Origin of the sequence: Leifsonia poae (assembly GCF_020009625.1) — a bacterium.
Classification (GTDB): Bacteria; Actinomycetota; Actinomycetes; order Actinomycetales; family Microbacteriaceae; genus Leifsonia; species Leifsonia poae_A.
On sequence record NZ_JAIHLP010000002.1, the window covers coordinates 3,827,319 to 3,884,989 of the forward strand.

Annotated in this window: 50 protein-coding genes (2 of these 50 cut by a window edge); 34 read left to right on the forward strand and 16 right to left on the reverse strand. The window is 68.6% G+C overall.

The window, feature by feature from the left end; genetic code table 11:
- On the forward strand, positions 1-734 hold the 3' portion of the coding sequence (locus K5L49_RS18880) for a gamma-aminobutyraldehyde dehydrogenase (RefSeq protein WP_223695074.1). 700 nt of this gene lie to the left of the window's left edge; only the last 734 of its 1,434 coding nucleotides appear in the window; its start codon lies off the left edge, out of view; its stop codon occupies positions 732-734.
- 71 nt (positions 735-805) lie between these two features.
- On the opposite strand, the gene K5L49_RS18885 is transcribed toward K5L49_RS18880, so the two are convergent.
- The 3 genes from K5L49_RS18885 to K5L49_RS18895 are packed head-to-tail and all read right to left on the reverse strand — an operon-like array spanning position 806 to position 4,595.
- The gene (locus K5L49_RS18885; protein ID WP_223695075.1) at positions 806-2,242 is read right to left on the reverse strand and encodes an aldehyde dehydrogenase family protein; all 1,437 of its coding nucleotides are present in this window, start codon (positions 2,240-2,242) and stop codon (positions 806-808) included.
- Entirely contained in the window at positions 2,239-3,402 is a 1,164-nt protein-coding gene (locus K5L49_RS18890; RefSeq protein WP_223695076.1) for an acyl-CoA dehydrogenase family protein, read from the reverse strand. Before K5L49_RS18890 ends, K5L49_RS18885 begins: the two co-directional genes overlap by 4 nt.
- Complete coding sequence (locus K5L49_RS18895; protein ID WP_223695077.1) at positions 3,399-4,595, reverse strand: CaiB/BaiF CoA transferase family protein; 1,197 nt, start codon at positions 4,593-4,595, stop codon at positions 3,399-3,401. Before K5L49_RS18895 ends, K5L49_RS18890 begins: the two co-directional genes overlap by 4 nt.
- A 137-nt stretch (positions 4,596-4,732) precedes the next feature.
- Here K5L49_RS18895 and K5L49_RS18900 point away from each other — a divergent pair, with 137 nt between their 5' ends.
- From K5L49_RS18900 to K5L49_RS18945, 10 genes are all read left to right on the forward strand, one after another.
- A complete protein-coding gene (locus K5L49_RS18900; RefSeq protein ID WP_223695340.1) occupies positions 4,733-5,533 on the forward strand; it encodes a FadR/GntR family transcriptional regulator in 801 nt (266 codons plus the stop codon).
- Entirely contained in the window at positions 5,526-6,278 is a 753-nt protein-coding gene (locus tag K5L49_RS18905) for a cache domain-containing protein (RefSeq protein ID WP_223695078.1), read from the forward strand. Before K5L49_RS18900 ends, K5L49_RS18905 begins: the two co-directional genes overlap by 8 nt.
- 48 nt (positions 6,279-6,326) lie before the next feature.
- Positions 6,327-7,448: an FHA domain-containing protein gene (locus tag K5L49_RS18910; protein WP_223695079.1), complete on the forward strand. Its 1,122-nt coding sequence runs from the start codon at positions 6,327-6,329 to the stop codon at positions 7,446-7,448.
- Positions 7,449-7,485: 37 nt separating this feature from the next.
- Positions 7,486-8,322 carry a PP2C family protein-serine/threonine phosphatase gene (locus tag K5L49_RS18915; protein WP_223695080.1) on the forward strand — a complete coding sequence of 279 codons (837 nt, stop codon included), beginning with the start codon at positions 7,486-7,488 and terminating at the stop codon, positions 8,320-8,322.
- 201 nt (positions 8,323-8,523) lie between these two features.
- Entirely contained in the window at positions 8,524-9,954 is a 1,431-nt protein-coding gene (locus tag K5L49_RS18920) for a serine/threonine-protein kinase (RefSeq protein ID WP_223695081.1), read from the forward strand.
- The gene (locus K5L49_RS18925; protein WP_223695082.1) at positions 9,951-15,875 is read left to right on the forward strand and encodes an Ig-like domain-containing protein; all 5,925 of its coding nucleotides are present in this window, start codon (positions 9,951-9,953) and stop codon (positions 15,873-15,875) included. The genes K5L49_RS18920 and K5L49_RS18925 overlap by 4 nt, the downstream gene beginning before the upstream one ends.
- Positions 15,876-15,963: 88 nt before the next feature.
- The gene (locus tag K5L49_RS18930; protein WP_223695083.1) at positions 15,964-16,935 is read left to right on the forward strand and encodes an AAA family ATPase; all 972 of its coding nucleotides are present in this window, start codon (positions 15,964-15,966) and stop codon (positions 16,933-16,935) included.
- Positions 16,932-18,275 (forward strand): DUF58 domain-containing protein, encoded by a 1,344-nt coding sequence (locus tag K5L49_RS18935; RefSeq protein ID WP_223695084.1) that lies wholly within the window; start codon positions 16,932-16,934, stop codon positions 18,273-18,275. The genes K5L49_RS18930 and K5L49_RS18935 overlap by 4 nt, the downstream gene beginning before the upstream one ends.
- A 1-nt stretch (position 18,276) precedes the next feature.
- Positions 18,277-20,595 carry a transglutaminase domain-containing protein gene (locus K5L49_RS18940; RefSeq protein WP_223695085.1) on the forward strand — a complete coding sequence of 773 codons (2,319 nt, stop codon included), beginning with the start codon at positions 18,277-18,279 and terminating at the stop codon, positions 20,593-20,595.
- A gap of 137 nt (positions 20,596-20,732) precedes the next feature.
- Positions 20,733-21,161 carry a hypothetical protein gene (locus K5L49_RS18945; RefSeq protein WP_223695086.1) on the forward strand — a complete coding sequence of 143 codons (429 nt, stop codon included), beginning with the start codon at positions 20,733-20,735 and terminating at the stop codon, positions 21,159-21,161.
- A 29-nt stretch (positions 21,162-21,190) separates the two neighbouring features.
- Here K5L49_RS18945 and ald read toward each other — a convergent pair whose 3' ends face one another.
- Complete coding sequence (ald, locus tag K5L49_RS18950) at positions 21,191-22,306, reverse strand: alanine dehydrogenase (protein WP_223695087.1); 1,116 nt, start codon at positions 22,304-22,306, stop codon at positions 21,191-21,193.
- Positions 22,303-22,539 carry a hypothetical protein gene (locus tag K5L49_RS18955; RefSeq protein WP_223695088.1) on the reverse strand — a complete coding sequence of 79 codons (237 nt, stop codon included), beginning with the start codon at positions 22,537-22,539 and terminating at the stop codon, positions 22,303-22,305. The genes ald and K5L49_RS18955 overlap by 4 nt, the downstream gene beginning before the upstream one ends.
- Before the next feature lie 165 nt (positions 22,540-22,704).
- On the opposite strand from K5L49_RS18955, the gene K5L49_RS18960 reads away from it, so the two are divergent.
- The 4 genes from K5L49_RS18960 to K5L49_RS18975 are packed head-to-tail and all read left to right on the forward strand — an operon-like array spanning position 22,705 to position 26,811.
- Complete coding sequence (locus K5L49_RS18960; protein ID WP_223695341.1) at positions 22,705-23,889, forward strand: ABC transporter substrate-binding protein; 1,185 nt, start codon at positions 22,705-22,707, stop codon at positions 23,887-23,889.
- Entirely contained in the window at positions 23,889-25,088 is a 1,200-nt protein-coding gene (locus K5L49_RS18965; protein ID WP_223695089.1) for an ABC transporter ATP-binding protein, read from the forward strand. Before K5L49_RS18960 ends, K5L49_RS18965 begins: the two co-directional genes overlap by 1 nt.
- The gene (locus tag K5L49_RS18970; RefSeq protein WP_223695090.1) at positions 25,088-26,011 is read left to right on the forward strand and encodes an ABC transporter permease; all 924 of its coding nucleotides are present in this window, start codon (positions 25,088-25,090) and stop codon (positions 26,009-26,011) included. The genes K5L49_RS18965 and K5L49_RS18970 overlap by 1 nt, the downstream gene beginning before the upstream one ends.
- Positions 26,008-26,811, forward strand: coding sequence for an ABC transporter permease (locus K5L49_RS18975; RefSeq protein ID WP_223695091.1), 804 nt, complete (start codon positions 26,008-26,010; stop codon positions 26,809-26,811). The genes K5L49_RS18970 and K5L49_RS18975 overlap by 4 nt, the downstream gene beginning before the upstream one ends.
- Positions 26,812-26,906: 95 nt before the next feature.
- On the opposite strand, the gene K5L49_RS18980 is transcribed toward K5L49_RS18975, so the two are convergent.
- Together K5L49_RS18980 and gabT are read right to left on the reverse strand one after the other, a co-directional pair.
- Positions 26,907-27,905: an asparaginase gene (locus K5L49_RS18980; RefSeq protein WP_223695092.1), complete on the reverse strand. Its 999-nt coding sequence runs from the start codon at positions 27,903-27,905 to the stop codon at positions 26,907-26,909.
- Complete coding sequence (gabT, locus tag K5L49_RS18985; RefSeq protein WP_223695093.1) at positions 27,902-29,263, reverse strand: 4-aminobutyrate--2-oxoglutarate transaminase; 1,362 nt, start codon at positions 29,261-29,263, stop codon at positions 27,902-27,904. The genes K5L49_RS18980 and gabT overlap by 4 nt, the downstream gene beginning before the upstream one ends.
- Before the next feature lie 36 nt (positions 29,264-29,299).
- On the opposite strand from gabT, the gene K5L49_RS18990 reads away from it, so the two are divergent.
- Together K5L49_RS18990 and K5L49_RS18995 are read left to right on the forward strand one after the other, a co-directional pair.
- A complete protein-coding gene (locus tag K5L49_RS18990; protein WP_223695094.1) occupies positions 29,300-29,773 on the forward strand; it encodes an OsmC family protein in 474 nt (157 codons plus the stop codon).
- A gap of 44 nt (positions 29,774-29,817) precedes the next feature.
- Positions 29,818-30,306, forward strand: a complete 489-nt coding sequence (locus K5L49_RS18995; protein ID WP_223695095.1) for a CGNR zinc finger domain-containing protein — start codon at positions 29,818-29,820, stop codon at positions 30,304-30,306.
- Here K5L49_RS18995 and K5L49_RS19000 read toward each other — a convergent pair.
- From K5L49_RS19000 to K5L49_RS19010, 3 genes are read right to left on the reverse strand one after another with little or no spacing between them, the layout of a single operon-like run.
- On the reverse strand, positions 30,303-31,061 hold the full coding sequence (locus K5L49_RS19000; protein ID WP_374107697.1) for a lysophospholipid acyltransferase family protein: 759 nt from the start codon (positions 31,059-31,061) through the stop codon (positions 30,303-30,305). The genes K5L49_RS18995 and K5L49_RS19000 overlap by 4 nt on opposite strands.
- Positions 31,062-31,109: 48 nt before the next feature.
- Positions 31,110-31,964, reverse strand: coding sequence for a hypothetical protein (locus tag K5L49_RS19005; protein WP_223695096.1), 855 nt, complete (start codon positions 31,962-31,964; stop codon positions 31,110-31,112).
- 11 nt (positions 31,965-31,975) lie between these two features.
- On the reverse strand, positions 31,976-33,313 hold the full coding sequence (locus K5L49_RS19010; RefSeq protein ID WP_223695097.1) for an aminotransferase class III-fold pyridoxal phosphate-dependent enzyme: 1,338 nt from the start codon (positions 33,311-33,313) through the stop codon (positions 31,976-31,978).
- A gap of 91 nt (positions 33,314-33,404) precedes the next feature.
- Here K5L49_RS19010 and K5L49_RS20600 point away from each other — a divergent pair, with 91 nt between their 5' ends.
- From K5L49_RS20600 to ispG, 4 genes are all read left to right on the forward strand, one after another.
- Positions 33,405-34,382, forward strand: a complete 978-nt coding sequence (locus K5L49_RS20600) for an FKBP-type peptidyl-prolyl cis-trans isomerase (protein ID WP_223695098.1) — start codon at positions 33,405-33,407, stop codon at positions 34,380-34,382.
- A gap of 19 nt (positions 34,383-34,401) precedes the next feature.
- Entirely contained in the window at positions 34,402-35,493 is a 1,092-nt protein-coding gene (locus tag K5L49_RS19020; protein WP_223695099.1) for a 1-deoxy-D-xylulose-5-phosphate reductoisomerase, read from the forward strand.
- A gap of 45 nt (positions 35,494-35,538) precedes the next feature.
- A complete protein-coding gene (locus tag K5L49_RS19025) occupies positions 35,539-36,867 on the forward strand; it encodes a M50 family metallopeptidase (protein ID WP_223695100.1) in 1,329 nt (442 codons plus the stop codon).
- 101 nt (positions 36,868-36,968) lie between these two features.
- Entirely contained in the window at positions 36,969-38,123 is a 1,155-nt protein-coding gene (gene ispG / locus K5L49_RS19030) for a flavodoxin-dependent (E)-4-hydroxy-3-methylbut-2-enyl-diphosphate synthase (RefSeq protein ID WP_223695101.1), read from the forward strand.
- A gap of 54 nt (positions 38,124-38,177) precedes the next feature.
- On the opposite strand, the gene K5L49_RS19035 is transcribed toward ispG, so the two are convergent.
- Complete coding sequence (locus K5L49_RS19035; protein WP_223695102.1) at positions 38,178-39,626, reverse strand: RNB domain-containing ribonuclease; 1,449 nt, start codon at positions 39,624-39,626, stop codon at positions 38,178-38,180.
- A gap of 124 nt (positions 39,627-39,750) precedes the next feature.
- On the opposite strand from K5L49_RS19035, the gene K5L49_RS19040 reads away from it, so the two are divergent.
- The 5 genes from K5L49_RS19040 (at position 39,751) to rbfA (ending at position 46,592) form a co-directional block, all read left to right on the forward strand.
- Positions 39,751-41,517, forward strand: a complete 1,767-nt coding sequence (locus tag K5L49_RS19040) for a proline--tRNA ligase (protein ID WP_223695103.1) — start codon at positions 39,751-39,753, stop codon at positions 41,515-41,517.
- Between the two features lie 249 nt (positions 41,518-41,766).
- The gene (nusA, locus tag K5L49_RS19045) at positions 41,767-42,795 is read left to right on the forward strand and encodes a transcription termination factor NusA (RefSeq protein WP_223695104.1); all 1,029 of its coding nucleotides are present in this window, start codon (positions 41,767-41,769) and stop codon (positions 42,793-42,795) included.
- Between the two features lie 33 nt (positions 42,796-42,828).
- Positions 42,829-43,107 (forward strand): YlxR family protein, encoded by a 279-nt coding sequence (locus K5L49_RS19050; RefSeq protein WP_223695105.1) that lies wholly within the window; start codon positions 42,829-42,831, stop codon positions 43,105-43,107.
- An 83-nt stretch (positions 43,108-43,190) separates the two neighbouring features.
- Positions 43,191-45,992, forward strand: a complete 2,802-nt coding sequence (infB, locus tag K5L49_RS19055) for a translation initiation factor IF-2 (protein WP_223695106.1) — start codon at positions 43,191-43,193, stop codon at positions 45,990-45,992.
- Between the two features lie 84 nt (positions 45,993-46,076).
- Positions 46,077-46,592, forward strand: a complete 516-nt coding sequence (rbfA, locus tag K5L49_RS19060) for a 30S ribosome-binding factor RbfA (RefSeq protein WP_223695107.1) — start codon at positions 46,077-46,079, stop codon at positions 46,590-46,592.
- 154 nt (positions 46,593-46,746) lie between these two features.
- Here the strand turns inward: rbfA and K5L49_RS19065 are convergent, their stop codons facing one another.
- Complete coding sequence (locus K5L49_RS19065; RefSeq protein ID WP_223695108.1) at positions 46,747-47,610, reverse strand: A/G-specific adenine glycosylase; 864 nt, start codon at positions 47,608-47,610, stop codon at positions 46,747-46,749.
- A complete protein-coding gene (locus K5L49_RS19070) occupies positions 47,607-48,182 on the reverse strand; it encodes an ABATE domain-containing protein (RefSeq protein WP_223695109.1) in 576 nt (191 codons plus the stop codon). The genes K5L49_RS19065 and K5L49_RS19070 overlap by 4 nt, the downstream gene beginning before the upstream one ends.
- A gap of 52 nt (positions 48,183-48,234) precedes the next feature.
- On the opposite strand from K5L49_RS19070, the gene K5L49_RS19075 reads away from it, so the two are divergent.
- Complete coding sequence (locus K5L49_RS19075) at positions 48,235-49,236, forward strand: DMT family transporter (RefSeq protein WP_223695110.1); 1,002 nt, start codon at positions 48,235-48,237, stop codon at positions 49,234-49,236.
- A gap of 9 nt (positions 49,237-49,245) precedes the next feature.
- Entirely contained in the window at positions 49,246-49,920 is a 675-nt protein-coding gene (locus K5L49_RS19080) for a uridine kinase (protein ID WP_223695111.1), read from the forward strand.
- Between the two features lie 39 nt (positions 49,921-49,959).
- Here K5L49_RS19080 and K5L49_RS19085 read toward each other — a convergent pair whose 3' ends face one another.
- Together K5L49_RS19085 and K5L49_RS19090 are read right to left on the reverse strand one after the other, a co-directional pair.
- On the reverse strand, positions 49,960-50,961 hold the full coding sequence (locus K5L49_RS19085) for a ketopantoate reductase family protein (RefSeq protein WP_223695112.1): 1,002 nt from the start codon (positions 50,959-50,961) through the stop codon (positions 49,960-49,962).
- A 40-nt stretch (positions 50,962-51,001) separates the two neighbouring features.
- Positions 51,002-52,474 (reverse strand): DHA2 family efflux MFS transporter permease subunit, encoded by a 1,473-nt coding sequence (locus K5L49_RS19090; RefSeq protein WP_223695113.1) that lies wholly within the window; start codon positions 52,472-52,474, stop codon positions 51,002-51,004.
- Between the two features lie 86 nt (positions 52,475-52,560).
- Between K5L49_RS19090 and K5L49_RS19095 the strand changes: the two genes are divergently transcribed.
- From K5L49_RS19095 to K5L49_RS19120, 6 genes are read left to right on the forward strand one after another with little or no spacing between them, the layout of a single operon-like run.
- A complete protein-coding gene (locus K5L49_RS19095) occupies positions 52,561-53,175 on the forward strand; it encodes a TetR/AcrR family transcriptional regulator (RefSeq protein WP_223695114.1) in 615 nt (204 codons plus the stop codon).
- Positions 53,172-54,080: a tRNA pseudouridine(55) synthase TruB gene (truB, locus tag K5L49_RS19100; RefSeq protein WP_223695115.1), complete on the forward strand. Its 909-nt coding sequence runs from the start codon at positions 53,172-53,174 to the stop codon at positions 54,078-54,080. The genes K5L49_RS19095 and truB overlap by 4 nt, the downstream gene beginning before the upstream one ends.
- Positions 54,077-54,445 carry a hypothetical protein gene (locus tag K5L49_RS19105; RefSeq protein ID WP_223695116.1) on the forward strand — a complete coding sequence of 123 codons (369 nt, stop codon included), beginning with the start codon at positions 54,077-54,079 and terminating at the stop codon, positions 54,443-54,445. The genes truB and K5L49_RS19105 overlap by 4 nt, the downstream gene beginning before the upstream one ends.
- A gap of 40 nt (positions 54,446-54,485) precedes the next feature.
- On the forward strand, positions 54,486-54,971 hold the full coding sequence (locus K5L49_RS19110; RefSeq protein WP_223695117.1) for a hypothetical protein: 486 nt from the start codon (positions 54,486-54,488) through the stop codon (positions 54,969-54,971).
- A complete protein-coding gene (locus K5L49_RS19115) occupies positions 54,968-55,909 on the forward strand; it encodes a bifunctional riboflavin kinase/FAD synthetase (protein WP_223695118.1) in 942 nt (313 codons plus the stop codon). Before K5L49_RS19110 ends, K5L49_RS19115 begins: the two co-directional genes overlap by 4 nt.
- Complete coding sequence (locus K5L49_RS19120; RefSeq protein WP_223695119.1) at positions 55,909-57,129, forward strand: MFS transporter; 1,221 nt, start codon at positions 55,909-55,911, stop codon at positions 57,127-57,129. Before K5L49_RS19115 ends, K5L49_RS19120 begins: the two co-directional genes overlap by 1 nt.
- Positions 57,130-57,210: 81 nt before the next feature.
- On the opposite strand, the gene K5L49_RS19125 is transcribed toward K5L49_RS19120, so the two are convergent.
- On the reverse strand, positions 57,211-57,671 hold the final stretch of the coding sequence (locus K5L49_RS19125) for an ROK family protein (RefSeq protein WP_223695120.1). It continues 487 nt past the right edge of the window; 461 of the gene's 948 nt are visible here — the last part of the coding sequence; its start codon lies beyond the right edge, outside the window; the stop codon is at positions 57,211-57,213.

Consider the following 57,671-nt stretch of genomic DNA (forward strand, 5'->3'; position numbering starts at 1 on the left):
AGGTGGCGCGCGCCGCCTCGTTCGACCTCAAACGCGTGCACCTCGAACTCGGCGGCAAGGCGCCGGTGATCGTGTTCGACGACGCCGACATCCCTTCGGCGGTCGAAGGCATCGTGGCGGCCGGCTATTTCAACGCCGGCCAGGACTGCACCGCCGCGACCCGTCTACTCGTGCAGTCGGGCATCCATGACGAGTTCGTCGCCGCACTCGCCGCATACGCCCGGGAGAACGCCAAGACCGGCGGCCCCCGCGAGGACGGCATCCTGTTCGGGCCGGTCAACAACGCGAACCAGCTCGCCCAGGTGAGCGGCTTCATCGACCGCCTTCCCGACCACGCCACCGTCGAATTGGGCGGCCACCGTCAGGGCGACAAAGGCTACTTCTACGAGGCGACGATCGTCTCCGGCCTCACGCAGAACGACGAGGCCGTGCAGAACGAGATCTTCGGTCCGGTGCAGACTGTGCAGAAGTTCACCGATGAGGCCGAAGCCCTGCGCTGGGCGAACGGCGTGCAGTACGGGCTCGCCTCCTCGGTGTGGACGAAGGATCACGCTCGCGCGATGCGGTTCGCCAAGAACCTCGACTTCGGCTGCGTGTGGATCAACACGCACATCCCGATCGTCGCCGAGATGCCGCACGGCGGGTTCAAGCACTCCGGCTACGGCAAGGACCTCTCGATGTACGGCTTCGAGGACTATACCCGCATCAAACACGTCATGAGCTACATCGGCTGACCGACCCGGCCAGCAATGAAGGGGCTCCGCGAGGACAAGGCTCAGCGAGAACAGGGCTCCGCGCGCCGACTTCAGTCGCGCGGAACCCTGCTCGCGTCGGTCGAGGACGCCTCGCGGCGTGGGATGTTCGCGGGGTTGTGGTCGCGGAGTTCGGGCGGGAGCACAGCCTGCGGGGCGTCCTGATAGGCGATCGGGGTGAGGAAGCGGCGGATGGCGCTCGCGCCGACCGAGCTGTGCACCGAGGCGGTCGTCGCGGGCCAGGCGCCGCCGTGGTGTTGAGCCCAGGCGATGGCCACGCCGGTCGGCCAGCCGTCGAAGACGAGCCGGCCGGCCAACGGCGCGAGGGCGGCCGCCAGGGCGGTGACGTCTTCGCCTTGGCCGCGGAGGATCGTCGCGGTGAGGGACGGGTCGAGGGAGCCGATCGCGCGCTGCAGCTCCTCGTCGCCCAGGTAGCGCACGAGAACGGTGAGCGGTCCGAAGCATTCGGTGAGGAACGGTTCGGGGTCGGTGGTGAAGGCCTCGCCGTCGGTGATGACGACGGTCGGTGCCGAGTCGGGGGCTTCCGCCGCCGCGTTGAGTATCTGCACATCGGAGCGTCCGGCGAATGAAGCCGCTCCGGCCGCGAAAGCGGAGGTCATGCCCTCGGTGAGCTGCTGCTGTGACGGCGCGGCCATGAGCGCCGTGGCCACCGCATCTTCGATTCGAGCGCCCGCCGGAATGAAGACGAGCCCGGGTTTCGTGCAGAACTGGCCGGCATCGCGGGTGAACGATCCGACGAGGCCGGTTGCGATCTCGTCCGGACGCTCGCGGGCGGCCGACTCGGTGACGACCACCGGGTTGATGCTGCCGAGCTCGCCGTAGAACGGGATGGGCCGCTCGCGCGCGGCGGCGAGCTCGAACAGGGCGCGTCCGCCCCGCTCCGAGCCGGTGAAACCGACCGCCGCGACGCCGGGGTGCTGCACCAGGGCGACACCGGCGTCCATCCCTTCGACGAGACCGAAACAGCCGTCGGGTGCTCCAGCGGCGGCCAGCGTCCGTTCCGCGAGGGCGGCCGTGCGCCGGGATGTCTCGGGATGACCGGGATGGCCTTTGACGATCACAGGGCAACCCGCCGCGAGCGCCGAGGCGGTGTCGTTGCCGAGGACGGAGAACGCGAACGGGAAGTTAGAGGCCGCGTACACGGCAACGGCTCCGAGCGGACGGAGCATCCGCCTCAGATCGGGCCGCGGTGGTGTGGTCGTGGGGTCGGGCGCGTCGAGCGTCGCCTCCAGATAGCCCCCGTCGCGCGCGACTCCGGCGAAGAAGCGCAGCTGAGAGTCGGTTCGGGTGATCTCGCCGTCGAGGCGGGCCTCGCTCAGATGCGTCTCGGCGGCGGCGAGTCGCACGAGCTCGGCCCGGTCTCCGGCAATGGCCTCGGCGAGGGCTTCCAGCCAACGCGCCCTGTCCTCGCGGCCGGTTCCCTCGAATCCGCTCGCGGTCGCCCGGGCGACCGCGTCGTCGACGCTCATGCGAACGCCGCCAGACCGGTCAGGGCGCGACCGAGCACGAGAGTGTGGATCTCGTCGGTGCCCTCGTAGGTGCGCACCGATTCCAGGTTGTTCATGTGCCGCATCACCGGGAACTCGCTCGTGATGCCGTCGCCACCGAGAATGGTGCGGGCTTCGCGCGCGATGGCGATGGCTTCGCGCACGCTGTTGAGCTTGCCGACGCTGATCTGGGTGGGGGTGAGGGCTCCGCGCTCTTTCAGCCGGCCGAGGTGGAGTGCGAGGAGCATTCCTTTCTCATACTCGACGAGCATGTTCGCCAACTTCTCCTGGATGAGCTGGTTCGCGCCGATGGGGCGGCCGAACACCTCGCGATGTGTCGCTCGCTCGATCGACACCTCCAGACAGGAACGGGCGGCGCCCATCGCGCCCCAGACGATGCCGTACCTGGCTTCATTGAGGCAGCTGAACGGCCCGGAGAGCCCGTGGGCGCCGGGGAGCATGGCCGAGGCGGGCAGGCGCACCGCGTCGAGCTCGACATCGCACTGGATCGATGCCCGCATCGAGAGCTTGCCGTCGATCTTCGTAGCGGTGAAGCCGCGGGTCCCGGTGGGCACGAGGAAGCCGCGGATGCCGTCTTCCGTCGCCGCCCAGACCACCGCGATGTCGGCGATCGCGGCGAGACCGATCCAGCGTTTGCGTCCGGTGATGATCCAATCGTCGCCGTCGCGGCGGGCGGTGGTGTCCATCGCCGCCGGGTCGCTCCCTCCGGTCGGCTCGGTCAGGGCGAAGCAGCCGATCTTCTCGCCGCGCGCCATCGGGGGGAGCCATTGATGCTTCTGATCGTCGGAGCCGAATTTCGAGATGGCGCTCATCGCGAGCGACCCCTGCACCGAGACGAAGGTGCGCCAACCGCTGTCGGCCGCCTCCAGCTCGTGGCAGACGACGCCGTAGCCGACCGCGCCGGCGCCCGCGCATCCCTCGTCATCCAGGTGCATGCCGAGGAACCCGAGCGCGCCGAGCTCGGCGACGAATTCGGTGCGGAAGTGTTTGTCTTCGAAGTCCTGCTCGATGGTCGGCAGGATGCGCTCGGTCGCGAAAGCGCGCGCCTTGGCCGCCCAGGCGCGCTCCTCGTCGCTGAGGAGCGGGTCGATGCTGAAGGCCTCATCGAGGGCTGCGGTCACGGTCGTCCTTCTTTCTGTGGGTGCGGCTGCGGGTGCCAGTCGGCGCCGTCGTGCTCGCCGAGCCGGGGCGCGACGGAGCGGTAGTCGGCCGGCGCGGACGAGAGATGGATGGGGTTGGCTGGTTGGGCGCCGGACCGGGTGGTACCCGTTCCGGTCGCGTCGGCCTGGTCGATGCGGGCGACGGGGTCGAGACCGAGCGAGGCAGCGAACGCGAATGCCTCCGTGAGGTCGTTCACGAGCCCGGCGGGCACGCGTGCGGTCGCGCACCGGTCGACCCAGTGCGCGGCGGTGTTTCCCGCGAGCGTCGACATGAGTTCATCGCGTAGTGCCTGTCGATGGCGCACGCGGTCGGCGTTGCGGGCGAACCGCGGGTCGTCGGCCAACTCCGGACGCCCGAGCAGGCCGACGAAGTCACGGAACTGTCGGTCGTTTCCGACCGCGACGACGAACGGGCGGTCGCTGGCGTCGACGAGTTCGTACGGTGCGATGCTGGGATGGGCGTTTCCCATCCGGGCCGGCGCGATGCCGGTCGCGAGCGTGCTCGACGCCTGGTTGGTGAGAGCGGCGAGCAGCGAGGTCAGCAGGTCGACGTCGATGCGCTGGCCGAGGCCGGTGCGGTCTCGTTCACGCAGCGCGAGCAGCATGCCCGAGAACGCGTTGAGTCCGGTGAGCACGTCGACGAGGGCGACGCCGACTTTGGTGGGGCCGCTGTCGGGCGCGCCGGTGATGCTCATGAGGCCTCCCACCGCCTGGACCAGCAGGTCGTAGCCGGCGAGGGCGGCGCCGTCGCCGCGGCCGAACCCGGTGATGGAGCAGTAGACGAGTCCGGGTGCGTCGGCTCGCAGGGTCGCTTCGTCGAGGCCGAATCGCTCCATCACGCCGGGGCGGAAGTTCTCGACGACGATGTCGGCGCCCGCCGCCAGCCGGTGGGCGGTGGCGAGCCCCGCTTCCATGCGCAGATCGCAGACGATCGAGCGCTTGTTCCGGTTGACGGCGGCGAAGTAGGTGGAGTCGCCGGCAGCGTCGACCGGAGGGCGCCACGATCGGGTGTCGTCACCGTCGGGGCTCTCGATCTTGATCACGTCGGCGCCGAAGTCGGCGAGCATCATCGTGGCGTACGGTCCGGCGAGCACCCGGGAGAAGTCGGCGACCCGGATGCCCGCGAGGGGGAGGTCGGTCGTCGTCGCGCTCATCCGGTCTCCATTCACTGCGCGCGGGGTGGGCCGGCGCTGGTCCTGGTATTCATCCTATCCCGCATGATTGGCTCGCGTTAGGGTGAAGTCATGGCAGCGGGTGTGGAGTCGACGGGCGGTGCGCGCCGGTGACCGGCATGGCCGGTGCGACCGGCATGGCCGGTGCGACCGGCGTGGCCGGCCCGGCCCGCCGGGCGCCAGGTGCCCGCGATGCTGTGTTCGCCCAGCTCTCCGAAGCCGGGCGCGCCGAACAGGTCGCCCGGCGGCTCACCGACGGCATCGTGCTCGGCGTGCTCACCGCCGGTGAACGCCTGCCGAGTGAGGCTGAACTGGCCAGACGGTTCGGCGTCGCCCTGGTCACGGCCAGGGACGGGCTCGGCATGCTCCGCGAAGCCGGTCTCGTGCAGACCAGACGCGGGCGCGACGGGGGCAGCTTCGTCATCGCCGCCGGCTCGCAACTCGGCCCTCTGCTCGCCTCTCGGCTCGGGGGCCTCTCGCAGGTGGAGCTCTCCGACCTGGCGGTCTACGTCGCGACGATCGCCGCGGGATGCGCCGAACGGGCCGCCGAACGTTCCACGCCGGACGACGACGAGCGACTGGGCGCCTGGCTGGCGGCGGCCGACTTCGGCTCACCGGCGGAGGCGCGACGCAACGCGGGCGGCTTCTTCCTCGAACTCGCCGTGTTGAGCCAGTCGACACGGCTGGTGCGCGAGCAGATCCGGTTGCAGGCGGAGTTCGGCCCCCTGCTCTGGGCCGGGATGGTGGACGCCGGGCTCCGCGACCGCACGCGGGTGGCCGCGCGCGCGGTCGCCGCTGCGGTGGCCGCGCGGGACGGCGGCGCGGCGCGGCGGATCGTCAGCGAGCTCATCCGGGCGATCTCAGAATGGCTGCTCGCCGCCAAGGTGCTGATCGAGCGGGGAGGCACCATCGATGCCTGATCTCGCGTCGGGAGCGACCCCGTCGATGGTCGCCGCCGCTGTCGGCACCCTGTTCGAGCGCCTCTTCGCCCAGCTGGACGAATGGCGCATCCAGCTGGTCGACGGTGACGTCGAGACGACGCCGGGTCGGCTCGACGAACGGGTGCGCGCTCTCGTCGTTCCGCTCCTGTCGGAGCCGGACCCGCTGCTGATCGGTGCCGGGTTCATCGCCGCGCCCGAGTTCGTGCGCGGCAGGGACGTGCACTTCTCATGGTGGCTCGGTCCGCTCGAGGCCAACCCGGTCTTCGGTGCGACGACGGAACCGACGAAACTCGATCTGGCCACCCGCAACCACGCGGACTACCTGCGCGACTTCCGCTCGCTCGAGTGGTACCGCGTTCCGGAGTCGACCCATCGGACGCACGTGACCGGACCGTATGTCGACCATCTCTGCGCCTGCGACTACATCATCACCGTGACGTCGCCGGTCGAGGCGGGCGGCACGACGCTCGGCGTCGTGGGCGCCGACATCTTCGTCAAACGGCTTGAACACGAGCTGCTGCCGGCCCTGCTGGCGATCGACGGTCCGGTCTCGCTGATCAACGGAGTCGGCCGCGTGATGATGTCGACCGATCCGGCGCTGGCTGTGGGAGACGTCCTGTACACGAATGCGGTCGACATCGTGGCCTGCCCGGGCGCGCCGTTCGCCCTCGCGCTGACGGGAAAGACAGCTTCGAACATTACACTCGGATCGAACACGTCCTGAGCCCCTGCGGCTCGGAGCCATCATTCGTTGAAACGGGAGGAACGCGAGGTGACTCCCGGTTTCACCAGATATGCCCCGTCCGGCGCGCGGTCGCGCTGGCTGTTCGTGGCCGGTCGACGGTTCGTCGCGGTCGTGGAGAGCTCCGTCTCCGAAGGGATCGTCGAGACACTCTGGTGGCTGGCCGACTCCGAGCTCGCCACCATCGAATCCGTCGTCGGAGCATTCCCGCTGACCGGCGCGGATGCGGTGCGCTCGTTCGCAGTCGCCGAACTCGCCGAACCCAACGCCACGAACGAGGTGCTGGTGACCGCCGTTGTGCGCGGCTCCGCGGCCGTCGATGTGTTCTCGGTCGGCGGTTCGCGCCGATTCGCCGCCGGGGGAGTGCAGCCGTGGGTGCTGGCCGAGTTCCGCTCGGTCACCGGACTCGTGCTCGGCGGAGACGATCTGCCGACCGGCCCGGTCGCACGGGCGAGCGTCGGATCGCTCCCGCTCGGCAGCGGTGTGGTCGACGGCGAACTGCTCGCCTGGTCGCTCACACCGCTCCAGCGCATCGCAGCAGCGCCGGCCGTCGAGGCGGCGCCGACCGACGACGAGGCCGATCTCGGCGAGGAGACGATCATCCGGGCGCGTCGCGGGGGGAGCCTCTTCGCGCATCCCGAGCCCCTGGCACCGCCCGAGATCCCTCGCACCCCGCCGGGGCGCATGCCGGGAGCGGTGGACATCGAGCCCTCGGCTGACACATCCGCGTCGACGATCCGCTCCGCCCCGGACGACGGCTTCCCTTCGACCCAACCCGTGCTGCTCCCGCCCGCGCCCGTGCCCGCGCGCTACGCGATCCTGATGGGGTCCGGCGACAGGTTCGCCCTCGACGAGCCCATCCTGATCGGCCGCCGGCCGTCACCCCAGAGGATCGGTTCCGGCCCGGAACCGCGACTCGTCGCGGTGTCATCGCCCGACCAGGAGGTGTCGTCGACCCACGTGCGCATCGAGCAGGCGGGTGACGCCGTCGTGGTCACCGACCTGCGCTCGACGAACGGCACCGTCGTCGCCGCCGACGGGCAGCGGCAGCGGCTGAGGCCGGGACAATCGCTCGTCGTCCTACCCGGCGCGCTCATCGAGATCGGCGACGGTAATATCATCGAGATCACCGCCGTCTCCGGCGAGATGTGATCTCCGGTTCTCCGAACCCGACAAGAAGAGGATGCGAGTGACCCAGATCGGTCGCAGCAACAGACGCCACACCGTGGTCGTGCCTGGCGAGCCAGACGCGCGCATCAGCCTGGCCTGGGCGGCGCTCAGCGACAAGGGCTACCGCCGGTCGGTCAACGAGGACAGCCTGCTTGCCCGCTCGCCGATCTTCGCGGTCGCCGACGGGATGGGCGGGCACACGGCCGGCGACTTCGCCAGCACCGCCGTCGTCACCCGGCTCGCAGAACAGGTCTCCGTGGACTTCGTGGGCGAGGACGCACTCACCTCCGCCCTGCGATCGGCCGTCGATGATATGGGCCGGGGGGTCGGACACACCGACCTCGGAACCGGAACGACCGTCACCGGCATCGCCTTGACTCTGGTCAACGGCTCGCCGTACTGGCTCGTCTTCAACATCGGCGACTCGCGGGTCTACAGCTACCGCGACGGCACCCTGGAGCAGCTCACGCTCGATCATTCGATCGTGCAAGAGCTCCTCGACGCCGGGGCGATCACGCCGGCCGAGGCCGAGGTGCATCCGCACAGCAACGTCATCACCCGGGCGGTCGGCTTCAACGAAGACCCGGTGCCCGACTACTTCCTGCTTCCGATCGTCGCCGGCTCGCGCCTGCTCGTGTGCTCGGACGGTCTGACGAAAGAGCTCACCGAGCACGGCATCCGGCATTTCCTCGCCGAGGGGTCGAGCCCGCTCGACGCCGCGCAGCAATTGATGGATGCGGCACTCGGCAATGGCGGCCGCGACAATGTGACGGTCGTCGTCGTCGACGTCCTCGCCACGCCCGAGAGCGGAAACCACCGTGAGGGCGTCGACCGCCGCACGGTGCGCAAGCACTGAGCCGCCACCCGCCACCCGCCTCTTTGTCCCCCGAGTTGGGGGTAGGTGAGTTGTCCCCAGTCCGGGAGCGGGGCCTGGGCGGGCATTCCGGCCCTGCCTACAATGGGGAAACGATTGCCGATGACCCGGTGCGGCCGCGCACGGCGGACCTGAGACCAAGCAACAGCATCCACGGGTGCACGAGTCGAACCGGGAGGCGATATGGCACGGCGTCTGCCCTCACAACCGCCGAATCTCCCCGGCTTCTCGTATGTTCGCGTGCTCGGCTCCGGCGGGTTCGCCGATGTCTTCCTCTATGAGCAGAACCTGCCCCGGCGGCAGGTGGCGGTGAAGGTCATGCTGGCCGAGGTCGTCACCAGCCAGGTGAAGCAGATGTTCCAGGCCGAAGCCAATCTGATGGCCCAGCTGAGCACGCATCCCTCGATTCTCACGGTGTACCAGGCGAGCGTCTCGGCCGACGGCCGGCCCTACCTGGTCATGGAGCTCTGCTCGGCGGCGATCGGACAGCGCTACCGCACGCATCCCCTCGCCGTTCCGGAAGCCCTCAGCGTCGGGGTGCGGATCGCGAGCGCGGTCGAGACCGCGCACCGGGCCGGCGTGCTGCACCGGGACATCAAGCCCTCCAACATCCTCACCACGGCCTACGGGCATCCGGTGCTGAGCGACTTCGGCATCGCGGCGACGCTGGGCGAGGCCGAGGTGACCGAGGCGATCGGGCTGTCGATCCCGTGGTCCGCCCCGGAGGTGCTGCTCGACGAGACGAGCGGCACGATCGCCAGCGAGGTGTGGGCGCTCGGTGCCACGCTGTACTCGCTGCTCGCCGGCCGCTCGCCGTTCGAGCTGCCCGGCAAGGAGAACACCTCGTCGGAGCTCATCCAGCGCATCACCAAAGGTCGGCCGCAACCGCTCGACCGACCGGATGTTCCCGCCCGTCTCGAGCAGGTGCTGCTGCGGGCGATGTCCAAGAAGCCCGCAGCGCGGCAGCGCAGTGTTCTGGAGTTCATCCGGGAGCTGCAGTCCGTGGAGACGGAGCTCGGACTGCCGCAGACCCCGATCGAAGTGGCGATGGACGATTGGGCGCTCGCCACGGCCGACGACCCCGAAGACAGGACGCGGATCAAAGGCGTCATGTCGGTGGACCCGTCGGGGTCGCGCCGTCGTCGACGACGTCCGTCCACCTCGCAGACCGTCACGCGCGCTCCGACCAGCACGGTGGCGCGAGAGAGCGCCGGCAGCACCCCGGGATCGTCCGCGCCGGTCCGGCCGCGCTGGTCCCGGGCCCTGACGCTGTCGATCGCGGCCTGCGCGGTGCTCGTCGTCGCCCTCGCCATCACCGCCGCGTTCGTGCTCGTCAAGGTCTCGTCGAACACCGAGATCCCCGCCGTGCGCGACCTGTCGGGACGGGTGAGTGACGGCACGATCGTCTTCACCTGGAGCGATCCCGGTCTGCAACCCACCGACACCTACCAGGTGGCGGTCGGGGATCAGCCTCCGAGCGTGCAGCATGCAACGGAGTTCCGGGTGGATGCCAAGCCCGGCGCGACCGTCTGCGTCACGGTCACCGTCAACCGCGATGGCAAGACAGGTGATCCCAGCGCCCCGAAGTGTGTGGAACGGGCGGACGCCCCGTGATCGGAAAGTGGCTGGCCGCGCACAAGTCGCTGGTGGCGACCGCGACGAGCGGAACAGCGATCGTCGCCCTTGTGACGACGCTCGCCGTCGTCTCCGGCGGCTACAGCGCACAGCGGGTGGCCCTCGGCGACGCCGCCGTCTGGGTGGCGAACGACGCGAAGAAGTCGCTCGGCCGCGCGAACACCGAGATCGACAAGCTCAACTCGGTCGTCTCCGGCCCGGGCGAGGCGCTCGACATCGCGCAGGACGGCAGCAATGTGCTGCTCATCGACAATGAGACGAACACTGTCGCCGTCGTCGACCCGGCCACCAGTGAGGCGGGGAAGAGTGTGGCCCTGCCGCCCCGTGATCCGTACGTGCACCTGGCGGGCGACAAGGTGACCCTCGTGTCCCGCACGACGGGACAGCTGTGGTTGACGACGGTGCCGCAGCTGGGCGACTTCAACGCCGGAGCGGCCCCGACGATCGACCTGGGCGGCCGGGTCGTGACCGCGATGAACGATGCCGGCGTGCTCTACGCCTTCCTGCCGGACACCCGCACGGTCACCCGGATCGACACGGGCGGAGACCAGCCGGCCACCGCATCCGAGAAAGTCTCGTCGTCCGGTGACGGCAAGAACGACACGATGACCGTGGTCGGCGACACCTGGGCCCTCCTCGACCCGGATGCGCGCACCCTCACGGTCTCCGGTCATACGACAGACCTATCGGGAGTGCTGGGCGCCGGCGACACCCCGGTTCTGCAACAGCCGAGCGCGGCCGGCGACGCGGTTTGGATCGGCACGACCTCCGGGCTCATCCGTGTGCCGCTCGACGGCTCGCGGGCGACGAAACCGGTGACCGGTCAATCCGGCGCTCCGGCGGCCCCGATCACGGTGGCCGGGTGCACGTTCGCCGCGTGGAGCGGGGGGACCAGCTGGCGTGAGTGCGGGTCGTCCTCCACCGGTCAGCGGGGAACGCTGGCCGGCGTGCCGGCGGGCGCGGCGCTGGCATTCCGGGCCAACACCGATCGGGTCGTGCTGAACGACGCGAAGTCGGGCGCCTCCTGGGCGGTGCAGAGCGGCAACACGCGCATCGACAATTGGGACGAGCTGGTGGCGAAGAAGAACACCACCGAGCAGGTTGACCAGAGCAAGCAGGACACGCCACCGCAGTACGAGAAGCAGCAGCAGCCCCCGGTCGCCGTCGACGATCATTTCGGTGCCCGGCCGGGGCGCGTCAGCCCCCTTCCGGTGCTGCTGAACGACTACGACCCGAACGGCGATGTCCTGGTGATCGACTCGTTCACCGCCATCCCGCCGGAACAGGGCACGCTGGAGCTCACCAACAGCGATCAGCAGCTTCAGATCACGCTCCCGAGCTCGGCGAGCGGCACCATCGGCTTCGACTACACGATCTCCGACGGGCGGGGAGGAACAGCGACGGCGCATGTCACCGTGACGGTGAGGCTGCCGAGTGAGAACTCACCACCGGTGTGCACCCGCACCGCCAAGGCCGTCGTGCAATCGGGCGGGCGGGTCACCAGCCAGGTCCTCGGCGATTGCTACGACCCGGACGGCGACGCGTTCTTCCTCGCTGCGGCCTCTGTGCCGGCCCCCGACACGGTCACCTTCACCCCGCAGGGGCAGGTCGCCTTCAACGACCACGGGCAGGGCGGCGACCTCAAAGATGTCACCCTCACCGTCTCTGACGCCCGGTCCGTGGGCACGGGGTCGCTCGCCGTCACCGTCCGCCCTCCGGGTCAGGTGCCGATCATCGCCGACGCGTTCGCGGTGCTCGCCTACCAGGGACAGGAGGTCACCGTGCAGCCGCTCGCGCATGTGCGCGGTGGAACGGGCACCGTGCGGCTCAGCAGCGTGCCGACGAAGGCCGATGCGACACTCACGCCCGACTACCAGGGCGGAACCTTCCGGTTCGAGAGCGACCAGGTGGGCACCCACAACATCGAGTACACGGTCACCGATGGCGTCGTCACCTCCACCGGCACCGTCCGCATCGATGTGGCCGCTCCGCCCGGATCCAAGACGACACCGATCGCTGTGCCGCACACCGCGTTCATCCGAGAGCAGACCACGCAAGATGTCGACGTGCTCTCGACCGACATCGACCCCTCGGGGGGCGTGCTGCTGGTCACCGGCGTCACCGATCCGCCGGTCGCCTCCGGTGTGCGTGTCGAGATCCTCGGCCAGCGCACCCTGCGGGTCACCCTCAACCGGCCGCTCGATGCGCCCATCGACTTCCACTACCGGCTCAGCAACGGTCTGGCCGATACAGAGGGCACGGTCACGGTCGTGCAGCTGCCGCCGCTGACCGTCCACCAGCCGCCGATCGCGGCACCGGACTCAGTGTCGGTGCGCGTCGGCGACGTGGTAGACATCCCGGTGCTGGCCAACGACATCCAGCCCGACGGAGACAAGCTCACCCTCGATCCCACCCTCGCCACGCCGCTCCCGGCCGGCGCCGGCCTGCTCTTCGCCAGCGGCGACGTTCTGCGCTACCTCGCGCCGTCGAAACCCGGCAACTTCACCGCCGCCTACCGGGTCGTCGGCGAAGACGGCCAATGGGCCACCGCCGACGTCACGATCGCCGTGCGGGAACGCGACGAGGCGACGAACAACCCACCGGTTCCGAAGACCGTCACGGCGCGCGTGCTCGCGGGCGACACGGTCCGCATCACGATCCCGCTCTCGGGCATCGATCCCGACGGCGACTCTGTTCAGTTCATCGGCCAGGAGACCAATCCGCAGAAGGGTGCCGTGATCGCCTCCGGACCCGATTGGATGGACTTCCAGGCCGGCGAATACGCGGCCGGCACCGACACCTTCACCTATGCCGTGGTCGACGCTCTCGGCGCCCGGGCCACCGGAACGGTGCGCGTCGGCATCGCCGCGCGGGTGGACGGTGCACGCAACCCGGTCGCCGTCGAAGACGATGTCTCGGTGCGCCCGGGGAAGACGCTCTCCATCCAAGTGCTCGCGAACGACAGCGACCCCGATGGGAGCCCGCTGAGCGTGACAGCGCTGACCTCGCTCGACGGCAAGGTGAAGGGCAAGATCGAGGGCGACCTCGTCGTGATGACCGCGCCGAAGGTGGAGGGCACGTACAGCTTCCTCTACACGATCCAGAACGAGCGCGGCGGCACGAGCGAGAGCTTCGTGCGGGTCACGGTCAGCAAGGACGCCCCGCTGGCACGCCCGATCGTGGAGGACACCACGCTCGGGCTCTCGGACATCCTCGGCAAGCAGCATGTGAGCGTGAATGTGCTGGCCAATGTGTTCTTCGCCGACGGGCCGGTCTCCAGCCTCAAACTGGAGGTTGTTCCCGGGTACGGCGACACCGCACAGGTGACCTCGGGGAAGCGCATCCGTGTGACGGTCGGAGCGCAGAGCCAGATCATCCCGTTCAAGGTCTCCAACCCCGACGACGAGTCGATCGCGGGCTACGCCTTCGTGCGCGTGCCCGGCTACGACGACGCGCTGCCGCAGGTGAAGCGCGGCGCGCCGAAGCTCACTGTTCCGAGCGAGAAGACGCTCACGATCCATCTGAACGACTACATCGTCGCGGTGGGGGACCGCAAGGTGCGCCTCACCGACGCCGCCACCGTGCGGGCGACGCACACCAACGGCGACGATCTGGTGGTCAGCAACGACACGCTGCAGTACACGAGCAGCTCGCGCTACTTCGGTCCGGCCTCGATCTCGTTCCAGGTGACCGACGGCACCTCGGCCACCGATCCCAAAGGCAATGTGGCGACGATCGTGCTCCCCATCACGGTGACGCCCCGGCAGAACCAGCCGCCGGTGTTCACGGGAGCCCTGATCGACTTCGAGCCCGGTCAGTCGAAGACCGTCGACCTCACCAAGCTCACCAGCTACCCGTACGCCAAAGACCAGGCCGAGCTCGTCTACAGCGTGCAAGATCCCAAACCGCAGGGGGTGAGCACGAGCCTGAAGGGGCAGAAGCTCACCATCTCCGTCGATGCGAACACGGCGAAGGGCGCGCATCCCTCCATCGCGATCGGGGTGAAGGATGCGATCAACGCCGGCCAGGCGGGTCGCATCGACCTCAACGTCGTCCCCTCCACCCGGCCGCTCGCGTCGCCGCAGGCAGACCGGGTGATCGCGCCGCGCGGCAAGACCACGACCGTCGACGTGCTCGCGAACGACGCGGCCACCAATCCTTTCCCGGGCAAGCCGCTCACCGTGGTCGCGGTGCGCGGGCTGGACAACGGCAACCTCCCTGCCGGCGTCGCCGTCACGCCGAGCGCCGACAAGTCGACGTTGAGCGTGCAGGTGGCGGCGGATGCGGCGCCGGCAGACACCACGCTGCAGTACGAGGTGGCCGATGCGACCGGCGATCCCGACCGCTACACCTGGGGCACGGTGACGATCTCGGTGCAAGACAGGCCGGAGCCGGTGTCCAATGTGCAGGTCACGGGCTTCGCCGACCGGGCGCTGACGCTGTCGTGGATCCCGGGTGCCTTCAACAACTCGCCGATCACCGGGTTCCAGGTGACCGTGTCGCGGTCGGGACAGGTGATGTCGACGACGATCTGTTCCACCACCTCCTGCACCGTTCCGACACCGGGCAACGGGCCAGACAACGCGGTCACCGTGGCGATCTCGGCCAAAAACGCGCTCGGGCTCTCCGACCCGACGCCGTATGCCGAGCCGGTGTGGTCGGATGTGGTTCCGACGGCGCCCGCGAACGTCTCGACCCTGCCGCTCGACCACGGCCTCCGGTTCACCTGGAGCAAGCCGGCGGACACGCCCGGCGCCAGCCCGATCACGTCGTACCTGGTCACCCTCGGCGGCGTCACCTCCTCGATCGCCGTCGGTCGCGGCGACGCCGTCGGCACCACGTACACGCTCAACGTCACCGATCCGACCAACATCGCGAACGGCGCCTCCATCGGGTTCAGCGTCGCATCGCGCAATGACTTCTACGCCGGCCGCACCACCTGGAACCAGACGCAGGGGAGCGGTGTGCCCGCGGGTGCGCCGCTGGTCGTCGGCACCCCCGTGGCCACCCCGAGCGTCACGGATGGGACCTCCGCGACACTCAGCTGGCCGGGCGTCTTCAGCGGCAACGGCCGGCAGATCTCGACCTACTACGCGGCCGTCTACGCGGCGGGATCCGCCCCGAACTGCTCCGTCTCAGGGGTGAACTCGGGCGCGCCGGTGCTCAGCGTCGACCCGCAGAGCTCCACCTTCAAGAAGGTGGATGCCCCGGGAACCCAGGTGCGCTTCACCGGTCTGAGCGCCAACCAGAAGTACTCGTTCGTCGTCTACGCCTACAACGGGCAGGGATGCACGGCGAGCGGCGTCGTCACGGCCACGCCGCGCACGGCGCCGAGCACGCCGACGGACGCCTCGGTCAGCGGGCCCGTCTCCAGTGGAAGCGGTCGCTGGGACTACCAGCTCAACTCGCTTACGTACACACCGGGAAGCGGCGGCGGCAACACCGTTGTCTCCTACACGCTGACCGGTGCGAACGGCGCGACGGCGAGCGGCACGCTCTCCGGGACGAACGGCCGGCTCACCGGCGCGAACGGCGGGGTCTACGGCACCGCGCTCACAGTGACGATCACCAGTGTCTGCGAGGTCTACGACGGCGGCGCGGCGGTCTGCAACAGCTCGTCCGACAAGCCGTTCAGCAAGAATCTGGGCGTGGCGGTCGATACGAATCTGGGCAACGAGGTCTACGATCCCGCGACGAACACCTACAGCTGGACGAGCTGGCCGACCGGAGACTACCAATCGGTCACATACACCTGCGACGGCGGGGCGACCCGCACCCCGATGCCCGCGGTCGGCCAGACAGCCTCCTGCACACCGTCACCGACCGGGGCCGAACTCACGGTGCGCGTGCGCGCGAACGACACGGACTACGACCAGACCTACGGGAGTACCGGTGGATAGCCGGGCGACCGCCATACTGAAAGGCAGCGTCCCGCAGGCGGACGCCGTGCCGCCGCGAGCGGACGAGACGACCCCGAGAGGCCGAAGCATGACGATGACCCCCGAGCAGGCCACCTGGTTCTCCGGCGTGTTCGAGCGTCTGGTGGCGAACATCGACGGCGTGCTGCTCGGCAAGGCCCATATCATCAGGCTCGCCCTCACCGCCCTGTTCAGCGAAGGCCACCTCCTGCTGGAGGATTACCCCGGCACAGGCAAGACCTCCCTGGCCCGCGCGATCGCCGAGAGTGTGCGCGGCACGAGCAATCGGGTGCAGTTCACGCCCGACCTGCTGCCGGGCGACATCACCGGTGTCAACATCTTCGACCAGCGCACCGGTGCCTTCGAATTCCATCGCGGGCCGGTGTTCGCGAACATCGTGCTGGCCGACGAGATCAACCGGGCGAGCCCGAAGACCCAATCCGCCCTGCTCGAGGTGATGGAGGAGGGACAGGTCACCGTCGATGGGGTGCGCCATCCCGTCGGCTCGCCGTTCATGGTGATCGCCACCCAGAACCCCATCGAGCAGGCGGGGACGTACCGCCTGCCGGAGGCCCAGCTCGACCGGTTCCTGCTGAAAGCCTCGATCGGGTATCCGGACCACGAGGCAACACTGCGCATCCTCGAAGGGTCGGAGCGCAAGGCGCACGAGATCGTCGTCCCCGAGGTGATCGCCGCCTCCACCGTGGTGGAGATGGGATCTATGGCCCGCAGCGTGCACGTCGACGCCGCCATCAACGACTATGTCTCCCGGCTCGTGGATGCCACCCGCAATGCCGACGAGGTGCGGTTGGGCGTCAGCGTGCGCGGAGCGCTCGCCCTGTTGCGCGCCTCGAAGACCCTCGCCGCCTCCGTCGGGAGATACTACGTGACCCCCGACGATGTGAAAGCGCTCGCCGAACCCGTGCTCGCCCACCGGCTCGTCCTCGATCCGGAGGCCGAGTTCGAGGGCGTCACCGCCTCCAGCGTCATCGCGCAGCTCCTCATCGAGACGCCGCCGCCCTCCGATCGGCCCGCCGTGTGACGAACACCGTCAGTCGAACCCAAGTAGAGCTCACCAACGCGCGCGCCCGGATCGTCGGCAGCAGAGACGGCAGGCTGGCGGATGCGATCGTCTGGCTGGTGCGCTCGACCCGCGTCGCCTGGACCGCGGTGGCGACGGGCTGGCGCTGGCTGAGCGCAGTCGTCACCCCGTTGGGCTGGTCTATGGTCGCCGTGGCCGTTCTCGCCCTGCTGTTCGGGTACAGCTACGGCTGGACCGAGGCGGTCGTGATCGGGTGGACCGCCGTGGCGATGCTCCTCGTCGCGACGGTCTATCTGGCGGGACGCAACGTCTACGATGTGACCCTTTCTCTGCCGGCGAACCGGGTGGTCGTCGGTGACCGGGCTCCCGGCGAGGTGCAGGTTCGTAATCCAGGGCGCCGCCGGCTGGCCGGCGTGCGCGTCGAAGTGCCGGTGGGGGAGGGACTCGCCGAGTTCGCTTCGCCGTCGCTGGCGCGCGACGAGACGCACAGCGATGTGTTCATCGTCCCGACCTCGCGGCGCGGGATCGTGCCGATCGGTCCTGTGCGCACGGTCCGGGCCGACCCCGTGGGGCTGCTCCGTCGGGAGGTGGTGTGGGCCGAATCGCTCGACCTGTTCGTTCACCCGCGCACCATCGCCATCCCGAGCATGAGCACCGGGTTCGTGCGCGATCTCGAGGGGGCGCCCACCCGCGACCTCACGGCGAGCGATGTCGCCTTCCACGCTCTCCGCGAATACCTGCCGGGCGACGAACGCCGCAACATCCACTGGAAGAGCACCGCCAAGACCGGCAGCTACATGGTGCGGCAGTATGAGGAGACGCGACGCAGCCACCTGCTCGTGGCGCTGAGCCTCTCCACCGACGACTATGCGACCGACGAAGAGTTCGAACTCGCCGTGAGCGCCACCGGCTCACTCGGTGCGCGCGCCATCCAGGATTCCCGCACGGTCTCGGTGGTCGCGAGTGCGATCACGCCCGATTTCGCCAAACATGCGGTGCACAGCGTGCGCCGGTTGAGCACGATCAACCGGGGCCGGTTGCTCGACGACCTGGCCGGGGTGACCAGTGCGACGACGGCGTTGCGGGTGCCGGAGCTCGCCCAGATCGCCGCCGAGGATGCCGCCGGCACCTCCATCGCCTTCCTGATCTGCGGGTCGGCCGTCTCCGCCGCGCAGCTGCGTGCATCGTCCACGCAGTTTCCGCTGGGTGTCGATGTGGTGGCCGTCGTGTGCGACGCGGGCGCCGTGCCGTCGCTGCGTCGGGTGACCGATCTGAGCGTGCTCACCATCGGGTATCTCGAAGACCTGCAGAAGAGTCTCGCCAAGAGGATGGCGGCCTGAGATGAACCGCGACCGCGCGGGCTTCGTGCTCGTCAACACGCTCTTCGCCCTGGCCGGCACCGGGCTCGCCGCCCTGTCATTCTGGGCGGTGTACCAATCGACGACCTTCCTGCTGATGCTGGCCATCACCCTCGCCGTCGGCACCGTCGTCGCCGTGCTCGGCGCCGTCTTCCGGTGGCCGAGCATCGTGGTGACCGGCCTCGTCGTCGCGGTGTTCCTCGGCCTCGGAGTGCAGCTCGCCGTTCCGGGGGAGGCGACGGCCGGCGGTCTGCTCCCCACCGGACAGGGCTTCGTCGATCTCGTGCAGGCCACCTGGCTCAGCTGGAAGCAGTTGGTGACGATCTCGCTCCCGGTGGGGTCGTACCAGGCCCTGCTCGTTCCGGCGTACCTGCTCACGCTGCTGACCATCGTGGTCTCCCTCTCCGTGTCCCTGCGCGCGAAGCGCGGAGAACTCGCCACAGTGCCGCCCGTGTTGCTGTTCCTCGCCGGCATCCTCCTCGGCTCCGGTGTGACGGCGGTGCCGCTGTGGCTTGCCCTGAGCACACTCGCCGTTCTGCTCTCCTGGACCATCTGGTTCCGCTGGCAGCGTCGTTCGGCCGCGCTCCGCGGTCTCGCTGAACAGAGTGGACTGACCGTGGAGACGCCGCGGGAGCGACGGTTCGTCGGTGTGCGGACCATCGCAGGTGCGGCGGTGATCCTCGTGGTGGCCGGCGTCGCAGGGACGGCGGCGAGCCTGCTGCTTCCGGCGAACTCGGAGCGTCAAGTGGTGCGCACGGCGGTGGAGCAGCCGTTCGACCCGCGTGCGTACGCCAGTCCCCTGAGCGGGTTCCGCAAGTATCTCGAGCCGGCGAAAGCCGATGAGCCGATGCTCACTGTCAGAGGGATGCCGGGCGACGACCGCATCCGCATCGCCACCCTCGACACCTACGACGGCGTCACATACTCCGTGGGGACGTCCCAGGTCGCCAGCGCCTCGGGAACCTTTGTGCGGATGCCGTACCGCCTCGACCAGGCCGGGGTCGATGGGCAGCGTGAACGCATCTCGGTGACCGTGCGGGGCTTCACCGGACCCTGGGTTCCCGGGAGCGGGCAGCTGCAACAGGTCGTCTTCGGGGGCGGCGACGCCGCGGTACTCGACGGTTCGTTCTACTACAACGACGTCACGGGAACGGGCGCGGTCACCCGCGGTCTGAGAAGGGGGGACAGCTACACCCTCGACACCGTCGTGAAGCCGAAACTGACCGCCACCCAGCTCGAGAAGGTGAAGCCCGGGAGCGCGGTGGTGCCCAAGCCTGCCGTGATCCCCGACGAACTCCAGCAGACGCTGCAGAAGTACATTGCCGGCATCGCCGGTGACGGCGCCAAGTTGGCGGCGGCGCTGCGCGGACTGGCGGAATACGGCTACATCAGCCACGGCATCGGTGCCGACGAACCCGCCAGCCGGTCCGGGCACGGGGCCGACCGCATCACCGAGCTGCTCACCGACATCCCGATGCTCGGCGACCAGGAGCAGTACGCGGTGACGGCGGCCCTGATGGCCCGGCAGCTGGGGTTCCCGGCACGCGTCGTCGTCGGGTTCGTCGCGCCGGACGGTGCGCGCCCCGATCAGTCGATCACCCTCACCGGATCGGACATCTCGGCCTGGATCGAGGTACAGACCAGCGAAGAGGGCTGGGTCACCGTGGATCCGACTCCGCCGGTGCGACCGGTGCCGCCCAAACAGCCCGACCAGCCGACGCAGATCTCCCGGCCCCAGACCAATGTGCAGCCTCCGGTCGACGAGAACCCGCAGCAGCGGGAGGATCCTCCTCAGGCTCAGGTCGACAAATCCGATCAGCCGCAGCAGAACCCGTTGCTCGATGCGATTCTCGGCATTCTGGTCGTCGCAGGCTGGGTGCTGCTGGTGCTTGCCGTGCTCGCGGCCCCGTTCCTCGCCGTGATCGGTGCCAAATGGCGGAGGCGGACGCTGCGACGGTCGGCGTCGACCTCGGTCGAACGTATCGCCGGTGGTTGGCGCGAGTTCGCCGACGCCGCCGTCGATCACGGCTACGAGCCCCCGCCGTCGGCCACGCGCAAAGAGCTCGCGGCGACGATCGGCGGTGTGCGCGCCTCGGCACTGGCCGCGGTGGCGGATCGCGCCGTCTTCAGCCCGAGCGCGCCGACCGTCGAGGAGGCGGACTCGGTGTGGCGTGCGGTCGATGAGCTGCGCGAAGCGCTCGGGCAGCGCGAGACGCGCTGGAAGCGACTGCTTGCGGCGGTCTCCCTGCGTTCGCTCGGCTACCGTGGATGGACAAGCAACAGAAAGCGGGGCAGGCGATGAACTGTCGGGTGTGTGGAAACGAGCTCACCGAGGGGACTCTCTTCTGCGGGTCGTGCGGCAGTTCGGTGACGGCGACCAGGGTCCGTCCTCCCGCGGTCGCCGACCCGCGCCCTTCCGACACGACGATCGTGGAGCGCTTGCCCAAACCCGCCGTCGCCGGTCGTTTCCCCGGCGACGAGCTGCCCGCGACCGGGGCCCTTCACGTCGAGCCGATCGAGTCGGCGCCGCCGGCCGCTCCGGTCGCGACGTACACTCTGAGCTTCTCGACGGGTGAGAGCATCCTCGTTGCGGGCACCGGGCTCGTCGGCCGCCGCCCGATCACGCAGCCGGGCGAGGAGGTCGATCAGCTCGTCGCCATCGTCGACCCGTCACGTTCGGTGTCGAAGACCCACCTCGAGTTCGGGCTGGAGGCAGGCGAACTGTGGATCTGCGACCGGTACTCCGGAAACGGGACGGTCGCGCATCCCCTCGGCGGTGTCGCGCGGCAGTGCGAGGCCGGTCGCCGGTACCGGGTCACAACGGGCACGCGCGTCGAGATCGGTGACCAGTGGTTCGACGTGAGCTGACTCCGGCCGCTTCCGCCCGGTGCTGAGCTCTACGACAGGGCGTCCGCCACAGTGCCGGCGCTGAGGCCGTGGGCCTCGGCGACGGCGGCGTTCGTGACCGATCCAGCGTGCGTGTTGAGGCCGAGCGCGAGGGATGCGTCGGCCTCCAGGGCGTCGCGCCAGCCGCGGTTGGCGATCGCCCGGGCATAGGGAAGCGTCGCGTTCGTCAGCGCATAGGTGGAGGTGTGCGGCACGGCGCCGGGCATATTGGCCACGCAGTAGAACAGGGACTGGTGCACCGTGAAGGTGGGGGCGGTGTGCGTGGTCGGGTGCGAGTCGGCGAAGCAGCCGCCCTGGTCGACCGCGATGTCCACGAGCACGCTCCCCGGTTTCATCCGGGACACCAGCTCGTTGCTGACCAGCTTGGGCGCCTTGGCGCCGGGGACCAGCACCGAGCCGATCACCAGGTCGGAGGCGACCACGGCCTTGTCGATCTCGAAGCTGTTCGAGGCGATCGTCTTGATGCGGCCGGCGTAGAGGGCGTCGAGTTCGCGCAGCCGGGCGATGTTCGTGTCGAGAACGGTTACCTCGGCGCCCAGACCGACGGCGACACCGATCGCGTTCGTTCCTGCGACGCCTCCGCCGAGCACGGTGACGACGGCCGGATGCGTGCCCGGGACGCCGGGGACGAGGAGTCCGGGGCCGCCGTTCGGCTTCAGCATGGTGTTCGCACCGACGATCGGCGCGAGCCGACCGGCCACCTCGCTCATCGGAGCCAGAAGCGGCAGCGCCCGGTTGGGCAGCTGCACGGTCTCATAGGCGATCGCGGTGACCCGGGAGTCGATGAGCGCATGTGTGAGCTCGGGCTCGGCGGCGAGATGCAGATATGTGAAGAGCACGAGCCCCGGGCGGAAGTGGCCGTACTCGCTCGCGATCGGTTCTTTGACCTTGAGCACGAGATCCGCGATCTGCCAGGTGCTCGCGGCGTCGGGGAGGATCGTCGCCCCTGCCGATGCGTAGAGCTCGTCTGGGATGGAGGAGCCGGTTCCGGCCTCCGTCTCGACGAAGACCTCGTGGCCGTTCGCGATGAGGTCGTGAACCCCGGCCGGAGTGATGGCCACCCGGAACTCGTTGTCCTTGATCTCGCGGGGGATCGCGACCTTCATGGGGCTCCTAACACGTCGACGATGATCGGTTCAGCATTGACCTTAGTCGGAACGACGGATGATTTCGACTGGAAATCTTGCTTTTTGGTGCTGATTTCGTAAATTTTGTGGATCTTTATGGGTGATTTCGCCATCCCGCGATCGTCGTCGATGTGCCGACCGCGTTCGGAGGCGTGACGGCTGCGTTTTCCCCCGCGGATCGCACCCTGAGGTGCTGATTTCGTGACGATCATGTTTCAAGATCGTCGTTTTGCCCCTCTTTTGCTGCGCGATGCCACGTCCTGTGCCAGTATCGACCCACCGCAACGGCGCGGAGACGTCAGAGCGAGTGTGAGAGTGACCGTGTTCGACCCTGAAGGAGCACCACAGTGAATTCGAGGCAGCTTCCGCAAGACCCGATGATCCAGAAGCTGATCCAATCGGCTCGGCAGTCGCAGATGACGAGGCGGGGTGTTCTCGCCGGTGTCGGCGCCAGCGCAGCCGCCCTTGCTCTTGCGGCCTGTTCGACCGGGGGCGCATCCAGCAAGCCGACCGCGGCGAAAGATCAATCGTCGACGGACAAGACGATGACCTGGGCGAATTGGCAGGCCTATCTCGATCAAGATCAGGCGGGCAACTACCCGACGCTCCAGGCGTTCGAGAAGAAGTCGGGCATCACGGTCAAATACGATGTCGCGGTCGACGACAACAACACCTACTACGCCAAGGTCAAAGACCAGCTCGCGCTCGGCAAAGACATCGGCGCCGACACCGTCTGCCTCACCGACTGGATGGTCGCCCGGCTGATCCGGTTCGGCTACGTTCAGAGCTTCGATGCGGCGAGCATCCCGAACAAGAAGAACCTCACCCCGGCCCTGCAGGACGCCGACTTCGACCCCGGACGCAAGAAGTCCCTGCCCTGGCAGAGCGGGTTCGCCGGCATCTGCTGGAACAAGTCGAAAGTGCCCGGCGGACTCAAGTCGATCGACGATCTGTGGAAGTCGGAGCTCAAGGGCAAGGTCGGCGTGCTCAGCGAGATGCGCGACACGATGGGTCTGCTGCTCCTGCAGCAAGGGGTCGACATCTCGAAGAAATTCAGTGACGACGACTACAACAAGGCGATCGACAAGCTCACCAAAGAGGTCAACGACGGCCAGATCCGCAACATCAAGGGCAACTCGTACCTCAACGACCTGAAGAGCGGCGACACGCTCGCTGCCATCTGCTGGTCGGGCGACATCACCCAGTTGAACGCCGAAGCGGGGGACAACTGGGAGTTCGCCCTCCCCGACTCCGGTGGAACGCTCTGGAGCGACAACTTCGTCATCCCGATCGGCTCGCCGCGCAAGGCGAACGCCGAAGAGCTCATCAACTACTACTACGAGCCTGAGGTGGCGGCCGAGGTCGCCGCATGGGTGAACTACATCACCCCGGTCGTCGGCGCCAAAGAGGCGGCGGTGAAGATCGACCCCGATCTCGCAGACAACCAGCTCATCTTCCCCGACGACACGACGCTCGCCAATGCGCACATCTTCCGCTCGCTCACGCCGGCGGAGGAGCAGAAGTACCAGGCGGCCTTCCAGAAGGTGATATTGGGGGCCTGATGCCGAAGGGAGTATTCGCCGAGTCCGGCGCCGACCTGCAGCTGGTCGGGATCAAGAAGCGCTTCCCGGGGTTCACTGCCATCGAGCATCTGGACCTCACCATCCCCGCCGGCTCGTTCTTCGCGCTGCTCGGCCCGAGCGGCTGTGGCAAGACGACGACGCTGCGCCTCGTAGCCGGGCTGGAGGAGCCGACCGAGGGTCAGATCCTCATCGGCGGCACCGATGTCACCAAGACGAAGCCGTTTCAGCGGCCGGTCAACACGGTGTTCCAGAGCTATGCGCTCTTCCCCCACATGACGATCCTGGAGAATGTCGCGTTCGGCCTGCGCCGTCGCAAGATCGGGGATGCGGTCGCCCGTGCGCACGAGGCGCTGCGACTGGTGGAGCTCGACCATCTCGCCGCCCGTCGCCCGGCATCCCTCTCGGGCGGCCAGCAGCAGCGGGTCGCCTTGGCGCGCGCGGTCGTCAACCGTCCAGCCCTGCTGCTGCTCGACGAGCCGCTCGGCGCCCTCGACCTGAAACTGCGGAGGCAGATGCAGCTTGAGCTGAAGGCCATCCAGAACGAGGTCGGCCTCACCTTCGTGCACGTCACGCACGATCAGGAGGAGGCCATGACGATGGCCGACACGGTCGCCGTGATGAACAAAGGCGCCATCGAGCAGATGGGGGCGCCCGAGGTGCTCTACGAACTGCCGGCCACCGTCTTCGTCGCCAACTTCCTGGGACAGTCGAACCTGTTCGTCGGCCCGGTTCAGGACTCCGGCGGTGATGTCGTCGGCGTCGAGGTGGGTGGTCACCGGCTCAACGTCCCGCGCTCCCGCGCTCAGCGCGCCAGCGGACGTGTCACCGTGGGTGTCCGACCCGAGAAGCTCAGCCTGCACGAGACACCGGAGACGATCGCGGCCGGGCGCAACCAGCTCGGGCCGGGCCGCGTCACAGATGTGTCGTTCAGCGGGGTGAGCACGCAGTACATCGTCGAGATCCCCGGCCTCGGATCGGTGATCGTGTTCGCGCAGAACATGAGCTCCGGGCCGGCGGCGTCGCGGGGCTCCGACGTCTGGGTCTCCTGGGATGCGGACCACACTTTCGTCCTCGCCGACGAGCCGCCGATCGACGGCAAGTTCGTCGATGACACCGACACGCAGATGATCGCCGCACAGGCGAAGGACCGCCTGCTGTCGGAGCTCGAGGAGGCGTAATGGCCCTCGCCGCGTTCTCGACGGCCACGCCCCCGCAGCAGGATCAGGAGCCGGCACAGCGGCGCCGGAGCGGCATCGCGCTCGTGCTGCTGCTGCCCGGTGTCGTCTACCTCGTGCTGTTCTTCCTGACTCCTCTTGTCTCGTTGATCATCACCTCGTTCCAGACCCCCGTGGTCGGCGGCGACATCGGCCAGTACCAGGCTGCGTTCCGCTGGGAGAACTACACAGATGCGATCGGCACGTACTGGCCGCAGATCATCCGGTCGTTCGTCTACGCGATCATCGCCACGGCGGCCGCCCTGCTGATCAGCTACCCCCTCGCCTACTTCATCGGTGTGAAGGTCCGGCGGTTCCCCCTGCTGCAGAACCTGTTGATGACGCTCGTCATCGCCCCGTTCTTCATCAGCTTCCTGCTGCGCACGCTGGCGTGGAAGCAGCTGCTCTCCGACGACTCCTGGTTCACGACGTCGCTGAAGGCGCTCTCCGTTCTGCCGCCCGATGCCCACGTCACGGGCACGGCGTTCTCCGTGGTGTTCGGGTTGACCTACAACTTCATCCCGTTCATGACGCTGCCGCTCTACTCCACTCTCGAACGACTGGATGTGCGCTACCTCGAAGCCGGAAGCGATCTGTACGCCAACGCGTTCACCACCTTCCGCAAGGTGACGCTGCCGCTGTCGATGCCGGGCATCGTCTCGGGAACCCTGCTCACGTTCATTCCGGCGGCGGGCGACTACATCAACGCCTCGCAGGATTTCCTCGGCGGGTCGGACACCTCGATGATCGGCAACGTGATCGAGAGCAACTTCCTCGTGCTGCAGAATTATCCCACGGCGGCCGCGATGTCGGTGGTGCTGATGGCGGTCATCCTCGTGATCGTGGGCGTCTACGTGAAACGCAGCGGAACGGAGGACCTGCTGTGAAGGGCTTCCGGTTCAAAGGTCTGGGACTCGGCGTCTACGCCTTCCTCGCGCTCGCCTTCCTGCTCATCCCGATCGTCTACACCTTCATCTACTCGTTCAATGACGCGCTCAAGAACAACATCGCCTGGCGGGGGTTCACCTGGCGCAACTGGACGAATGTATGCAGCGCCGCCGGCATCTGCGACGCGTTCATGGCCAGTATCATCATCGGTCTGATCGCCACGGTCGTCGCGACGATCCTCGGCACGATGATCGCGATCGCGCTCATGCGCTACCGGTTCCGGTTCCGCTCGCAGACCAGCCTGCTGCTGTTCCTGCCGATGGCGAGCCCGGAGGTCGTGCTCGGAGCGGGCCTGGCCGCCCAGTTCCTGAGTCTCGGCATCAACAAGGGGTTCGGCACCATCATCGTCGCCCACGTCATGTTCTGCATCAGCTTCGTCGTCGTGACGGTGAAGGCGCGCGTGGCGAGCCTGGATCCCTCGCTCGAGGAGGCGGGTCGCGACCTCTACGGATCGCCGATCGCCGTGTTCTGGCGCGTGACGTTCCCGTTGCTGCTGCCCGGCATCCTGTCGGCGGCGCTGCTGTCGTTCTCGCTGAGCTTCGACGACTTCATCATCACGAACTTCAACGCGGGTGCAGTGACCACTTTCCCGATGTACATCTATATCGCCGCCTCGCGTGGCATCCCCGCGCAGGCCAATGTGATCGCCTCGGCCGTATTCATCATCACGATCCTCGTGGTGCTGCTCTCGCAGATCACGGCCGCGGCGCGCGCGAAACGCTTGGCGCGCACGTCCTGACGCGCCACTAGACCCCCAAAACCGTAACGGTCCGACACCATCCAGGTGCCGGGCCGTTACGGTCTCCCGCGTGCGGGCGGCTTCGGATCACCGCATCAGGCGGTGTAGGAGGCGCGGATCTCGCCCACCGGCGCCCCCCGGCCGAGCACGGCGAGGTCGAGTTTCGGGGTGACGGCTTCCACCGCCGAGCGTTCGAGCGCTCCGGCGTCGACGAGCAGGGAGAGCGCGACGATGGATGCGGCCCGCAGGCTGCCGTCGAGCATCTTCAGGGTGACCGTCGTTCCGTCGGGGGCGGCCATCACCATCACGCCTTCGGCACCGAGCTTCGCGAAGACGCCGAGCCGGTCGATCACCACGGTGTTCGCCCGTCCGGGGCCGTCGATCGCCCAGCCGTCGGCGAGAACGGCGTTCTTCAGCAGGGCGGCATTGCGGTAGAGCGCGAACGGCGACCCGTCCGAGGCGGTGGCGATGCGCTGGATGCCGCGCGCCAGAGTGGTCAGAGCCATCGCATACACAGGGGCGCCGCATCCGTCGACGCCTGTGGCGACGACCTTCTCGCCGGTGAGCCGCTCGACGACGTCGCGCACCTGGTGCTGCATGGGATGCTGCGGGTCGAGGTAGCTCTCGATCGGCCAGCCGTTGACCATGCAGGCCAGGAGCATGGCGGCGTGCTTGCCGGAGCAGTTCATGAACAGCGGTGTGCGGCTTTCGCCGGCCCGGATGGCGTCGTCGCGCGCGGCGGAGTCCAGCGGCCAGTCAGGCGGGCAGAGCAGGGCGTTCTCGCTGAGCTGCGCTTGCGCGAGGAGCCCGCGGACCACTGACAGATGCGCCGGGGTTCCCCCGTGACTGGCGGTCGCCAGCACGGCGGCCGCACCGGTGAGCGGGACGCCCGCGCCCATCACGGCGATCGCCTGGAACGGCTTCAGGCTCGAGCGGGGGAAGACCGGGGCTTCCGGGGCGCCGAGCGAGTTCACGACGCCGCCGTCGGGGCCGAGCACGACGGCCGAGCCGAGGTGCCGGGACTCGACGAACCCGCTGCGTTCGACCACGGCGAGCTCGACCGCTTGGTCGCCGGTGAAGACCGCTGCGCTCACAGGGCGGAGAAGGCGTCGTCGAGCACCGAGACGGCGTCGGCGATCAGATCGTTCGACACCGCGAGGCTCGGGAGGAACCGCAGCACGTTTCCGTAGGTGCCGGCGGTGAGGACGAGCAGCCCGCGCTCCGCCGCGTAATTCGCGATGGCCGTGACGGCCGCGGAGTTCGGCTCCTTGGTCGTAGTGCCGGTGCCCGGCTGCACGAGCTCGATCGCGAGCATGGCGCCGATGCCGCGCACGTCGCCGATGATGTCGTACTTCTTCTGCAGCTCGAGCAGGGCGGGCCTCAGGGCGTTCTCGATGCGCTTGCCCTCGGCGAGCAGATCGTTCGCCTCGATCTCTTCGAACACGGCAACGGCGGCCGCCGCGGCGACAGGGTTGCCACCGAAGGTTCCGCCGAGACCGCCGGGCTGAGCCGCATCCATGATCTCGGCGCGGCCGGTGACGGCGGCCAGCGGGAGGCCGCCCGCGATGCCCTTGGCGCTCAGCACCAGGTCGGGGACGAGACCGAAATGTTCGCTCGCGTAATAGGCGCCGGTGCGGGCCATTCCGCTCTGGATCTCGTCGGCGATGAACACGACGCCGTTGGCGGTGCACCACTCCTGCAGAGCCGGGAGATACCCATCGGCCGGCACCATGAACCCGCCCTCGCCCTGGATGGGCTCGGCGACGAGGCAGGCGAGGTCGGTGGCCCCGATGACCTTCTCGAGATAGCCGATCGTGCGCGCCGCGGCTTCGCCGCCGCTGAGACCGTCGTGGTAGGGGTACGAGCTGGGAGCGTGGTAGACGTCGCCGGCGAACGGTCCGAAACCGGTGGCGTACGGCATCGCCTTGTAGTTCATCGCCATCGTGAGGTTCGTGCGCCCGTGGTAGGCGTGGTCGAGCACTGCTACCGCGCGCCGTCCGGTGTGCTTGCGGGCGATCTTCACACCGTTCTCCACGGCCTCGGCGCCGGAATTCACGAGCACGGTCTTCTTCGCGTGGCCGCCGGGCGTGTGCTCGGCAAGCAACTCGGCCACGCGCACGTACTCCTCGTACGGGGTGATCGTGAACAGGGTGTGGATCACGTCTCGCAGCTGGCTTGCGGCTGCCTCGACGACGGCGGTCTCGGTGTGGCCGATCGTCGTCACGCCGATCCCGGCGCCGAAGTCTACGAACTGGTTGCCGTCGACGTCGACGAGGATCGCCCCGTTCGCCTTGGCGATGTAGACCGGCAGCGTCGAGGAGACGCCCGCCGGGACGACTGCGAGTCGTCGCGCGTGCAGCTCCTGGGATTTGGGCCCGGGCACGGCGGTGACGATGCGGCGTTCCTGCGCGACGGTGTAGACGGGCGCAGCGGTGGTGGCGGATTCAGTCATGATGCATCGAGTTTAGCCCGGTGCGAGAATCGGAACATGAAGCTCGAACACAGCTATGCGATCGATCTGGAGTGGACCGGCAACCGGGGGAGCGGCACCAGCGGCTACAAGGACTACGGCCGCGATCATGTCGTGCGCGCATCGGGAAAGCCGGCCATCGACGGATCGGCCGACCGCGTCTTCTTCGGCGACCGCGATCGCTGGAATCCGGAGGAGTTGCTGCTCGCCGCACTGAGCCAGTGCCACATGCTGAGCTATCTGGCCGAGGCGGCGCGGGCCGGGGTGGTCGTGGTCGGATACACGGATGCGGCCACCGGCGTGATGGAGCAGACCGCCGACGGCGGCGGCCACTTCACCAGTGCGCTGTTGCGCCCGGTGGTGACGATCGCCGATCCGGCGCAGGCCGAACTCGCGGCTTCGCTGCACGGACCGTCCGCCGCGAAGTGTTTCATCGCCGCCTCGGTGAACTTCCCCGTCGAGCACGCCCCCGAGGTCGCCATCCTCGCGTGACACGCGGGGCGCCACGTAACCTGTCACAGATTTACAATGGTTATATGCCTACGATTGCTCCGGCGCTCGGAGCCGAACTGCTCGTCGACTTCCTCAACACACTCGACATCGAAGAGGGCGCCGATACGCTGGACGACGGTGCGGCGTTCGAGGTCTGGGCGAACCGGCACGGCGTCGGCATGGGCGACCGGGCCGAGGCCCGGGCGGTGCGCGACAGCCTGCGCGCGCTGGTCGATGGCGGGAGCGCCTCCTTGCCGGCGGTCGAACTCGAGACCGCCTGCAGTGAACGCTCGGTCGAATTGACGGCGAGCACGGCCGCGCAGGCCGCCGTCGCCGCCTCGGTGATCCTGAGCATTCAGGGCCGCCTCGACCGAGTGAAACTGTGCCACGCCGACGACTGCCGGTGGGCGTTCTACGACCGGTCCCGCAATGGTTCCCGCAATTGGTGCAGCATGGGCGTCTGCGGGAACCGGCAGAAGGCGCGCGCCTACCGGGCGAGGCAGGGCGACGCAGCCGACGGGCCGACGGGCTAGAGCCGTTCCGGCCGGAAGGCGCGTTTCACGCGCTCCACGGCGCCGGCGGGCGGCGCCTCGTTGTACTTCTCGGCGAGCTCCTGTCCGGTGAGCGCCTGGATCGCGGCCATGATCTCGTCGGTGGCCTGGCGGCGCGCACGCCCGGAGTCCGCCGTGCCGTAGTGGCTGACGTCGATCGGCTCGCCGAATGCCACAGTGATGCGCTTGACGCGCGGGATCTTCGTTCCGATCGGCTGCAGCTCGTTGGTGCCGATCAGGCCGACGGGGACCACCGTGGCGCCGGTGGTGAGGGCGAGCCACCCCACGCCGGTGCGTCCCTTGTAGAGGCGGCCGTCCAGTGAGCGGGTGCCCTCGGGATAGATGGCGAAAGCGGCGCCGGTGTCGAGGATGCGCTTGGACTGGTCGAGCGCATCCTGCGCGGCCTGGCCGGCACCGCGTTTGACGCCGACCGCGCCGATGGCGGTGAAGAACGAGCGGGAGAGCCAGCCGGTGAAGCCTTTCCCCTCGAAATAGTGCGACTTCGCCAGAAACTGCACGCGCCGGGGCGCCGTGAGAGGGATGACGATGCTGTCGATGAACGACAGATGGTTGCTGGCGAGGATGATCGCCCCGGTGCGCGGCACATTCTTGCGTCCGATGACCTTCGGCCGGTAGACCACCCGGGCGATGGGCGCGATGACAGTGCGGCCGAACAGATAGAGGAAGCCGGGGCGCTTCACTGCGCTCGGCCCATCATCGGGTTCGGTAGTCGTCACGAATACGAGAGTAGTCGCGCGCGTATTCCACGGACGGAATGTGCGCGCTCACACGCCGCGGAGCGGCCGGATCGGCGCGCAGCCGAACCCTCTGTCGTAGTTCAGGCAGTCCGGCAGCCAGCCGCTGAACCGCACCGCGAGCGGCGAGCCGAACCATTCCGTGTAGAGCCGTGAGAAGTTGAGGTTGCCGAAGGTGGAGCAACTCCCGGCGGGCCCGGTCGGCCGGGTGAGCGTCTCCTCGTTGGGCTGATACGGGGTGTAGTTGTAGAGGTTCGCGGTCGCCTGGTTGACGATGCGAACAGTGCTCGAGCCGCAGCTCGCGTCGGGATGGTACTGGATGCGGTTGGCGCCGATGCGGTAACGCCAATCGGCCGGGTGCACCGTGTACTCCCGGAACTGCCACGCGGCCCGGTACACCTGATTGAAGAACCCGAAGTACTTCCGGTCGCAGGCGGCGGTGTCGGGGCAGGCGTAGCCGGTGGCCTTCTGGTAACCGGATGCGCTCGGTGCCGTCAATAGAGACTGCTCCTTCTGCAACAGCACCAGCAGTACCCTCGGGCTGATCGTGCACGCCTGGGCGACGCGCGCGATGATGCTGCTGGCCGGTTCGTCACGCGCACCGCGCAGCGCCGTGCACCGGTCTTTCGACGCGGCAACGTCCGGGGTGTCGATGCGGTAGCGGGCGAGACACGGAACCCCGTCCTTCGGGGTGCAACTGCGATCGTCGAGGAAGACCTGGATATCGGCGGCCGTCATTGCGTTCGGGTTGAAGAAGCTGTCGTCGCTGATGATCTCGCCGGCGTCGAACGCAGGGGTGCCGCTGGCGCCCACCGCCGGAACGAACGCGAGAACGGCGGCGACGACAGCGGACCCGGCGAGCACACGCCAACGGGAGGAACGCATCCGGGTCGGTGTCAGTTGAAGCGGGCCAGAGCTTCTTCGAGCACGCTCGCAGCGTCGTCGATGAGCTCTTCGCTGATCACGACCGACGGAAGCAGTCGCAGCACGCTGTCCCAGCTTCCGGCGTCGAGGGGGATGACGCCGTTGGCCGTGGCGTGGGCGAGAACGGACTTCAGGGCCTCCGGGTTCGGCTTCTTGGTTCCGGGGTGCACGAGCTCGACGCCGAACATCGCGCCCTTGCCGCGCACCTCGCCGACGACGGCGAACTTCTCGGCCCAATCGCCGATGCGGGCCCAGAGGGCGCGCTCCACACGCTGCGCCTCGGCGATGAGGTTCTCCTTCTCGATCACCTCGAACGTCGCGAGCGCCGCGGCCGTGGAGATCGGGTTGCCGCCGAAGGTGCCGCCGATGCCGCCCGGCTGCACCGCATCCATGATCTCGGCGCGGCCGGTGACCGCGGCGAGCGGGAAGCCGCCCGCGATGCCCTTGGCCGTGGTGACGAGGTCTGGCACGACGCCGTGGTGCTCGATCGAGTACCAGGCGCCTGTGCGAGCGATGCCGGCCTGGATCTCGTCGGCGACGAACACGATGCCGTTCTCGGTGCAGAACTCGGAGAGACGCTGGAAGTAGCCGGGGGCGGGGATGACGATGCCGCCATCGCCTTGGATGGGCTCGACGAACAGGGCGGCCAGTTCGGTGGCGCCGATGTGGGTGATGATGTAGTCGATCGTCCGCTCGGCGGCTTCGACGCCGGTCATCCCTGCGGGGTCGCGGAAGGGGTAGCTGACCGGAACGCTGTAGATCTCACCCGGGAACGGGCCCATGCCCGCCCGCTCGGGCCAGGGGCGGTAGGTCATCGCCATCGTGAGGTTGGTGCGGCCGTGGAAGGCATGGTCGAGCGTGGCGATCGCGCGGCGACCGGTGAACTTGCGGGCGATCTTCACCGCGTTCTCGACGGCCTCGGCCCCCGAGTTGACGAGGATGCTGCGTTTCTCGAAGTTGCCGGGGGTCACCTCGGCGAGCTTCTCGGCCACGCGGACGTAGTTCTCGTAGGGCGTGACGGTGAAAAGCGTGTGGGTCAGTTTCGCGGCCTGCGCGGCGGCTGCCGCCGCGACCTCCGGATGCGCGTGCCCGATGGTCGTGACGCCGATGCCGCAGCCGAGATCGATCAGACGGTTGCCGTCGACGTCGACGAGGATGGCGCCCGAACCGCTTTCCATGTAGATGTTCGCGAGCGTTCCGGCGCCGCGGCTGACCGAGGCGACACGGCGTGCCTGCAGCGCGACGGAGCGGGGGCCCGGAAGGGCGGTGACGAGCTGACGGGTTTGCGGAACGGAGAAATCGCGAGTCATGCCTCCATCGTAGGTTGCCCGGCTGTCAGCTTCGGCATAGCCGGATGGGGCAGACTGTGCACAACCCTGCCCGCATCTCGAAGGTGTCTCTGTGCGTAAAACCCTCTCCGTCCTCGCCGCCGGCTTCGTCGTCGTCGCCCTCGCCGCCTGCAGTTCGGGTTCGCCGTCGGCCACCCCGACGCCGACCGCGACCAGTGCGTCGCTCACATGTGAGAACGTGAAGCCGGGGTCGGCCTCCGACTCGGTGAAGATCGCGAGCGCGTACGGCGCCGATCCGAAGGCCACCTTCACGACGCCGCTGAAGGCCACCAAGCTCGAGCGCACCGTCATCTCGAAGGGCGACGGCGCCGAGGTCAAAGGCGGCGACTCGATCGACATCGCACTCGCTGCGTACAACGGCACGACAGGCAAAGAGCTCGCGGCCTCGGCCGGCTTCGACGGTCAGTCCGCCCAAACCGTCTCCGTGGATGTGAACACCTTCGTTCCCGGGATCGTGCGCGCGGTCGAGTGCCTCCCGCTCAAGTCGCGAATCGTGATCACCGGAACAGCAAAGCAGATGTTCGGCAAGGCCGACCTCACCCAGTTCAGCCTGAAAGACACCGACACGGTCGTCTTCGTGATCGACTCCGTCAGCAAGATCCCGACCCGCGCCGACGGTACCCCGGTCGCGCCGACCGCCGGGTTCCCGACCGTGAAGCTCGCCGCATCCGGTGAGCCGAACATCACGATCCCGAAGACCGACCCGCCCACCACCACGAAGATCGCCGTGCTCAAGCAGGGCGACGGCGAAGTCGTGCAGTCCGGCGACACGGTCACCGTGCAATACAAAGGCGTGCTGTGGCGCAACGGCGCGACCTTCGACTCCAGCTGGAGCCGCGGGGAGCCCGCCAGCTTCCAGACCACGGGTGTGGTCGCCGGATTCAAGAAGGCGCTCGAAGGTCAGAAAGTCGGTTCGCAGGTCATCGCGATCGTCCCGCCGGCCGACGGCTACGGCACGAAGGGCAGCGGCGACATCACGGCGACCGACACGATGGTGTTCGTCATCGACATCCTGAAAACCGTTCGCTGACCACCTCTACGATGAGGTGATGCGCAGAGTAGTCATCCTCGGATCCACCGGCTCCATCGGAACCCAGGCTCTCGATGTGATCGGGGCCAACCCCGACCGCTTCACCGTGGTCGGCCTCGCGGCCGGCCGCAACGGCGACGAGCTCGCGGCGCAGGCCGTGCGGTTCGGTGTCGCCGACACCGCGCTCGGCGCGGACGACGCCGAACGTCTGGTGCGCTCGGTGGAGGCGGATGTGGTGCTCAACGGCATCACCGGGTCGGTGGGCCTCGGACCGACGCTCGCGGCCCTGGAGACCGGCGCGAGCCTGGCCCTGGCCAACAAGGAGTCGCTCATCGTCGGGGGCGAGCTGGTCAAACGCGCGGCCGCACCCGGGCAGATCGTGCCCGTGGACTCCGAACATTCGGCGCTCGCCCAGGCGCTGCGCTCCGGCTCGGACCGTGAGGTGCGCCGGCTCGTGCTCACCGCATCCGGTGGCCCGTTCCGAGGGCGCAGCCGCGAGTCGCTCGCGGAGGTGACGCCGAGCGAGGCGCTGGCGCACCCCACCTGGGACATGGGCCTGGTCGTCACCACGAACTCGTCCACGCTCGTCAACAAGGGACTCGAGATCATCGAGGCGAGCCTGCTCTTCGATGTGCCGTTCGAGCGCATCGAGGTCACCGTGCACCCGCAATCGGTCATCCACTCGATGGTCGAGTTCATCGACGGCTCGACGATCGCCCAGGCCTCGCCCCCCGACATGCGGCTGCCCATCTCGCTGAGCCTGGACTGGCCGAACCGGGTTCCGGATGTGGGGGTTCCACTCGACTGGGCCCGCGCCCACACCTGGACCTTCGAGCCCCTCGACGATGCGGCGTTCCCCGCCGTCGCGCTCGCCAAACGGGTCGGGATCGCCGGCAGCACCTACCCCGCGGTGTTCAACGCCGCCAACGAGCAGGCCGTCGCTGCCTTCCACGCAGGCGCCATCGGCTACCTCGACATCGTCGACACCGTGGCCCGCGTCGTCGACGAGCACACGCCCGACGGGGAGCTGAGCCGGGAGTCGCTGGTCGAGGCCGAGCGATGGGCCCGGGCCGAAGCCGACCGGATGATCGCCGGCGGCCGCGGCGCATAGGGACTGTGCGGCTGGTTCCAAGGTAGTCGCGGCTAGCCTGGGGTCGTGGAATCCGTGCTGCTCTTCATCCTCGGCGTGCTCATCATCCTGGTGGGGCTCGCTCTGTCGATCGGACTGCACGAGATCGGCCACCTCGTTCCGGCAAAGCTGTTCGGCGTGAAGGTCACGCAGTACATGATCGGGTTCGGCAAGACGCTGTTCTCGTTCCGGCGAGGCGAGACCGAATACGGCGTGAAGGCCATCCCGCTCGGCGGCTACATCTCCATGGTCGGGATGTTCCCGCCGAAGAAGGGCGACGAGCACGGTCGCAACGCCACGACCGGTTTCGTGCAGACGATGGCCCAAGATGCACGGGTCGCCAGTCTGGAGGCCGTTGCGGTCGGCGAAGACGAGCGCACGTTCTACAAGCTCGCCGTCTGGAAGCGCATCATCATCATGCTCGGCGGCCCGGTCATGAACCTCCTGATCGGCGTCGTACTGTTCGGTGTCCTCCTGATGGGCTTCGGCACGCCGGCCGCCTCCACCACCATCGGCTCGGTGAGCCAATGCGTTCTGCCGTCGACGAGCGCCCGTCAGACCTGCGAAGCAGGCGATCCGGCTGGTCCGGCCGCACAGGCGGGCATCAAGCCGAATGACAAGATCATCAGCGTCGACGGGACGTCGATCGCCAGCTGGGATCAGTTCACCGCCATCGTGCGCGACTCATCGGGCCGCACACTTTCGGTCGTCGTCGAACGTGGCGGAGCCGAACAGACGGTCTCACTCACGCCCCGCACGAACACCGTGACGAAAGTGAACGCGCAGGGCGTCGCCGAGAAGGACGCCGCCGGAAAGGTGATCACCCAGAACGCCGGTTTCGTCGGCGTCAGCAGTGTGCAGGAGCTCGTTCCGCAGCCGATCACCTCCGTGCTCCCGGCGGTCGGTGCGCAGACCGGCGCGGTCGTCGGGGTCATCATCAACCTTCCCGAACGCCTGGTCGGCATCTGGAACGCCGCTTTCGGGCCGGGCGAGCGCGACCCCAACGGCCCCATCAGCATCGTCGGCGTCGGCCGGGTGGCCGGAGAGGTCACCGCCCTCGACGGCGTGCCCGTCGTCGACAAGGCGTACACGATGATCGGCTTGCTCGCCTCGCTCAACATCGCGCTGTTCGTGTTCAATCTCATCCCGCTGCTTCCCCTCGACGGCGGACACGTCGCCGGCGCCGCGTGGGAGGGGATCCGCCGCAGCTTCGCGAAACTGTTCAAACGTCGCGACCCGGGGCCGGTCGACATGGCCAAACTCATGCCGCTCACGCTGGCTGTGGTCGTGCTGCTCGGCGGGATGAGCCTGCTGCTCGTGTACGCAGACATCGTGAAGCCGATCGGGCTCGGCTGATCGGCCGGCGCTGATCGGGGCGGCGCTGATCAGGCCGGGCGCCACGGCGACGCACATCCCGCGCCCAGCCACCTCCCACCCGGCCGCGTAGGATTGGTGTCGTGGCAGCAATCAACCTGGGGATGCCCAAGATCCCGGAAACACTCGCACCCCGTCGCAAGACCCGGCAGATCAAGGTGGGCAAGGTCCTCGTCGGAGGCGATGCCCCGATCAGCGTCCAGTCGATGACCACGACGCCGACCACCAACATCAACGCGACCCTGCAGCAGATCGCTGAGCTCACCGCCTCCGGTTGCGACATCGTGCGCGTCGCGGTGCCGAGCCGCGACGACGCCCAGGCGCTGCCGATCATCGCCAAGAAGAGCCAGATCCCGGTGATCGCCGACATCCACTTCCAGCCGAACTACGTCTACGCGGCGATCGATGCCGGTTGCGCGGCCGTGCGAGTGAACCCCGGCAACATCCGCAGGTTCGACGACCAGGTCGGCAAGATCGCTGCTGCCGCCCAGGCCGCGGGCGTCTCGCTCCGCATCGGCGTCAACGCCGGATCGCTCGAACCGAGCCTGCTGCAGAAGTACGGCAAGGCCACGCCGGAGGCTCTCGTGGAGAGCGCCGTGTGGGAGGCCAGCCTGTTCGAGGAGCACGACTTCCACGACTTCAAGATCTCGGTGAAGCACAACGACCCCATCGTGATGGTCAAGGCCTACCGGCTGCTCGCCGAACGCGGCGACTGGCCCCTGCACCTCGGTGTCACCGAGGCCGGACCGGAGTTCCAGGGCACGATCAAGTCCGCCACCGCCTTCGGCATCCTGCTCTCGGAGGGCATCGGCGACACCATCCGCGTCTCGCTCTCCGCCCCGCCGGCGCAGGAGGTCAAAGTCGGCCTGCAGATCTTGCAGTCGCTGAACCTGCGCGAGCGCAAGCTCGAGATCGTCTCCTGCCCGAGCTGTGGGCGGGCCCAGGTGGATGTGTACAAGCTCGCCAACGACGTCACGAGTGGCCTCGAGGGCATGAGTGTGCCGCTGCGAGTCGCCGTGATGGGCTGCGTCGTGAACGGACCGGGGGAGGCCCGCGAGGCCGACCTCGGGGTCGCATCCGGCAACGGCAAGGGGCAGATCTTCGTCAAGGGCGAGGTGATCAAGACCGTTCCCGAGTCGGAGATCGTCGCAACCCTCATCGCCGAAGCGAACCGTATCGCTGCCGAGATGCCCGCCTCCGAATCAGCCGCCCCCACGGTCACCGTCGGCGCCCACTGACCCCTCGAACGCTCGGGGAGCGGAGAGTCCGAACACTCCACGCGTTCCGAGCGACTATTCGTGTGCCCGGCTGCTGCCGGGGGTCGTGAAGGTGCTCCGTCCGGTCGGGATGTCGGCCGTGGCGAGGCAGAGCCGGACGACCGTTCCCGGCTGAACGCCGTCGGGCCGGGGCGCCGAGGCGACGACGGCCGGCTCGGCGAGCTGCACGGTCATCGTGTCGCCCCGGACGGACAGCACGGTCGCTTCGAACTCGTCGCCGATCCGGTCGGCGAGCAGTGCGGCCTCGACCCGGTCGATCGAGGCGGCGTTCAGCTGCGAGCCCAGTCGTGACGAAGCGCCCATGATCGACGGCAACTCGGTCAACGACCGCCGTGCCCAGGCGGGAACCTCCCTGCCGGCGCTGAGTGCCTCGCAGATCACGAGGACCCAGCGGTCGACGAGCCGGCGCAGCGGGGCCGTGGTGTGCGCATACGGGGCGGCGACCGCGGACTGGAGCGGATCGGCGGGAGCCTCGCCGTCCATGACGACGTAGCCCGCGCCGCGGAAGAGGCCGGTCGCTGCCTGCATCACCGCCAGCGCCCGCGGGTCCGTGTGGTCGAGACCGCGCAGATACTCGCCGTACGGCTGGTCGGCCGCCCACGGGAGGCCGAGCGCGGTCGTCTGCGCTCGGAACGAGGTCACGGCCTCCTCGGCCGGCGGCGGCATCGTGCGAAGGATGCCGATCCGGGCGTCGAGCATCAGCCGGGCGGCGGCCATCCCCGTCAACAGCGAGATCTGGGCATTCCACTCCTCGATGGGCAGGGGAGAACGCCGCTCCAGCGTGTACGCCCCCTCGCGCAGGACGATCTCCTCGTCGGGGGCGTTGAGACTGGCGCCGCCACGAAGACGTTCGCACTCGATACGGGCGAGCCCGACCGGCTTCAGCAGCAGGAGCGTCTCCGGTGCGCTGCCGTCGTCGACGGCGGCCTGCGCGTCGGCATAGCTCCACTGACGGCGGGAGCGGACGCGCGCGCGGACGAGCGAGACGGAGACCTCCCGGCCGCCCGCATCCAGCACCAGCTCCCACACGAACGCCCCGCGGTCGACGCCGGCGAGCAGCGAGCCTGCCCTCTCGCCGATGGCCGACGGATGCAGCGGGATGCGGCCGTCGGCGGCGTAGATCGTCTGCCCGCGTCGCCGTGCCTCGATGTCGACCGCGCCATCGGGCCGGACCAGCGCGGGCACATCCGCGATCGCGTAGCGCACACGAAAACCCGCCCCGGAGCGCTCGATGTGCACCGCCTGGTCGAGATCGGTGGAACCGTCAGGGTCGATGGTGACGAACGGCACCCCGGTGAGATCGGTCATAGGGAGGGTGAGCGCCGCCGCGGCTGCCTCGGCTTCGCGTTCGACAGGTTCGGGGAAGCCCTCCGGCAGATCGAGGCCGGTGCGGAGCGATGCGAGGGCGACGGCCAGCTCGCTCTGTGCGGCGGATGCGGTGACGTGCGTTCGACGGCTCGGCATGCCGTCAGCCTATTCCGCGGTCGGGGCTCCGCGGTCGGGGCTCCGCGGTCGGGGTGCCGCCGCAGCCGGCGTCACAACACCGCCCGGGCATCGGCGGGGCGCCCGCGCCCCTAAAATGGGTCCCGTGCCTACACGCCTGACGAACTACTTCCTCCGCACCCTCCGTGAAGACCCCTCCGACGCCGAGGTCGCCAGCCACCGGCTGCTGCTGCGCGCCGGTTACATCCGGCGCCAGGCGCCGGGCATCTTCGCGTGGTTGCCGCTGGGGCTGCGTGTGAAAGGCAAGATCGAGGCGATCATCCGCGAGGAGATGACGGCCGCCGGCGCGCACGAGGTGCATTTCCCGGCGCTGCTTCCCCGGGAGCCCTACGAGGTCACCGGCCGGTGGGAGGAGTATGGCGACAACCTCTTCCGCCTGAAAGACCGCAAGGGTTCCGACCTGCTGCTCGCACCCACCCACGAGGAAGCGTTCACGCTGCTCGTCAAAGACCTCTACTCCAGTTACAAAGACCTGCCGTTGGCGATCTACCAGATCCAGGACAAGTACCGCGACGAGGCCCGACCCCGCGCCGGCCTGCTGCGCGGCCGTGAGTTCACGATGAAAGACGCGTACACCTTCGACTACACCGACGCCGGTCTCGACGCCAGCTACCAGCGCCAGCGCGACGCCTACGAGCGCATCTTCACCCGGCTCGGGCTGGAGTACGCGATCGTGCAGGCGGATGCCGGTGCGATGGGCGGCTCGCGCAGCGAGGAGTTCCTGCACCCCACCGTGATCGGCGAAGACACCTTCGTGCGCTCGGCCGGCGGGTACGCCGCCAACGTCGAAGCGTTCACCACCGTCGCTCCGCCCGCCCGGTCGTTCGAGAAGCTGACGCCGCTCGAAGTCCTCGACACGCCTGACACCCCGACGATCGCGGCGCTCGTCGCCGTGGCCAACGAGAAGCACCCTCGGCCCGACGGCCGCGCCTGGACGGCGGCGGACACCCTCAAGAACGTCGTGCTGGCCGTCGTCCACCTCGACGGCACACGCGAGGTCGTCGTGGTCGGGCTGCCGGGTGACCGCGAGGTCGACCTGAAACGGGCGGAGGTCGCCTTCGCTCCCGCCGAGGTCGAACCGGCCACCGAGGCCGACTTCCTGAAGCACCCGGAGCTCGTGAAGGGCTACATCGGGCCGTGGTCGGAGCGCGGGGCGATGCTGGGCGAAGAGTCGGCCACCGGCATCCGCTACCTCGTCGACCCCCGCGTGGTCGAAGGCTCCGGCTGGATCACGGGGGCGAACGTGCACGGCAAGCACGTATTCGGTCTCGTCGCCGGCCGTGACTTCGACTGGGACGCCACGGTCGAGGCGGCCGAAGTGCTCGCCGGCGACCCCGCTCCCGACGGCTCCGGTCCGGTCGAGCTCGCCCGCGGCATGGAGATCGGCCATGTCTTCCAGCTCGGCCGCAAATACGCCGAGGTGCTCGGGCTCAAGGTGCTCGATGAGAACGGCAAGCTCGTCACAGTGACCATGGGATCGTACGGCATCGGCGTCACGCGCATCCTCGCGATCATCGCCGAGCTCAACTGCGACGAAAAGGGCCTCATCTGGCCCGAAGCCGTCGCGCCGTTCGATGTGCACGTCGTCGCCGCCGGGCGCGAGCAGGTCGTGTTCGACGTGGCCGAAGAGGTGACGGCCTCCCTGGAGGCGGCCGGACTCGACGTGCTGTTCGACGACCGTCCGAAGGTCTCGCCCGGGGTGAAGTTCGGCGACGCCGAGCTGATCGGGGTTCCCCGCATCGTCGTCGTCGGGCGGGGCGCCGCCGATGGCGTCGTCGAATTGTGGGACCGCCGCACCGGCGAGCGCAGCTCCGTTCCCGTCGCCGGCCTCCCCGCCGCCCTGCGCGCCTGATCTCCTACCCCGCCACCCAACGCGAAAACTGCCGAGTGTGCCCCATTTCAACGAAATGGGGCACGCGCGCGACCTCTTCCACGCCCTCGAAACTCGTGTGCGAAAGCTGCGAAATGCGACCCATTTCGGGTGAATGGGACGCATTCGGCAGCTTTCGCGGGATCACACCGGGCCGAGGATCGGGTACCGTAGGGAGCTGAGTCCGTCGCGCGGTTTCGCGGCGGCAAGATCTGAATAGAGGAGGCCGGCATGGACATCGACCTCAGCGTCTTACGTCTCATGGAACGTGAGCGAGAGATCCCCTTCGATGAGCTGGTGCAGATTATCGAGCAGGCGATTCTGACCGCCTACCTGAAGCACACGAACCAGGCCGACCACGGTCACGGTCACGGTCACGGCGAGAACGCGCACTCGGACGAGCCGCCCGCGGCCCGCGTGCACCTCGATCGCAAGACCGGACATGTGACCGTCTACGTTCCGGAGAAGGACGAGGAAGGCAACGTCATCGGCGAAGCCGAAGACAGCCCGAGCGACTTCGGTCGCATCGCAGCGTTCGCTGCCAAACAGGTGATCAACCAGCGCCTGCGTGACATCGCCGACGACGCGGTCCTCGGCGAGTTCCGCGGACGCGAAGGCGACATCGTTGCCGGCGTGATCCAGCAGGGACCGAACCCGCGGATGATCCACGTGGATCTGGGCAGCATCGAGGCGATCCTGCCGCCCGAGGAGCAGGTTCCGGGCGAGGAGTACACGCACGGCTCGCGCATCCGCGTGTACGTCACGAGTGTCTCGAAGGGGCTCAAGGGGCCGTCGATCATCGTCTCGCGCACCCACCCGGCGCTCGTGCGCAAGCTCTTCGCGCTCGAGGTGCCGGAGATCGCCAGCGGGGTCGTCGAGATCGTGTCGCTTGCCCGCGAGGCCGGGCACCGCACGAAGATCGCGGTGCGTGCCACCGAGCCCGGAGTCAACGCCAAGGGTGCCTGCATCGGTGAGCTCGGTCAGCGCGTGCGCGCGGTGACTGCCGAGCTCAACAACGAGAAGATCGACATCGTCGACTACTCGCCCGACCTGGCCACCTTCGTCTCGAGTGCCCTCTCGCCCGCCAAGGTGACCAGCGCGTTCGTGATCGACGAGTCGCTCAAGGCCGTCCGTGCCCTCGTTCCCGACTACCAGCTCTCTCTTGCCATCGGCAAGGAAGGGCAGAATGCCCGCCTCGCTGCGAAGCTCACGGGCGCGAAGATCGACATCCAGCCGGATTCGATCCTCGACAAGGAGTGAGTGCGCCCAGCCGGGCTGGCGCGCGGGTGTAAGATGGAACCTGTTAGAACGTGCGTTGGATGCCGTTCTCGCGCTCCCCGATCCTCCCTCGTGAGGGTTGTCGCCCGAAACGCAGAACTCGTGGTGGACCATTCCGCCACTCTTCCCGGGCGGGGCGCGTGGCTCCATCCGACTGACGAGTGTCTCGACAAAGCTTTGCAGAGGCGTGCCTTCGGGCGGGCGCTGCGGGTGGAGCAGGCACTCGAAACCCAGGCCATCCAGGACGCACTACGAGAGAACAGGCTGAACGGCACAGTGAACTCAAATGAGTGACAACTAATGAGCGGCTCGAAATGAGACCCGTCCGTTACTAACGGTCTGCCCTGCTAGGGGTAGACCCCCTAGACAGGAGAATTGTGGCTGCAAAACCACGCGTACACGAGGTCGCAACAGAACTCGGAGTCGACAGCAAGATCGCACTTGCGAAACTGAAAGAGATGGGCGAGTTCGTCAAGGGACCGTCCTCCAGCATCGAACCGCCGGTGGCGCGCAAGCTTCGTGCCGCCCTCGAGGCGGATGGCTTCACCGCGGACAAGGCGGCCAGCGCTGCCCCCGAGCACAAGGCGCCCGCGCCGGCCGCATCGCGTCCGTCTGCCCCGGCACCCGCGCCGGCTGCGTCCCCCAAGCCGGCGGGACCTGTTCCTGCCGCGCCCCTGTCGGTGGCCGAGCGTCAGGCGCTCGCCGAGCAGAAGGCCGCCGCCGAGGCGGCCGAAGCAGCGGCGGCGAAGGCGGCTGCGGCGAAGGCCGAGGCCGAGCCCTCCGGTGAGAAGCCTGCGACCGAAGCGGAGGCCAAGACGGCCACACCGCGTCCGGCAGGCGACGCCAGCAGCAGCATCCCGCGCCCCGGCGCCCCGCGTCCGGGCAACAACCCGTTCGCCTCCAACCAGGGCATGGGTCAGCGCCCGAGCACTCCGCGTCCGGGAAACAACCCGTTCGCCAGCTCGCAGGGCATGGGCCAGCGGCCGACGCCCGGCAACATCCCGCGTCCGACCCCGCCGCGTCCCGGTTCGCCGCGCCCCGGCGCGCCCGGCCAGGGCGCACGCCCAGGCGGTCAGCGTCCCGGTGGTGCCGGCGGCAGCCGTCCCGGTTTCCAGCAGCGCCCCGGAAGCGGCGGCGGTGCCGGTGCCGGCGCTGGTGCCGGTGGTGGTTTCCAGCGTCCCGGTGGCGGCTTCGGCGGCCCCCGTCCCGCTGGTGGCGGCGGTCGTGGCCGCGGCCCCGGTGGTGGAACCGCCGGTGCGTTCGGTCGTGGTGGCGGCAAGAGCAAGGCCCGCAAGTCGAAGCGCGCCAAGAGGCAGGAATTCGAACTGCGCGAAGCCCCGTCGCTGGGTGGCGTGAGCGTACCCCGTGGTGATGGCAACACCATCGTGCGGCTGCGCCGCGGTGCCTCCATCTCGGACTTCGCCGACAAGATCGACGCCAGCCCCGGAAACCTCGTGACCGTGCTGTTCCACCTCGGTGAGATGGCGACGGCGACGGAGTCCCTCGACGAGGCGACTTTCGGCATCCTCGGTGACGAACTGGGCTACAAGGTGCAGATCGTCTCGCCGGAGGACGAAGACCGCGAGCTGCTCGAAGGCTTCGACATCGACCTCGACCAGGAGCTCGAGGACGAGACCGATGAAGACCTGGAGATCCGCCCGCCGGTGGTCACCGTCATGGGTCACGTCGACCACGGTAAGACCCGACTGCTCGACGCGATCCGCAAGGCGAACGTCGTGGAGGGCGAGGCCGGTGGCATCACCCAGCACATCGGTGCCTACCAGGTGTGGACCGAGCACGATGGCAACGAGCGTGCCATCACCTTCATCGACACCCCGGGCCACGAGGCGTTCACCGCCATGCGTGCCCGTGGCGCCCAGGTCACCGACATCGCGATCCTCGTGGTCGCGGCCGACGACGGCATCATGCCGCAGACCATCGAGGCGCTCAACCACGCGCAGGCGGCCGGCGTTCCGATCGTCGTCGCGGTGAACAAGATCGACAAGCCGGAGGCGAACCCCGCGAAGGTGCGCCAGCAGCTCACCGAGTTCGGTCTCGTGGCCGAAGAATACGGTGGAGACGTCATGTTCGTCGACGTGTCGGCGCGCAACGACATCGGCATCCAGGATCTTCTGGATGCGGTGCTGCTCACCGCCGACGCCGGGCTCGACCTGCGCTCGAACCCCAACAAGGATGCCCGCGGTATCGCGATCGAGGCCAAGCTCGACAAGGGCCGCGGTGCGGTTGCGACCGTGCTCATCCAGTCGGGAACGTTGCGCGTCGGCGACCCGATCGTCGCGGGAACGGCTTACGGCCGCGTTCGTGCGATGGTCGACGAGAACGGCGACACCGTGCACGAGGCATACCCCTCGCGTCCGGTGCAGGTGCAGGGTCTCTCCAGCGTTCCGCGCGCCGGCGACACCTTCCTCGTCACCGAGGAGGACCGCACGGCCCGTCAGATCGCTGAGAAGCGTGAAGCCGCCGAGCGCAACGCCATGCTGGCGAAGTCGCGCAAGCGCATCTCGCTCGAGGACTTCACCCGCGCTCTGGAAGAGGGCAAGGTCGAGGCGCTCAACCTCATCATCAAGGGCGATGTGTCCGGTGCCGTGGAGGCGCTGGAGGAGTCGCTCATGAAGATCGAGGTGGACGATTCGGTTCAGCTGCGCATCCTGCACCGCGGTGTGGGTGCGATCACCGAGTCGGACATCGACCTGGCGACCATCGACAACGCGATCGTGATCGGGTTCAACGTCCGTCCGGACGTCAAGGCCCGCGAGCGTGCGGCCCGCGAGGGTGTGGATGTGCGCTTCTACTCGGTCATCTACAACGCGATCGACGACATCGAGAGCTCGCTGAAGGGCATGCTCAAGCCGGAATTCGAGGAGATCCAGTCGGGTGTCGCCGAGATCCGCGAGGTGTTCCGTTCTTCCAAGTTCGGCAACATCGCCGGTGTCATCGTGCGGTCGGGAACGATCACGCGAAACGCGAAGGCTCGTGTCATCCGCGACGGCGTCGTGGTGGGGGACAACCTCGCTATCGAGTCGCTGCGTCGCTTCAAGGACGACGTCACCGAGGTGCGGACGGACTTCGAGGCCGGTATCGGTCTCGGCAAGTTCAACGACATCCAGATCGGTGACGAGATCGAGACGACCGAGATGCGGGAGAAGCCCCGCGCCTAGTCGGCTGACGGAGGTCCGGGAGTTCACCCTCCCGGGCCTCCGGTCTTCCGGCGGTGAAGGTTTTGCAGGCGAAGGAGAGACGAAATGGCTGATCCGGCACGCGCGAGAAAGCTCGCGGACAGAATCAAGGTGATCATCGCCAAGCGCTTGGAGCGCGGGATGCGTGACCCTCGCCTCGGCTTCGTGACCATCACGGATGTTCAGGTGACCGGCGACCTTCAGCACGCTTCGGTGTTCTACACCGTCTACGGCACCGACGAGGAGCGCACCGACACGGCGGCGGCACTCGCGGCGGCCACCGGGATGCTGCGCAGCGAGGTGGGCAAGAACATCACGGCGCGTCTCACCCCGTCGCTCGAGTTCATCCTCGACGCCATCCCGGAGAATGCGGCCCACATCGAGGATCTGCTGCGGGAGGCGCGCGAGCGCGACACCGAGGTGGCCGGTCTCGCCGAGGGTGCGCAGTATGCCGGCGATGAGGACCCGTACGTGAAGCCCCGCGACTTCGACGCCGAGGAGAACGAGGCTGACGCCGCCGACGCCGCCGCCGCCGACGCCGCCGCCGCCGACGCCGCCGCAAAGGACTCGCGCGAGGCCTGAGTCGCTGATCGGCTCGCGGCCCACTCGGCCGCGAGCTCGAACCTGTTGTCACGAATTGCCGTGTGGTCAGTCGATCACGCGGCAATTCGCGTCAAGTCGTGTTCCCCGCCGGCCGGGAAAGGGTCGGTGGTCGGTATCTGCGGGCGGGGCGTCGTCAGGGCAGAACGTAGCCATCGGGCGTCTCGACGGCGAGCCCGTCGGCGAGGAGGCCCGCCAGGGCCCGCTCGCGTTGCACCGCATCCGGCCAGACCCCCGCGATCTCGCCGGGCGTGACCGGGATGTGCGACGCGCGCAGCTCCGCGAGGATCAGCCCGCGCACCTGTCGGTCGCTTCCTTCGTACTTCTTCTGGACGGTCTTGCGCGGCCCGTCGTACGGAGGAGATCCGGCCAGGCGCCAGGCGCACACCTCGCGGAGCGGGCATTCGTCGCAGCGTGGCGTGCGCGCCACGCAGACGATCGCGCCGAGTTCCATCATGCCCGCGTTGAAGGCGGCCGCCGCCGGCCGGCCGGCCGGCAGCAGGGTCTCCATCGCGACGAGGTCCCGTTTCGCCGACGGTGGCCCCGGTTCGCCCTGTCCGTCGATGGCCCGGGCGATCACCCGGCGGATGTTGGTGTCGACCACGGGGTGCCGGTTGCCGTAGGCGAAGACGGCGACGGCCCGGGCGGTGTAGTCGCCGATGCCGGGAAGCGCGAGCAGCGCATCCACATCTTCAGGGACGACGCCGTCGTGCCGCTCGGTGATGGCCACGGCGCAGGCGTGCAGCCAGAGCGCACGCCGCGGGTAGCCGAGCGACTTCCAGGCGCGCACCGCCTCCCCGGGTGGCACGGCGGCCAGGTCGGCCGGTGTCGGCCACCGGGTCAGCCACTCGTCGAGCCGAGGGATGACGCGCGCCACCGGTGTCTGTTGCAGCATGAACTCGCTCACCAGCGTTCCCCAGGGCGTGAAGCCGTGCCGTCGCCACGGCAGGTCGCGCTTGTTCTCGTGGTACCAATCGACCACGGTGTCGGCGATAGTCACGTGTTCTTCGCCTTCTGGCGGAAGGCGCGCACCCGCAGACGGGTGGAGCAGGTGTCGCAGCAGGCCTTGCGCAGATGGCTCGGGTCGAGGTAGATCTTCGCGCAGGCGGCGTCCGAGCAGACGCCGAAGTCGGCGGGGTGGTGGGCGAGGTCGGCGACGGCGCTCTGGGCGAGGCGGCCGAGCGCATCCCGGGTGTTCTCGGGGCGCGTCGGGGTCACCGCGCCGGTGTCGCCGATGGTGAACGCGGGGGCGGATGCTCGACTGAGCTCGCCGAGGAGGGCGGCGGCGTCGGCGGCGGGAGGGGCGTCGGCCGTGAGGGGGAGCGTGTGCTGGGTGGAGGAGAGGGTGCTGTGGGCGAGGAGCCGGATGGCTTCCCGGGTCGCTCGGGCCAGCGCGAGGTCTGTCTCGTCGGGCGGCGTCGCCGGGGGGAGTCCGACCGTCGTGAGCCATTCCGTGAGCCGATCGGGGTCGGTGAGGCGTTCCAGCGGCTGCGGCGAGTAGGCGTGACGCCGGGTGCCGAGCAGGTCGGTCCAGGCGGCACCCGTGTTATAGACCAGTTCGAGATCCGACATGGACCCAGTGTAACGGTTTGACACGTTACTTGGCGAGTGCGAGAGTAACGACATGATCCGTTACATCACCTGGAGCCGGCTGCTGCCGTTCCTGTTCCTCCCCGTCTACGGATCGGGGTACATCGCGGGAGCGCTCGGCCTGCAGACGATGCGGCCGTTCGCGATGACTTTCTGGCGGTTCACGATCGCGGAAATCGTCGTGATGACGATCGCCCTCGTGCGGCGCACCCGCTGGCCGCGCGGCTGGCGACAGTGGTGGCCGATCCTGGCGGTGGGGCTCCTGATCCAGGTGGTGCAGTTCGGCGGCAATTACACCGCGATGGGGCTCGGGATGCCGGCCGGACTCACCTCGCTCATCGCCGGCAGCTCGTCGTTGATGATGGCGATCGGAGCGGTGCCGTTCCTGCGCGAACGTCTCACCGGATGGCGTCTGGTCGGGGTCTTCGTCGGCTTCATCGGAATCGCGGTGGCGTTGGCCGGCCACCTCGGCGTTCCAAGCGGGCCGGCCGGTGTGTTCGCGGCGTTCTGCGCGGCCGTCGGCTATGCGGGCGGTTCGTTGCTGCAACGAAAGTGCCTGGTGGGTGTGGACATCTGGTTGAGTGTGGCCATCCAGTTCGCGGTCGCGGCACCGGTGGCGTTCGTGCTGGCCGAGGTCACGGGTGGTGTCGCCGTGCCGCTGAGCGCCGGAACGCTCGTGCCGCTCGGCTGGATCGCGCTCGTCAACTCGGTCGGCGGGATGTGGCTGCTCGGGCAGATGCTGCGGCACCACACGGCCGCGACGCTGAGCGCCTGGAGCAACCTCATTCCGCCCTTCACCGCGCTTCTCGCGATTCCCTTCCTCGGGCAGCCGATGTCGGTCTCGCTCGGGATCGGGCTTGCCATCGCCCTGACGGGAACCGCCCTGGTGGTGCTTCCGTCGAGGCGTGGCGCAGAGGGAGCGAACGCAGCGGGGACGAACGCGGCGGGAGCGAACGCAGCGGGGACGAACGCAGCGGGGACGAACGCGGCGGATGCAGAGCCCACACACAGTGACGATCGGGTCCCGGCGGCTTAGGCTCGACCCATGTACTTGTCGCCGACCCCCCGCATCCTGTTCCTGCGCGAACTGGTGGGAGAGATCGCCCGCAACTACGGCCGTGGGCGGTCGATCGTGGCGGTCGACGGAATCGACGGAGCCGGCAAGACCTCGTTCGCCGACGACCTGGCCGCGGTCTTCCGGGAGGCCGGGCATGACGCATACCGGGCGTCGATGGCCGACTTCCATCGTCCACGGGCCGACCGGTGGCGGCTCGGCCGCGAATCCCCGGAGACGTTCTATCGCGACTCTTTCGACTATGTGACGTTCCGGCGCGTGCTCGTCGACCCGTTCCGTCTGGCCGGGAGCGCCGGATTCCAGACCGCGGCGTTCGACGTGCGCCGGGATGCGCCGATCGAGAGCCGCTGGGTCACCGCGCCGGCGGATGCCGTGCTGATCGTGGACGGCGTCTTCCTCGTGCGCCCGGAGCTGCGCGGTCTGTGGAACTACAGCATCCTGCTCGAGGTGCCGTGGGACGAGGCGTACGCACGGCTGGCGGAGCGCGATGGGGTCGACCCCGACCCGGATGCGCTCTCGAACGTGCGCTACCGCGAGGGCCAGGAACTGTATTTCGCCGAAGCCGACCCCCGCCAGTGGGCCAGCGCACTGGTCGACAACGCCGACCCTGCCGAGCCGCGGCGCCTCTTCGCCGACAGCTGCTGACCGGAGAGGGTCGGTGGCCGGGTCAGCATCCCGATCGGTCTAGAGCAGCGGTGCCAAGCGGGTGGTGACTGCGGGTGCGTCGAGGAACGCGCGTGTGCGTTCGACCTCGTGCACGAGCTCGACGAGGGCGGCGTTGATCGGAGCGGTTCGGCCGAGTTGCGTGGCCTCGTCGACGACGGCGCCGTTGAGATAGTCGATCTCGGTGATCTGCCCGCGTCGGATGCTCTGCAGGGTCGACCCGGGATTGGGCGTCTCGCCCATACGCCGCCGCATCATCAAGGGGACGAGTTGACCGGCCCAGAGCGGCGCGGCGGCGACGAACCGCAGCAGGCCGTTGGTGAGGCCCTGGATGCTGCCGTAGCGCACGCCGCCGTCGAAGCCGGCCCGGGTGGCCTCGCGCATGCTCGCGGTCACGATGCGGCGCAGGGCGCGGTCGCCGAGGGTGTCCTGCACGCTCAATCCCGTGATGGCCGGCATGGCGTTGATCTGGTTCACGATCAGCTTCGTCCACTGGCAGCCGGAGAAGTTGTCGACCGCGATACTGGGCATGGCGCCCCCAAGGACCGTCGTGGCGAAAACGGCCGCTTCGGGGGCTGCGCCGCTTCCGGCGCCGAGGTAGGTGTTCGCGGCCGTGGTCACGGAGACGGCGCCCGGCGAGAGGTAGCTCGCCGCGTAGAGCGCGAGGGCGCCGACGCAGTCAGAGGTCGGAAGCAGGGCCCTGGCGTGGTCGAGGCCGGCGAGCCCGTTCTGCACGACGACGACGGGGATGCCGGCGAGGCGGTGCTGATTTTCACGGATCGCGGCCGCGGCATCCTGCGCTTTCGTGCAGAGGAAGGCGAGCTCGGGGGTCTCTGTCAGGGTTTCGGCGGCGGCGACGCGGGCGGTGTGTTCGCCCCAAGCGCCGGAGAGCCGGAGCCCGGATGCGGTGATCGTGGCGAGGTTGTGGCCTCGGGCGGTCACCTCTACCCGGTGGCCGGCACGGTCGAGCAGGGCCGTGATCGTGCCGCCGATGGCGCCCGCGCCGATCACACCGATTCGCATGCCTTCAGCGTACGGGGTGATCGGCGCGAGGCAGGGCGTCTCAGCTGCGAGGCGTCTCGTCGACGAGTGAGGCGCCCTGTGCCGATCCGATGGCGGCTTCGCTCTCGGCGATCTCGGTCGTGCGGTCGAGCCGGACCGCGCGGATCCCGGACGGCAGTGCCAGTGAGATGACGGCGGCGACGGCCAGCACGCCGGCGGCCACCCAGACGGCCGGGATCGCGGCGCTGACGTACCCGGTCGGGGTGAGCGTGCCGCCGGCACCGGTGAACACGGCTGTCAGCACGGCGACACCGAGGGCGACGCCGATCTCGCGAAGCGTGGAGTTGGTGCCGGAGGCCTTCGCGTGATCGGCGGGGCGCATGTTGACGAGCACGGCGGTCGAGCTCGGGGCGAACACCAGCCCCATTCCGATGCCGGCGAGGAGGAACGGGGGCCACATGGCCGAGTACGGGAGCGTCGCCGAGAGAGTGAGGGCGATCCAGCCCATCGACACGGCCAGCAGAACGAGGCCGAGGAGGATGGGCAGTCGCGTGCCGGTTCGCGGCGAGAGCAGCCCGGTCAGCGGGGCGACCACCATCGGGGCGAGTGTCCAGGGCATCGTCATCACGCCGGCCTCCAGCGGGGTGTGGCCCTGGACCACCTGCAGGAACTGGATGAGGATGAACACGGCGCCGAAGATGCCGAAGCTGAAGGTGACGCCCACGAGGTTCGCCACGGTGAAGCTGCGGTCGCGGAACAGCCGGAGGGGGAGGAGCGGGGCCGCGCTTCGGTTCTCCCAGAACAGGAAGGCGACGAGCAGGGCCGTGCCGGCGATGAGGGAGGTGAGCACTTCGGCGCTGTCCCAGCCGGCATCGTTGCCGCGGACGATGCCGAACACGAGCCCGAGCACTCCGAGTCCGGCCAGAACCAGTCCGACCACATCGGCGCGCACGCGGGCGCCGAAGCTGTTCGGCAGCACGGCCAGCACCAATGGCACGGCGATCACGCCCAGAGGGACGTTCAGCCAGAAGATGGCCTGCCAGTTCCATCCCTGCACCACCGCGCCGCCGATGAGGGGCCCGGTCGCGACGCCGAGGCCGGAGATGCCGCCCCAGATGCCGATTGCGGCGGGGCGCAGCCGTTCGCTCACGCTTCCGGCGAGCAGGGTGAGGGAGAGGGGCATGAGGGCGGCGGCCCCGACGCCCTGGATCGCGCGGGCGCCGATCAGCATCCACGGCTCGGTGGCGAGCGCGCTCGCGGCGGAGGCCAGGGTGAAGATCACGATGCCGGCGAGGAAGACCGTTCGCCGCCCGAACCGGTCGCCGAGGGCCACGGCCATCAGCATGAAGGTGGCGAAGCTCAGGGTGTACGCGTTGACGACCCATTGCAGCTCTTCGATGGAGGCGTTGAGGTCGCGGGCGATCACCGGCAGGGCGCTGGTGACCACGAGATTGTCGAGCGTCGCCATGAACATCGGGAGGGATGCGGCGACGATGGCGAGCCACACGGGGATGCGCCGGCTGGTGGAGGTCATGGGGCGAACCTGTCTGTCGAGAACTTCCGGGGTAATCGGATGATTACAAGACGTGACACTAGTAATCAACTGATAACCTGTCAAGTGTGACCGACAGAATCAGCGAACGCATCCCAGCGGGGGAGCGGCGCGAACAGATCCTCGCCGCCGCGAGCCTGGTGTTCGGCGAGCGCGGGTACTTCGGCGCCACCACAGACCAGATCGCCAAAGCGGCCGGTATCAGCCAGCCCTATGTCGTGCGCATGTTCGGCAGCAAGGAGACCCTCTTCGTCGAGGTGCTCGCGCGGGCCCTCGACAAGGTGCTCGTCGCCTTCCGTGGCACCGTCGACGGTTGGAAGTCCGACGGGTCGCCCGACGACGAGATCGCCCGACGCATCGGCACCGCGTACGTGAACCTCATCGAGGATCGCGGCATCCTGCTCTCGCTGATGCAGTCGTTCAGCATGGGGCACGACCCGATGATCGGCGCGAAGGCGCGCGACGGGTTCATCGCCATCTACCGACTCCTGCGCGACGAGGCGGGTTTCGAGCCCGAGCAGGTGCGTGCGTTCCTGGCCGAGGGGATGCTGCTCAACACCCTGCTCGGCCTCCGGCTGCCCGAGCAGTACGGTCTCGACGAGGCCGCGACGGAACTCCTCGAGTGCACCTTCCAGTCGAAGCTGCAGCTCGTGCTCGACGTGGTCGGCGAGAAGAGCGCATGACGGCCAGCGGGATCCTGCTGGTCGACAAGCCCGGCGGCTGGACCAGCCACGACATCGTCGCGCGGACGCGCCGCCTCGCCGGAACACGGAAAGTGGGGCATGCTGGCACCCTCGACCCGATGGCGACGGGGCTGCTCATCCTGGGGCTCAACTCGTCGACCCGTCTGCTCACCTACATCGTGGGCACCGACAAGGAGTACCGGGCGACGATCCGTCTCGGGTCGGCGACGTCGACCGACGATGCGGAAGGCGACCTGCTCGCGCAGGCGCCGGCCGCCGCGCTCGCCGCGGTGTCAGACGAGGCGATCCGCTCCGGCGTCGCTGCGCTCACCGGGGAGATCGATCAGGTTCCGAGTGCGGTGAGCGCCATCAAAGTCGACGGCAAACGCGCCTATGCGCGGGTTCGCGCGGGCGAAGAGGTCGTACTCGCGGCGCGGGCGGTCACCGTCTCGGTGTTCGAGATCGGCGACATCCGGCGCGCAGCGGAGGCGATCGATGTGGATGTCCGTGTCGTGTGCTCGTCGGGCACGTACATCCGCTCGCTGGCCCGTGATCTGGGTGCCGGGCTCGCTGTCGGGGGACACCTCACGGCGCTGCGGCGCACCCGGGTCGGGCCGTTCAGCGTCGACCACGCCCGGCCGATCGACGGGCTCGACGTCGCCGAGCGCCTCATCCCGGCCGCTCTGGCTGCCGGCGAACTGTTCGAACGGCTCGAGTTGACCGAGCAGCAGGCGATCGATCTGACCCACGGCAAGCGCATCCATGTTCCCGACTGGGAGAATGGGAGCGGCGAGCCCATCGCGGCCCTCTCGCCGACCGGCCACCTGGTGGGGCTCATCGAGTTCCGTGGAAAGGAAGCAAGAACCCTCGTGAACTTCCCGACAGATGAGATCGCCACCGCATGATCGAATGGTTCACGACGGTCCAGGTGATCGTCGCCGCGGTCGCCGGCGTGCTCTGCCTCGTGCTCGGGCTCGCCAAGAAGGTCCCCGGCGACCTCAGCATGGGCGCCGTCGCCCTCGTCGAACTTCTCCTTGTGGCGCAGCTCGTGGTCACGATCGTCGCGCCGATCGCCGGAAATGAGCCGTCGGGCAGCCTCCCCGAGTTCTATATCTACCTGATCTCCGCGCTCATCCTCCCGGCCGCCGGCGCGTTCTGGGCGCTGATCGAACGCAACCGGTGGAGCACCGTCATCCTCGGAGGTGTGTGCCTGGCGATCGCCGTGATGGTCTACCGCATGGGCCAGATCTGGTTCGTGCAGGGCGCCTGAGGCGGGTTCCGTCCCGTTCGCGAGAATAGAATCGTCTTCGATGTCACACCACACCATGCCCGCACGGGAGCACGACGGTAAGCACGACCGCACCCGCCGGATCTCCGGAATCGGCCGCGTCCTCGTCTTCGTCTACGGCGTGCTTGCGCTGGCGGCCACCGGGCGCAGCGTCTTTCAGATCATCGACCGGTTCCACGAAGCCCCTGTCGCCTTTTCGTTGTCTGCGCTCTCGGCCGTCGTCTACATCGTGGCAACGATCGCGCTCGTCGCCCCGGGCCACGTCTGGTACCGCGTGGCCTGGATCACGATCACATTCGAGCTCGTCGGTGTTCTCATCGTCGGGTCGCTCAGCCTGTTCGCCCCCGAGACGCTCGGACTGCACGACATCGATCCGTTCGGGCGGGATGCGACCGTCTGGTCGGTCTACGGCATGGGCTACCTCTTCATCCCGCTCGCGCTGCCCGTGCTCGGCCTGATCTGGTTGCGCACCCACCGCCCTCGTCCGCTCGACGGGACGCCGTCGTGAGAGTCTTCCGTGGCCTCGCGGAGGTCCCCGACGACTTCAGGCCGAGTGCCGTGACCATCGGCAAGTTCGACGGCGTGCACACCGGGCACCGGGCCGTCATCGGACGGCTCGGCGAGGTGGCCGCCGAGCGCGGCCTCACCTCGACCGTGGTCACCTTCGACCGCAACCCGCTTGAAGTCATCGCACCCGAGAAGTGCCCGGCCGCGCTCGTGAGCGTCGACCAGAAGCTCGACCTGCTGGCCGAGACCGGGGTCGAGGCCACCCTGATCATCGCATTCGACCGTGCCCTCGCCGACCTGGCGCCCGACGAGTTCGTGCACCGCATCCTCGTCGACCGGCTTCACGCGCGGTCGGTGCTCGTCGGAAGCGACTTCCGCTTCGGCGCCAACGGGGCCGGAGACGTCGCCCTGCTGCGCGAGCTCGGCGCGCGCGACGGGTTCGATGTGCACCTGATCGACGATGTGCGACCGGAACACGGCCGCCGAGTGTCGTCCACCTGGATTCGCGAACTGCTCGCCGAGGGCGACGTCGGCCACGCCGGGATGCTCCTCGGCCATGTGCCCACTCTGCGAGGCGTCATCGTGCACGGCGCGAAGCGCGGACGTGAGCTCGGATACCCGACGGCGAACCTCTCGCCGGACGCGGAGGGTCTGATCCCCGCCGACGGCGTCTACGCCGGTTGGCTCACCGATGGCGGGGAACGCTACCCCGCGGCGATCTCCGTCGGCAACAACCCGACCTTCGAGGGCGTGCCGCAGAAGCAGGTCGAGGCGTATGTGCTCGACCGTGAAATCGACCTGTACGACCACCACGTGGAGATCGCGTTCGTCGAGCGCATCCGCGGCATGGTCGCCTATGCCGGTGTCGAGCCGCTCATCGCGCAGATCGCAGACGATGTGGCCGAGACCCGCCGCATTCTCGCCGCCGAGCCCGCCTGATGTCTCTCGCCCCGCCGCGACCGCTCTGGCACGGTCGCGCGATCGCCCTGCTCGGAATCCTTCTCGTCGCCTCCAACCTCCGCACCGCCGTCGCGGCGCTCTCGCCGATCTTCGCCGAGATCCGCACCGAGTTCGCCGTCACGAGCGTCGGTGTCGGACTGCTCGGGATGCTGCCGCCGATCTGTTTCGCGCTATTCGGTCTTCTCGCGCCCTCCTTCACCCGCAAGGCGAGCCTCGAACTGGTGATGGTGGTCGCGCTCGTGGTGATGCTCACCGGGCATGTCCTGCGGGCCACGGCCGGTTCGTTCACGATGCTCGCGGTGGGGTCGGCGGTCGCCTTCGCCGGTATGGGCGTCGGCAACGTTCTGCTTCCCCCGCTGGTCAAACGCTACTTCCCGGACCGTATCGGACTCATCACCTCGCTCTACGCGACCGTCATGTCGGTGAGCACCCTGCTGCCGCCGCTGATCGCGGTGCCTGTCGCCGAGGCCACCGACTGGCATGTCTCGGTGGGGATGTGGGCGGCTGTGAGCCTGGTGGCGATCCTGCCGTGGCTGCGCATCCTGATGGTTCGCAGGCCCGCGCACCCCGCCCACGACGTGGCGGTGGAAGAGGCGGAGCCCGCCATGCTCGGACGGGTGTGGCATGCGCCGCTCGCCTGGGCGCTCGGGATCGTGTTCGCCGCGTCGTCGCTGAACGCCTACGCGATGTTCGCCTGGCTGCCGGAGATCCTCCGCGATCTCGCGGGGAGCTCGCCGGCGGAGGCCGGAGCTCTGCTCTCCCTCTACGCGGGCATGGGGATCCCGGCCGGACTCCTTGTGCCGTTGCTCGCAGCCCGAATGACGAACGTGGCGCTGCTCATCTATGCGGGGGTCGCGAGCTTCCTGATCGGCTATCTGGGGCTCATCCTGATGCCGGAGACGGCGACCTGGCTCTGGGTGCTGTTCGCCGGCCTCGGCCCGCTGCTGTTCCCGCTCTGCTTGGTGCTCATCAATGTTCGCACCCGCACGCATGACGGCTCGGTGGCGCTGAGCGGGTTCACCCAGGGTTTGGGGTACACCCTAGGCGCGCTCGGACCGCTCGCCGTGGGGCTGCTCCACCAGCTCACCGGCGGCTGGACCGCCGCACTCATCGTGCTCACGGCAACCGCGCTCGCGGCGGCGGCGGCCGGGGCCGTCGTGGCCCGCCCCCGCAAACTCGAGGATTCGTTCCGCACTTGACCGCGCTTCTCGCCGAGATTGCGACCGTCGCGTCCTCCGGTTATCCGTGGACCGGCGGGGCGTGTGGGGGAGCCGGCTCGGTCAGGGGAGGAGGTGCGAGCGGTGGATGAGGGCGGCCGCGCCGATGAGCGGGCCCTCGGACGAGAGCGCGCTCGGCACGATGCGCACCTTGCGAACATAGGGGAAGTAGTGGTCGGCGATGACCCGGCGCATGTGGTCGAAGAGGTCGGGAGTCGACTGCGAGAAGCCGCCACCGATGGCGACCAGCTCCAGGTCGAGGAGCGCCGTTGCGGAGGCGATGGCGCGGCCGACGGCCTCGCCGGTGCGGGCGATGGCACGGTGCGCGATCTCGTCGCCGGCGGCATAGGCGGCCGCGAGATCTTCTCCGGTGCTTCCGGTGAACCCCTGGTGCCGCGCCCAGGCGACCGTGTGCGGACCAGAAGCGATGGCTTCGAGGGCGCTCGGATTGCCGAACGTGTCCTCGCCGACGAGCTCGCCGACCTCCACATGTCCGATGTGCCCGGCGTTGCCGGTCGGCCCGG

What these genes read in the sequence shown, in the direction of transcription:
- K5L49_RS18900 (WP_223695340.1), top strand. Translation starts at nt 4,733, where the DNA reads ATGGCCGGTGCGACCGGCATGGCCGGTGCGACCGGCGTGGCCGGCCCG.
- K5L49_RS19050 (WP_223695105.1), top strand. Translation starts at nt 42,829, where the DNA reads ATGGAACCTGTTAGAACGTGCGTTGGATGCCGTTCTCGCGCTCCCCGA.
- K5L49_RS18965 (WP_223695089.1), top strand. Translation starts at nt 23,889, where the DNA reads ATGCCGAAGGGAGTATTCGCCGAGTCCGGCGCCGACCTGCAGCTGGTC.
- K5L49_RS19010 (WP_223695097.1), bottom strand. Translation starts at nt 33,313, where the DNA reads ATGACTCGCGATTTCTCCGTTCCGCAAACCCGTCAGCTCGTCACCGCC.
- K5L49_RS18970 (WP_223695090.1), top strand. Translation starts at nt 25,088, where the DNA reads ATGGCCCTCGCCGCGTTCTCGACGGCCACGCCCCCGCAGCAGGATCAG.
- K5L49_RS19090 (WP_223695113.1), bottom strand. Translation starts at nt 52,474, where the DNA reads ATGACCTCCACCAGCCGGCGCATCCCCGTGTGGCTCGCCATCGTCGCC.
- K5L49_RS18990 (WP_223695094.1), top strand. Translation starts at nt 29,300, where the DNA reads ATGAAGCTCGAACACAGCTATGCGATCGATCTGGAGTGGACCGGCAAC.
- truB (WP_223695115.1), top strand. Translation starts at nt 53,172, where the DNA reads ATGACGGCCAGCGGGATCCTGCTGGTCGACAAGCCCGGCGGCTGGACC.
- K5L49_RS19035 (WP_223695102.1), bottom strand. Translation starts at nt 39,626, where the DNA reads ATGCCGAGCCGTCGAACGCACGTCACCGCATCCGCCGCACAGAGCGAG.
- K5L49_RS18905 (WP_223695078.1), top strand. Translation starts at nt 5,526, where the DNA reads ATGCCTGATCTCGCGTCGGGAGCGACCCCGTCGATGGTCGCCGCCGCT.
- gabT (WP_223695093.1), bottom strand. Translation starts at nt 29,263, where the DNA reads ATGACTGAATCCGCCACCACCGCTGCGCCCGTCTACACCGTCGCGCAG.
- K5L49_RS18895 (WP_223695077.1), bottom strand. Translation starts at nt 4,595, where the DNA reads ATGAGCGCGACGACGACCGACCTCCCCCTCGCGGGCATCCGGGTCGCC.
- K5L49_RS18940 (WP_223695085.1), top strand. Translation starts at nt 18,277, where the DNA reads ATGAACCGCGACCGCGCGGGCTTCGTGCTCGTCAACACGCTCTTCGCC.
- ald (WP_223695087.1), bottom strand. Translation starts at nt 22,306, where the DNA reads ATGAAGGTCGCGATCCCCCGCGAGATCAAGGACAACGAGTTCCGGGTG.
- K5L49_RS19020 (WP_223695099.1), top strand. Translation starts at nt 34,402, where the DNA reads ATGCGCAGAGTAGTCATCCTCGGATCCACCGGCTCCATCGGAACCCAG.
- K5L49_RS18955 (WP_223695088.1), bottom strand. Translation starts at nt 22,539, where the DNA reads ATGATCGTCACGAAATCAGCACCTCAGGGTGCGATCCGCGGGGGAAAA.
- rbfA (WP_223695107.1), top strand. Translation starts at nt 46,077, where the DNA reads ATGGCTGATCCGGCACGCGCGAGAAAGCTCGCGGACAGAATCAAGGTG.
- K5L49_RS19110 (WP_223695117.1), top strand. Translation starts at nt 54,486, where the DNA reads ATGTCACACCACACCATGCCCGCACGGGAGCACGACGGTAAGCACGAC.
- K5L49_RS19105 (WP_223695116.1), top strand. Translation starts at nt 54,077, where the DNA reads ATGATCGAATGGTTCACGACGGTCCAGGTGATCGTCGCCGCGGTCGCC.
- K5L49_RS19080 (WP_223695111.1), top strand. Translation starts at nt 49,246, where the DNA reads ATGTACTTGTCGCCGACCCCCCGCATCCTGTTCCTGCGCGAACTGGTG.
- K5L49_RS18960 (WP_223695341.1), top strand. Translation starts at nt 22,705, where the DNA reads ATGATCCAGAAGCTGATCCAATCGGCTCGGCAGTCGCAGATGACGAGG.
- K5L49_RS18930 (WP_223695083.1), top strand. Translation starts at nt 15,964, where the DNA reads ATGACGATGACCCCCGAGCAGGCCACCTGGTTCTCCGGCGTGTTCGAG.
- K5L49_RS18885 (WP_223695075.1), bottom strand. Translation starts at nt 2,242, where the DNA reads ATGAGCGTCGACGACGCGGTCGCCCGGGCGACCGCGAGCGGATTCGAG.
- K5L49_RS18995 (WP_223695095.1), top strand. Translation starts at nt 29,818, where the DNA reads ATGCCTACGATTGCTCCGGCGCTCGGAGCCGAACTGCTCGTCGACTTC.
- K5L49_RS19070 (WP_223695109.1), bottom strand. Translation starts at nt 48,182, where the DNA reads ATGTCGGATCTCGAACTGGTCTATAACACGGGTGCCGCCTGGACCGAC.
- K5L49_RS18920 (WP_223695081.1), top strand. Translation starts at nt 8,524, where the DNA reads ATGGCACGGCGTCTGCCCTCACAACCGCCGAATCTCCCCGGCTTCTCG.
- K5L49_RS19075 (WP_223695110.1), top strand. Translation starts at nt 48,235, where the DNA reads ATGATCCGTTACATCACCTGGAGCCGGCTGCTGCCGTTCCTGTTCCTC.
- nusA (WP_223695104.1), top strand. Translation starts at nt 41,767, where the DNA reads ATGGACATCGACCTCAGCGTCTTACGTCTCATGGAACGTGAGCGAGAG.
- K5L49_RS19085 (WP_223695112.1), bottom strand. Translation starts at nt 50,961, where the DNA reads ATGCGAATCGGTGTGATCGGCGCGGGCGCCATCGGCGGCACGATCACG.
- K5L49_RS19005 (WP_223695096.1), bottom strand. Translation starts at nt 31,964, where the DNA reads ATGCGTTCCTCCCGTTGGCGTGTGCTCGCCGGGTCCGCTGTCGTCGCC.
- K5L49_RS19120 (WP_223695119.1), top strand. Translation starts at nt 55,909, where the DNA reads ATGTCTCTCGCCCCGCCGCGACCGCTCTGGCACGGTCGCGCGATCGCC.